Source organism: Bacillus sp. C1 (genome assembly GCF_054570475.1).
The window spans coordinates 691,520-749,190 of sequence record NZ_JBTMZT010000002.1 but is presented as its reverse complement, the minus strand read 5'-3'; the positions used below and the strand labels follow the sequence as shown (position 1 = coordinate 749,190).

Sequence of the window (57,671 nt, the reverse complement as noted above, 5' to 3'; positions counted from 1 at the left end):
AGCTCTTTCACAGAGCCTTTTTGTTTACCATTTGCAGCATCGTACTCTTTTCTCGTTCTGTAATAATGCCAAGTTTTTGTAATATATTTGTATACAATATAAGTTTATTATATAAACGTTCTGACACCTCTTCCCCTTCTTTCCTTCAGCCAACTTTTTTTCTATTGATAGATTATATGAAGAAAACCAAAAAATGTGTCCATTTTTTTTGCACTGACGCAAAACTTTCATATCGTACTTCCCTCATTAGCACGCTAGAACTATAGACCTTGTAAACGCCATAGTAAGAAGCTTACATCTAACTTATCCCGCTATTTGCGAGCAGTAAGACTCTCACCTCATTCAACAAACGCAAAGAAGTTAGGTGGGAGTATGGCTGCCCGTAAAAGCTCAATTCGTACGGGCTAATAATTAGTGGGGGATGAAAAATCCCCCACTAATTAAAGTTTCATTTTATTTTTGCTTACTGTTTTTTGAATTACGATTTGCATATTTCGCTGGATTTTCATTTTCATACTCTACTGCAAATTCTGCATCTGGCAGACTTTCTTTTGGGGTTTTATTATGATTCATTGCTGCATGTTGTTTTACTTTTCGTTTTACCATCCGGTAGTACCTTCTTTCATTAATAATAGCCTATCACTTGCTAGGTTAGTTTGAGAAAATCCCCAAAAATTATTGATGGGAAGTGTTAACAAGTACAAAGAAACGATATTTGGAAACACTATACATGAACGAGGAATTTACCTTTCCTACTATAGTAAAGAAGGAACGATTACTTTGAAGAAAAAAAAGCAAATTCATTCACCTATTTTAGATGAAACACTTCCTCATCAAATTAATTTCCCTTCCTTCAAAGGAACAGGAAAACAAATGCAGCAACCATTTATTAATCAATACGGTGTTGTAATCGGAGATAGTAAATATAATTCTAAAAATAGCCCACTTAACAATTGGAGCGATGAAATCGATCCAGCCATAATGGCTGGTAAGGAGTGGATTCATCCTACAAACGATATCGGATGGATTTCAGAAGAAAATCAAGAGTTGTTACAGAACAAACCAGACAGAACAGAAGATCCATTTATGCACCCTCAATTTGGTATTAACGATTAAAAAACCATTCTACCTTCATCGGTAGAATGGTTTCATGTTATCCAATAATAATTCTCTCTTTCGGATATTTATAGCGCGGCGGTTGTTCCCTTCCACCACTGGCTAAAATAAATGTTAAAATACCGACACGACCAATAAACATAAGCACAATTAATACAAGCTTTCCGATGGTTGTTAAATCAGCAGTAATACCTGTTGATAATCCAGTTGTTCCAAATGCAGAACATACCTCAACAATTAAGCTCATAAATGGTACAGTTTCAGTCATTGATAAAATAAATAACGCTGACATACATAATAAAAATCCCATCATCATCACAACCGATGCTTTTAAAATATCCTCTTCATGCAATTGGCGTTTAAAAACACGTACCGTTCTATTCCCCTTTGCAAACGCGTATAAAGAAAGAATATTAACAGCAAATGTCGTTGTACGAATTCCTCCTCCAACTGAACTTGGGGAAGCACCAATAAACATTAAAACGCTCATAAATAAAAGTGTTGACTGTGACAAGTCCCGTATATCCATCGTCGCCAATCCGCCACTTCTCGTTGTAACGGATTGAAACAGTGTATAAAATACCGTTTCATGCCAGGATTTCCCCATTAAAAATTGATTTCGCTCCAATAAAAAAATAACGATTGTTCCAACAATAACAAGGGAGAAAAATGTTGTTGTTGTCAATTTTGTAAATAATGAAAAACGAAACAATTGATGTTTTTCCTTACTCAAATACTGCTTTACTTCCATTAGCACAGGAAATCCAATGGCGCCTAAAATAATAAGAAGCATATGAATGATTTGTACAATATAGTCTTTTTGGTACGGGATAAGCGATTGTCCTGTTAAATCAAATCCGCCGTTCGTTGTTGCACTAACAGCGGCAAAAAAACCGTGGAAATACGCTTCTTGCCAAGTTGGGAAATACAGTAAAAACCTTGTTCCTAAGAGAAGGGCACCAACCACTTCTATCGAAATAATCAAAATTAAAATAGATCGCATAAGTTCAACAAGCCCTGATAAATTCCCTTGGTTATGGTCTGCCATAATTAATCGTCTTCGCTGCAAACCTATTTTCTTGCCTGTTATCATCCAAACAAATGTACCAAGTGCCATAATTCCTAAGCCACCTAATTGTAATATAAGGGCTAAGATAATAACACCTGCTGTACTAAATGTATCTGGAATAGAAACTACAGAAAGCCCCGTAACACTTACAGCGCTAACGGATGTAAATAACGCATCTATAAAAGTCCACTTTACACCTGGCTTAATGACAAATGGTAAACTTAATAAAATGACCGAAACAATTACTGCTATCAAATAAAATAAAACAATAAGCTGTACCGGTCGTAACTTTTGTAAAAATTTCTTTATATCTCTCATTCCATCACTTCGCTACCTTTTTTCTATCGATTAAATAAAGAAAAATCATCATTTTCTTTATTTGTAAATAACTGCTGAAATAGTTTTGCAAATACCATTCCATATACGGTTCCATTTCCTCCGTATGGTAATGCATAATACAAATTAGAAGTTTTACTATCTTCTTTCAATATAGGAAGGCCATCATGACTTCCACCAAATGCACCAGCCCAATAATATTCAGCTTTTACATTTGAAAGATTTGGAAACATTTCTTGTATAATGTTAATAAGCAAATCTCGTTTATGCAATAACTTCGTATCACCTAATTTTTGAATTGGTATTGCTTCATCCAAGCCACCTACAATAATACGATTCTTATATGTACGAAAATATAAATACGGCCGAGCAGTTTCCCAAATTAATGATTGATCGTGCCATCCATTAAAATGTTCTTGCTCACTTGTAACGATAGCATAAGAAGTTTCTACTGTTGTATTTGCTGCTTTTTTCCCACATACTTTTTCATATCCTGTCGCCATAATCACTGCTTTTGCAATAATTTTTTCACCTGTTTTTGTATAGGCAAGTAAATCTTTTTGAACAGGCTTAATATGCAGGACCTCTGTATTTTCAAAAATAGAAGCCCCTAGTTGATTTGCTTTATGTATAAGACTATGAGCTAACAAATACGGATTCACTTCTGCATCCCTATTTGTATATAGTGCTGCCGATTTTGTAAATGAATAACGCTTTTTAATGTCAGATTCCGTAAAATACGCAACCGGAAATCCGTAACGTTGTAATGTACGATACTCTTCTTGGAGAAATGAAATATCTTCATTTCGACTTGCGTAATACAGACTACTTCTCGGAATAAAACAAGGATCTATATCTAACATTGGCACAACCTGTTCTAATGTGCGCAGCGCCTCATAGCAAAGCTGATAAGCTCGTACCCCTTTTACTTCCCCAAATGTATGAATCAAAGAAGTTAATGATTTATCATGAGAAACTTGGAGTATTCCTGTACTTGCAAGCGTACTCCCATTTACAATTTTCCCTTTATCAATCAATATAACCTTCATGCCTAATAACGTTAAAAAATATACAATGTGAGCACCTGTTTCACCGCCACCTACGATCAATACATCACATATCATATCATTTTCTAGTTGTGGATAACAAGGCATGCAAGCTTCTTCATTCCAGAATAACTTCCCTAATGTTAATTTCATAACTCTACTCCTAAAATTTAATGTCCCCCCTTTTATTTCTTTGCTATTTTACATAAAAAAATCCAGTCAGCATAAGCTACCTGGATTTTTCATTTTATTCCTACTATCAATGCTTCACTTCAATTAGAACGTTCCTCAAGCCAGTTTCCAACTGTCGGATATGTTTGTTTTACAGCTGTTCCACCGTATACAATTGACATATGTCCTGTCGGCAAGCATACATACTGTTTATCTATACTAGAAATATGATCAAGCAGCGCCTCTACTTGACATGGCAATGCGATATGATCACGTTTAGCAGAAATATTTAAAACATTCGCCTTAATATTTTCAAGTTTTACTTTTTGTCCTCGAATGATGAGCTCACCTTTAACTAATTTATTATTTTGATAAAAATCGCGAATCCATTGTCGGTATGATTCACCTGGGAATGGGATACCATCTCCAACCCACTTTTGAACGAGCTTCCAGCTTTCTACGAAGCGCTCATTTTCTGAACGATCAAGTAAAGCCACATACGGACCAACAAAGTTTGTAATCGGTTTTAACATTTTATTTCCAAAATCAATCATTTCTGGCGGAATATTTCCGAATGTATCTACCGCTTTATCTAAGTTAAAGTACTTTTCATCTAATAATGGACCATATAATCCTGTTTCAGAAAAATCAAATGGGCTTGTCATAAAAATCAAGTTTCGAATCGGCATATGTGGATGAAGCGCCGCATAAATAGATGTTAGTGTACCACCCATACAATAACCAAGTAAGGAAATCTCGTCCGATTTTGCAGTTCTCATTACCTTTTTTACTGCTTTTGCAATGTAGTCAAACACAAAATCATCAAATTTCAAATGACTATCTTCTAACCCAAATGTACCCCAATCAAGCATATACACATCAAAACCACGATCTACTAAATATTCTACCAGGCTATTTCCTGGTGTTAAATCCATAATATATGGTTTATTAATTAACGCATAAATTAATAAAATAGGAACCCCATGTGTTTTTTCTTGCTTCGGAATGTAACGATACAGCTTCGTTTTATTTTTCGTCCAAATGACCTCTTTTGGAGTTAAACCAACTTGTGGCTCTGGTTCACGCAGTAAAACTTCACTTGCTCTTTTAAAACGACGATATGCTTTTCGATATTCTTCTGGATATAGTTCTAATTGCTTTTCCCATTCTGTTACGAATGTAGTCATTTTCCTATCTCCTTTTTGATAGATTTCCTTCTTCAAGAAAGAAGTGCACTCCTGCTATGGATATGCACTTTCTCCGTCCTTCATTACATATATAATCCGCCGTTAATATTTAACTGTTGACCAGTGATATACGCTCCATCACGGCACAAGTATATAACACCTTTTGCAATTTCATCAGCTTGTCCAAAACGTTTCTTCGGAATCTTAGAAACGATTTTTTGACGAACGTCTTCTGGTACTTCTGCCACCATTTCCGTATCAATAAATCCTGGGCAAATCGCATTCACTGTGACATTTGTTTTCGCAAGCTCTAGCGCTAATGATTTTGTAAATCCTAACATACCAGCTTTTGCTGCTGAATAGTTTGTTTGACCAAATCCACCAGCCTGTCCAATAATAGAAGAAATACTAATGATTCTTCCCTCTTCAGATTCTGTTATGTAAGGAAGTGCTGCACTTGTTGTATTAAATACACTACTTAAGTTCACATCAATTACGCGTTCCCAATCTTCACGGTTTAATTTTTTGAACGTACGATCTCTTGTAATCCCAGCATTATTTACGAGAATATCTACTTTACCAAAATGATTCACAGCTTCATCTACAAGACGTTTCGCATCTTCTAGCTTAGAAACATCTGCCTGAACTGCATATACATCATGACCTTTTGCCCCTAATTCATTCACTAGATTTTCCGCCGCTTCTTTACTGCTATTGTAGTTAATAACGACCTTTGCTCCCTCTATTGCTAATGCTACTGTAATCGCTTTTCCAATCCCTTTCGCTCCACCTGTTACGATTGCTACTTTACCATTTAATTGAGTCATTTCTTTTCCTCCTTTAACATATTTGTGAACGATAATGAATCAAATTGGCACTTATATAACACCTATATAAAGAAGCCCCATATATAATATTTTCCGCCATTATACTGCCTCAAAAAAGGATTCTCCCTTTCCTTTTTGAAACATGTAAATAAGACGCCTATTTATCACTTTTTATTTTCTGGTTTCACTGGTGCTTTTGCTACTTCCTTCGCAGGTTCTTGCAATTTTGCCAATGCTTCATTTTGTTTTTCAAGCAATTCTAAAATTTTATCTACTTTATTTTCCAATGTTTGAATATCCTGTTTCACTTTTGTTACATCACGTTTTAACGTAGGAGATTGTCCTAGAGATGCTGCTTTTTCTTCCAAAAATTCCTCGATGTTATCAACCTTATTTTCTAAATTAATAACAAGCGTAGCTACTCTTGCGATATCTTCTTGGGTTGGAATGTTCACTTTTTCTAAATATCCCTTTGTTGCATCGTTTAACATCTTCTGATAAAACAAATTTAAATCTAGAACGCTTCCCATCCAAGCAGAATACTCTTCTGTTTTGATTGATTCATTAAGCGCTTTTCCCCAAAATGTTTCAGTCTGGTCATAAACGTCTTTCCATGCTTGTAGTGGATCGAATTTTTGATCAATCACTTCTCCTACACTCCTTTATTCGTTTTTGAAACAATTCAACCTATTCACTATTTTCTAATATTCTGAATAAAACTTCAAGTATGTATTTTATTTTTTTCTATATTCAAACAAATGTATTGACATAAAAAACAGATAGGTGTAAATTGCACTTATAAGCAAAAAATTCCATCTAACTGATTCATGAGGTGATGTACAATCATGCTACATAATGAACCAGAACAACAAGAAAGTTTGGAAAAGAACCAAGCAAAACAGCCAAACTCCATGCCAAAAAACTTCTTAGTTCCCTTCTTACTTCTCTGTCTAAAAGACTGGAGTCTTCATGGTTACAAACTGATTCAAATGCTAATGGACATCGGCTTCTCTTCTGTTGACCAAGGTAATGTCTACAGAACATTGCGCAAGTTAGAAAAAGAAAATCTTATTTCTTCTACTTGGGATACAAGTGACGGAGGGCCAGCAAAGCGAATTTATTCTTTAACAGAATATGGGGAGCAATATTTAGCAACATGCGCGACTTCTTTTGAACATTATCAAAATATGCTACGAACATTCTTCACGTTATACACCAATGCATTCTTTCCATTTTCTACTTCTCCAGAAAAGGATGAAAAAAAATCTTCATCTTCACCTGGTGGTACAGCAGAATAATCTGCGTTCACAATATGCAAAAAAATATTTGGAGGTCAAACCATGGAAACTAAACCTTACGAACTGGTCGATGCATTTTGGAAAAATTGGTCACATTCTCTTTCCCTTTTCTCTTCAGCAGGGAAACAATTTGAGCAGCTTACTTTAGAAACGTTGAAACAACAGCAGGATGCTTTGCATAAATTAACATCAGGGGTAGATGAACTTGAAAAAGAACTACAACAATTCACTACTCAATTTAATAACCAATATACAGAATATGTGAAACAATTTACAGGAAACTCTTTAAACGAACAAATTAATGACTGGCAAGAAAAGTGGAACGAACTTTCTAATCATATGCATCAACTTACTGTTTCTCCATCAAAAACATCTTTGTCAATTCTTACTCAAACGAGCAGCCAATTTGAAGAAACAACGAAACAATTCATTGAACAACAACAGCTTCAACGTGATGAGGTTCAAAAACAACTAGAGGGTTTTTTGGAAGAATTCAAATCTACACAACTGGAACTAGTAAAAAAGTTCGAGGAAAACTCAAAAAATCTATTTACTTCCATCAAGTAAGGAAAATGTGGAAGCTTACCGCAGAACAAACTAAACTCTTTCTTCCGCCCATTACATCAAGATGGCTTACATTTTTCGATATGGAAAAGAAGGAGGAAAAAATGAATCCATTTCAAGAAGCGCAATCTGTTCCAGAGCTTCATTATGATGAGATTCAAGTTGGCGATCAAGCATCATTAACGACAACGATTACGAATGAAGACATTATCAATTTTGCAAAATTGACCGGGGATGTAAATCCTATTCATATTTTAGACTCTTTTGCAAAAACGACGATGTTTAAAGAACGAATTGCACACGGTATGCTTGTTTCAGGATTTATTTCTACCGTTCTCGGAACAAAATTGCCTGGGAAAAATACAATTTATTTATCACAAAACGTATCATTTCGTGCACCTGTAAAAATTGGTGATACACTGCGGGTAGTTGCTGAAGTTATAAAAAAACGTGATGATAAAAAAATTATTACATTACAAACAAATGTATATAATCAATTGAATGATATCGTTGTCGAAGGTACAGCGACAATAATGAAAAAAGAGTAGCAAAATCGCTACTCTTTTTTCGTATCCAATAACTTCTAATCTCACCGATTACTTCCGTGTATGCCCAAACACATAACACATACACTAATGATACCAGTTTATACAGTGGGCTTATATCAGCAACGCAGCCCTTTTCTGCTGATTAACAACAAATAAACTGGAATATAGATTTAGGATGTGTTATTGATGGTAAAAACGAATAAATTACTTGTTCCTGGTGCTGAGCAAGCGTTAGAACAATTTAAATATGAAATTGCTCAAGAGTTTGGTGTAAGTTTAGGTTCTAATACAGCTTCTCGTTCTAACGGATCTGTCGGTGGCGAAGTAACAAAACGTCTTGTTTCCTTAGCTCAACAACAGTTACGTGGATAATTTTATAAATAATGGATTGAAGTGGGCAGATATATTCTGCCCACTTCCCTTTTTGACATACTATAAAGAACATGCCGAAAGAAAAAATATGAATCAGTACTAAAATGGAGTCACCCCGTGTACTTACATAATCTTTTATTATCCTAGCCATTGCACATATTTGTTAAAACTTCCTATCACTACTACAACTTTAATTTCTTGAATAGATGCTTTTTTCACAACTATTTCTACCATTACAATTACAGGACTCGTTGTTGTTGACACTGGATAAGCATTTACCTTATTTGGCCAATTTTCCATTTTACTAGGTTGACAAACTTTCACATCACCCATATAATGAAAATACAATAACATATCTCCAAAGGGGAGTAGCGTCCAAGAATATATTCTTGGAAACAAAGTCGTCATTACGTAGAACTTAGTTCTTCCGGCTTTGTTGGCATTTTCATTACATATGTCTAGCAAGACCTTTGCCTATCAACGGCAGAGGTCTTTTTTGCATTCTTTTCCACCGTCGATAGGCAGGAGTATGGGGAAACTAAACAGTGGGGAATTTCTTCACTTGTTTAAGATTTATACAAATGAGAGGAGAATGTACATGGATGTATCATTATTATTGGAGTATGGTTGGGTGTTACTTATTTTAATTGCGCTAGAAGGAATTTTAGCAGCAGATAACGCACTAGTCCTTGCTATTATGGTAAAACATTTGCCAGAAGAAAAACGAAAAAAAGCATTATTTTACGGTTTAGCAGGAGCGTTCGTGTTCCGCTTTGGATCGTTGTTTATTATTTCTTTTTTAGTCGACGTATGGCAAGTGCAAGCAATAGGTGCGATTTACTTAATGTTTATCGCTGGTAACCATTTATTCAAAACATACGTTAAAAAGAATCAACATGAGGAAACGGAAGAGAACGAGACGAAGAAAAAACAAGAAAACTTTTGGTGGACAGTATTTAAAGTTGAAGTTGCTGACATTGCCTTTGCTGTTGATTCTATTTTAGCTGCAGTTGCATTAGCGATGACTTTGCCAAAAACAGGTCTTGGTACAATTGGTAGCCTTGATACAGGACAATTCCTTGTTATTTTTGCAGGCGGTCTAATCGGATTAGTTATTATGCGATTTGCTGCATCTGCTTTCGTACAATTATTGAAACGCAAACCTGGCTTAGAAACAGCTGCATTCTTAATCGTTGGTTGGGTTGGTGTTAAATTAGCTGTTTACACTTTAGCACATCCAGCTTTAGGCGTTATCCCACACTCTTTCCCAGAATCCGCTCCATGGAAAATTGGATTTTGGATTGTATTAATCGGAATTGCTGCTGGCGGTTGGTTTTTCTCAAAAGATACGAATATGCAAACAACACAAAAGAATTTGGACGAAAAAGCGCTGTAACAACAGCGCTTTTTTTCAGGCCATGGAAAAAAAGAAGTGCTGGAAAAAGATAAAAAGAAACATATTGAGATGACGAGGTTGGTTCATATAAATTGGTGAATGAAATTTCACCCCGCATTAACGGGCAGTAAGATCCCACCTCAAGATTCAGAGAAATGCGAAGAAGATAGGTGGGAGTCGGGCTACCCCTAAATGCCCGATTGGTGAGGGCTGATAATATATCGACCGTTTCTCACAATATATCAGCGATTCGACAAAGGATATCGACTAACCAACAAAAAACGACAAAAACACGCCCCCCTCTATTTTTACAAAAATATGGTATTATACTACTGTTTGTTAACGCTTTCATTTGGATTGTATGTCCTTTTTGTGAAACATTGCACAAACTTATTGAAAGGAAGAGTAAATACGTGTACTTTAATCATATAAAGGGTACTTACAGACGATGTACTAAAGGAGCGTATTACTTATGCTAGAACAAGGATTGGTTTACGTTGTACAACTTGCACAAAAAAAGAAACAAATGTTGGATACAAATCCGATGCAATACTTCATTCGTGCAGCACTAGCTGGCGTCTATATTGGATTTGTTATTGTACTATGTTTTAAATTAGGGAATTTCTTTAACGTTGCAAATTCACCTGCAACCTATTTAACAACTTCTATGTTTTTTGGCATTGCACTTATATTAATTTTATATGGCGGAGCTGAGTTATTTACAGGAAATACAATGTATTTTACAGTTGCAACTTTGCGAAAAGAAACAACAATTGGCGATACACTTCGAAATTGGCTTGCTTGTTATACCGGAAACTTAGCAGGTGCCGTATTTTTTGCATTATTGTTTTATGCCACTGGTATTTTCGAATCAATCAACCATGGTCATTTAATCAACACAGTCATTAGCGTAAAAATGGGAACACCGACAATGCAATTATTTTTTAAAGCGATCTTATGTAACTGGCTTGTCTGCCTTGCATGTTTCCTTCCTTCTCAAGTAAAAGGAGATACAGCAAAAATACTAGTAATAATGTTTCTTGTCTTTACTTTCTTCTTATCTGGTTATGAACATAGCATCGCCAACTTATCATTATTCGCCTTAGCTTTACTATCACCACATCCTGATACAATTTCTTTCGCTGGTGCTATCCATAACTTAATTCCCGTTACAATCGGTAACATTGTTGGTGGATCTGTATTCGTTGGTATGGTATATCATTATTTAACTCTAAAAAATCCAGCATCTAAAATGGCAGAAGACAACCTAGAAACTGTTCAACAAGAAGAAATTATTCCTTTACAAGCACATATAAAACATTAAGAAAAAAGTTCCAATGATTTCATTGGAACTTTTTTAACTTCCCGTGCACTTCACTTGTATATGTGTGGAAATATCTCCTGCTTCTTTCCCTTTATTTATTCGCTCTAGCATGTACTGCATACCAATTGAATCATTTGTATGCAAATGAATTTCCTGTACATGAAGGCCTTCCTTACAAAAAACTTCTAAAAAATCAAAACCATTTTTCTGACGCCACCCCATATTATAGTCAAGAGATAGAATACTCACATCATAGTCTCTAACCATTTTCAAAGCCCATTCTACCGTTGTTACTAAAACATAACCGACCGGACTCGTTCTTTGATCATCCATATATACGTTCAGTTTCCCCTTCTCCCTTCTCTTGTTATTTGCAGGGAAAGTACCCCCTTACCCTAAATATAGCATCGCCAAATAACATACTGTTCCAAATGCAATAAACGGTCCAAATGGTAAAGCTTGTTTTCGATTCATTCGCCTTAATAAAATCGCAATTCCAACAAAACAAAGTCCCATGCTAGAAGCAACAAACAACGCAATAACAATTGCCTTAACTCCTATTAGAAATCCAAGTAAAGAAAGTAATTTCACATCTCCGCCTCCAAGTCCGTTCGGAAAAATGCGTTGAACGAGATATAGTACAATCCATATCGTTCCTCCGCCAATCAAACTATCCCACCAAGGGGCAGGTAAAATAAATATACGTTCTATTACAAATAAACAAGCAAAACAGACTAAAATTCTATCTGGTATTACCATATAAAACAAATCTGTCATTGTAATAATAATGAGCAAAGAAAGTAACGTCCATATAAAAACAAGTTCTTTTTCCATTCCAATCACACATGCAAAAAAAAGAAATGCCCCCCCTGTTATTACTTCAAAAAGTGTATACGTAACAGGTATTTTCATTTTACAATGAACGCAGCGCCCTCTTTGCAAACAAAACGAAATAATTGGGATAAGTTCTTTTGGCCCTAAAGTAAGGCGGCAATGGTGACAATAAGAACGAGGCGTAATAATGGATTGTCCACTCGGTATACGCACTGCTACAACTGTATAAAAAGAACCTAGCACTGCTCCTATTAAAAAGGCATATAAATAAAATGTCATACCATCCTCTCCTTTCCCTAAGAAATATAACAAAAAGAGTGCGGTACTTCCATTTTGTATTATCTTTGTTCTAATAAAAAAGCAGGCCATTTCTTGGCCTGCTTTTCTCCGTTTTACACTACAAAATAATATGCTTTTAATGGTCCGTGTACACCTACAACAAGATTCATTTCAATATCAGCGGAGTTACTTGGACCTGTAATGAAATTGATACAAGATGCTACCGTATTTCCATTCTCTACACGCATATTCATATCCTGAACCGCTTGTGTAATACGCGGCACGATTGTTTCACGTGGAATGATTGCAAAATAAATTGTAGGCAAGAAATGTAAAGAACGCCCTTGGCCTTTATGACTTTGTACGACAATTGTACCGGATTCTGCTAATGTGTAATCACTAAAGGCAATGCCGATATTTGCTTTCTCAGCTAAACGAATATTTTCTTCTTTTTTCTCTGGATCCCACGTGTTCACTTCGACATTTTGGTCTGGAAGCTCTCTCGAAAACAACGAATGTAAGCCGTATGCATGAAAGCGAGCATCCTCTGATAATAAAATAGGTCCGCCGCCATTTTCAGCAATTACTTTTTGAACGACTGCACTTAGTTCATCCTTTGTCGTTTCAATTACAGTCGTATGAATATTCGAGCATTGTTTCCTGAATACTTCTAACAATTCTTCCTCTGAATAATCTTTCAACGTTTTTACGTTCACATTATTTTTCCAAGCTGGACGCTTTACGCCTTCTGTTTTACGAGCACGCCCAAGTTCTTTCGCAATGTTATCTAAAAAGGACTCACGGTTTTGAATTACCCCTGTCATCACTTGTCTCCGCCTTTCTTATGATCTTTATACCAATCACGGAATCTTTCCTTACTTGGCGCTGGGAACTCACGAATATCCGTCCAGTTTTTAAGGGGTCCTACTCCTTTTGATACACGATTACCAGACGTAAACGGACTCATCGCTGCCGGAGCCATTTTCGATCCCATTTTGTATAAAGCGGCTGAAGATGCACCCATACTAAACATTTTCATGGCTAGTTTCTCTGCAAGTGGTGCACGTCCTTCTTTTTCTACAATAACTTGACGATGCTTCAATAGTAGATCATGTAATGGAATTTTTACTGGGCAAGCTTCTGTACAGGCTCCGCATAAACTAGATGCATATGGAAGCTCCTTATAATCATCATACCCACCTAAAAGTGGTGTTAATACCGCACCAATTGGACCCGAATAAATGGATCCATAAGAGTGACCACCAACATGACGATATACAGGACATACGTTTACACAAGCTGCACAACGAATGCATTGTAAGACTTGACGGAATTCAGAACCTAAAATTTCAGAACGTCCATTATCTACAACAACTAAATGGAATTCCTCTGGTCCATCTACTTCTTCTTCTTGAATTGGTCCAGCTACCGTTACATAACTTGTTAATTTTTGCCCAACCGCACTGCGGCAAAGTAATCCAACAAGAACATCTAGTTCTTCCATAGTTGGCACCATACGTTCCATACCCATTACCGCAATTTGTGTTTTCGGAATCGACATAACAAGGTCGGCATTCCCTTCATTTGTTACTAAGCAAAGTGAACCTGTATTTGCTACTGCGAAGTTACATCCCGTTACCCCAATTTCAGCATCCATAAATTTCTCACGAAGTTGCTTACGAACAAATTTTGTCATTTCATATGGGTCGTCAGAATTTTCATATCCAAGTTTTTCTTTAAACACATCGCGAATTTGCGTTCTGTTTTTATGAAGTGCAGGTGCGATAATGTGAGATGGTGGATCATTATCCACTTGCAAGATGTACTCACCTAGGTCACTCTCTAACACTTCACATCCAATTTCCTCAAGTGCATGGTTCATACTAATTTCTTCCGTTACCATCGACTTTGATTTTACAACTTTTTTCGCGTTTTTCTTTTTCGCTACTTCTTGAATGTACTGTGCAGCTTCTTCTTTCGTTTTCGCAAAGAAAACATGTCCGCCTCTTTTTGATACATTTTCACTTAACTGCATTAAATAGTAATCTAAATTTTCAAGCGTATGCTGACGAATTTGTTCACCAAGTTCACGCCACTCTTCCCAGTTTCCTAATTCATCGGCTGCTTTTAATCGATTTGTATGTAAACGCGTTTGCGCAGAAGACACTGCGCCACGCATAAATGAATCTTGAATTCCATCACCAACACGATCATTAAATTTTTTCTCACTGATTTTCATAGACATAGCTTATGTTCCCCCTTCATGAGCGACTGTTCAATACCTCAGCAATGTGCATTACTTTTACTTCTTTACCTAAGCGCTCAATACGTCCGCCAATGTTTAACAAACACCCACAGTCAGCACCAATTAAATAATCAGCACCCGTTTCCATTACACTATCCACTTTTTCATCTACCATTTGCTCAGAGATTGGTGTCATTTTAACTGAAAACGTTCCCCCAAAACCACAGCAATTTTGTACGTTTGGTAATTTTTTTACAGTTAATCCTTTTACATTTGATAATAAAATCCCTGGTGCTTCCTTCACTCCAAGCATACGTGTCATATGGCACGATTTATGAATAGTTGCTGTTCCTTCTAAGCTTGCTCCCACATCCGTAACTTGTAACACATCTACAATAAACTGTGTTAGTTCATACGTTTTATTTGCTACTCTTTGTGCGCGGGGTCCCCATTTTGGATCATCTTTAAAAACGTGTGGATACTCATGAAACATTGTCGCACAAGAACCCGATGGCGTAACGATGTATTCTGCATCTTCGAAAGTTTCAATCATATGTTTCATCGCTTCTTTCGCTGCTTCTACATGACCGCTATTATAAGCAGGTTGACCACAACAAACTTGAGCTTCTGGAAATTCAATTTCACAACCTAAACGCTCCAACACTTCAACCGTTGCTTTACCGACATTTGTTTCAAACATATCGACTAAGCAAGTAACAAACAAAGTAACTTTCATAATTATAATTCCCCCTCATTACAACTTCGCTAACATTCATATGGTCATCAGATGACTAGAGAAGAAGAAGCAAGGCATGCCAACTCTGCCTATCTCTTCCCTTTTCTCGAGAAAACGCTTACTCAATCTTCCTCTATTTTATCAGAAAAATGAATTTTTTAAAGACTACATCACGAATTTATATCTTATTTACCTATGACAATATGTTCTACATTCGTTAAATGATCCAGCATTGCTTGCTGTGCAGATTCCACATCTTGCTTCAATACCGCATTATAAATAGCTTGGTGCTCTTCTAAAAGTCGTTCTGCTGTTGTTTGTTCACCATATAAAATAATGCGTCTTGACTCTCCAATCGCTTCAGCAATCATTTCTGAAACATGATTCATAAGTTCAAGTAAAATATTATTATGCGAAGACTCTGCAATTCCCATATGGAACTTAAAGTCCGCTTTTTCACCAGCGCTTTCATTACCTCTACTTTTTTCCATTTCATTTAACCAATGCTTCATATTTCTCAAATTATCTTCTGTGCGTTTTACTGCTGCAGCTCGAACCGCCCCCACTTCAAGCACCTTCCGCACTTCCAATAAATTCAAAATATCTTCCTTCTTCAGTAACAACACATTATTTAATGGCTTTGTTAATGAAGAAGAATCGAAGTTCTTTACATATGTTCCTTCACCTTGTTTCATTTCAATTAACCCCATCGCTCGTAAGGCACTAAGTGCTTCACGAACTGCAGATCTACCAACTTGAAACTGCTCGGCTAATTGATGAACAGGAAGAAGTTTGTCACCAGGTTTTAACGTACCATTTTTAATCATTGTTAAAATAGCTTCCGATACCTCTTCGTAAATTTTTTTTGGTTTAATCGATTTGTATTCCATTTAAATCACCTCAGTATCATCCAAACAACACTTCAAACGCTTTATAAGAACGTAGCACCCAATAACCATTTTAGAACGAATTAGTAAGAAGTACAAATATTTTATTCATAAAAACGCCAAAGTTTTGTTATATATAGAAGGAATTAATAATTATGTATCTGTAATTGTATACTAACCCTTGTTCCCTTTCCTTTTTCACTTTCCACTCGCCATTCCCCGCCGTGGATATGTACAATTTGTTTGACGATGGCAAGACCTAAACCAGTTCCACCATACCTGCGACTTCGCGCTTTATCTACCCGATAGAAACGTTCACCAAGCTGCTCTAAATGCTCAGCATCAATACCGATTCCCGTATCCCGTATGTTCAATTCACACAGTTTATCTTTTTTCTTCAATTGTACAGCAATATTCCCCCCTTGATTTGTATAACGAATCGCATTGTCCATTAAGTTATGAAGCACTTGTTGCATGCGGTCTTCATCAACCATAACAATAATATCCGGATCCAGGTCCTTTAAAATATGCAGCTGTTTTTCGGTACAATTCAATTCATACGTTTCTAATACGTCTTCAATAAGCTGCGCAAATACAATCGGTTGTTTTTTTAAAGGAAAATGCTCTCCTTCAAGTTGTGCCAAATCCAACAAATCATGAACAAGCCGTTGCATACGGCCGGCTTCTTTATGAATGAGCTGTGTAAATTTTGATTGTTGCTGCCCCTTTGCAACGCCATCTAAAATCGCTTCACTATAGCCCTTAATATAACTGAGCGGCGTCCTTAGTTCATGAGAAACGTTCGCTAAAAACTCTTTACGCTTTGCATCTTCCATTTCCAATGAATTTGCCATTTTATTAAATGCTTTTCCTAAACGTCCAATTTCATCTTCTGACGAAATGGTAATACGCTCAGAAAAATCACCTTTCGCCATATGATTCGCAACTCGTTCCATTTGGGAAAGAGGTTTTGTAATCGCAATAATAATTTTTCTACCAATCCATATTGTAAGTAAAATCATAACGAAAGCTAATGGAGCTAAAATAAGTCCCATATCGTAGATTAAATCTTTAATGCTCTTTAATGGAATATATGAGTACACAATCCCAACTAACTTTTTCTCTTCTAAAACCGGAATGACGACTCCCATAATATGACGTCCGAAATGCTCTTCATATCCAACCTTCGTAACGGTCTTCCCGTCTAACAAAGTTTGTCTATCACTCTCACTAATAATAGACTGATGATGTACATCAAAAGGTAAACAAGCACTTAAATCACGCGGATTACTTATAAAAAGTATGTTCGCAGTTGAGATGCGGTCAAACGCTTGCACTTTCTCCTCGAACGCTAAACTCTCACCCTTTTTATATTGGGATACGAGCTGCTTCCCTTCTACTACTAATGAATCTTCAATATTTTGCACATATAACTTTTCATACGAGTATAAGGAAACAAAATAAAGAAATGAAACTGTTACACATACTGCGCACACTACTGTAAGCCAAAGTTTTTGTACCATTGTAAACATGTTACACCTCAAATTTATAACCTACACCCCAAACCGTTTGAATGTAGTTTCCACTTTCTCCAAGTTTTAAACGCATCGTTTTCACATGTGTATCTACCGTTCTCGTACTTCCGGCGTAATCATAGCCCCATACTTTCTCAAGTAATTGCTCACGACTAAATACTTGTCCATTATGTCCACAAAGAAAATACAGTAAATCAAACTCTTTTACAGTGAGAGAAACAGGCTCCCCTTCTATTTCGATCCGCCGGCTTTTTTCATTAATTACGATTGGACCAAATTGAAGCTCTTCTTGTTGTTCACGTTTTGTATAACGTCTTAACACAGCTTCCATACGTGCAATAAGCTCCCCTGGACTAAACGGCTTTACAATATAATCGTCCGCTCCAATTCGTAAACCATTGACACGATTCCATTCTTCACCTTTTGCGGTTAAAAAAATAATCGGTACATCTGATGTTTTTCTGATTTCTTTACAGACTGATATACCATCCATCTCTGGCATCATAATATCTAAAATAACAAAATCGTAATGCTCTGTATTAAGCATATGAAGGGCGTCTCTTCCATTTTCCGCTTCTCCCCATTCATATCCAAAATTATCTAAATACATGCCAACAAGCTGTCTCATATCACTTTCATCATCTACAAGTAACACTTTATGTTTATTCATGTCTCTTTCCCTTCTCGCAGCGCTAGTTGAAATGGACCCTTGCCAACTGCGATTGTTTGTTTCACTTTCATTTTCTGCATATCAATTACATACACTTCATTACTATCATAGCTAGCTACATAGCCTTCTTTTCCATTTTTTAAAAAAGAAAATGGATTCGATCCTACCTCAAGCGATCCTACTTCTTGATATGTTTGCGCATCAAATTTTCTTAATGTATTTGATCCATGACTTAATGCATACACGAACTTTTCATCTCCCGTAAGACTGACTGGCATAAATGGTGCATGTAAAGAACGAACCATCGATCCATCTTGCAGAGAATAGACCAATACTTTCTCATTCACTTGGTTGCCATCTCCATGTCCGCCAATCCAGATTTCCTTTCCTTCAGCGCTAACCACGGCCCCAGTTGATGCTGGTGGTACCATAAAGGAGTGCATAACTTGCTTTTTCTCTAAATCAATTGTAGATAGCTGTGTATCATAAAAATTTAGTACATGTAATTGTGCACCATGCTGCATCAATGTGAGAGGCCCTTTTCCTACTGACACACTCCCCGTTTCTTTTCCCTTTATCGTAAAGAATCGGACTTTCTGTTCATTTTGATCGGCCATGAATAATTGTTTTCCATCGTTTGCTACAATGGCATTCGTAATTCCTTTTCCCGTATTCCACTTATTCACTTGCTTTCCTTTTGTTAATGAATATACATATGCATATTCTAACTGCTTACCATATACGAGCATGTCTTCTCCATTTGGCAGTAGTACGATTCCTGTAATAGGTTCTTTTAATTCCCATGTCGTAAAGGTCTTCTTCGACTTCTCATCAATAAAACTAATACTACCTTCTTTCATATTTGTCGTTATGACCATACTTTTATTTTTAGCAATCGGTGTATATGAATTCCCCTGACATCCTGCTAATAGAAACAAAAAACATAGCAGAAACAAGTATCTCTTCAAAAGATTCCCTCCATCTTACCTATTTTCGTTATACTAGTAAAATAGCAAATATTTGTGAGGAAATTGTGAAATCCCCTTATCTATAATGTACACCAAATAGAGGTGTGTAAATTATACTTTTTTCACTTTAGCAAACAAAAGCTTCCATAACGCCTAGAGACTCATCACTAAAAATATGATCATTCGTACAAACACACACACGATTCATTTATAGAAAAAGAACTCTCCTACTTTTTTAGAAACAATTGAATTAAACTCGTAATATATGTAACAATAGGAAAACGGCCACCTCTTTCTTCTATTGCAAAGAGATAGCCGCTTTTTTATCCACTACAAGATTAAAAATATGTTACCTTCTATAAGAAAAGAACAACAATAAGATTACAGTTGTGTTAAAAAACATCCATTATCTTCCTCATAAAAAAGTTACAATCCTTGATGCTAATGGCTTTTCTCGTTCTAAAACAGGTAATTATAACCAAAATATTGCCTTTTTAACCAGAGCAGAAAATGCTGAAAATTCCTTTTACAATCTAGTTTTCTCTCATTTCACCCCATATTTAAATCTAGGATAAAACAGGAAATTTTATAGTCTATGTATTTTTTTCCATCTTTTTTCCCGCAATTTGTATGCTACGATGAATTGGTCAGTCAGACAGGCTGTCAAAAATAAATCTGTGTGAGAACAGTTTAAAACTTTTATATAGGAGGATACATATCTCATGAAAAAACGTGTTTTATTATCTGTAGCAGCAGCAACTGCATTTACATTCGGAGCGTCTACTCTTAACGCGGAAGCGGCAACAGTCGTACCATCTACAATGAAGGTTTATAATGTGCAACAAGGGCAACCTTTTATGCAACATATGAATCAACAAGAATTACAATCTTTCTTACAATCTATGGGCGTTAACTCTCTAGCACAATGGGAGCAGCAAGTACAGTGGGAGCAACAAGTACAATGGGAGCAAGGTAACTGCTTTATTCCTGGTCAGCAACCAGTCGTACCTACTACCCCTGAGACTGTTACACCAGAAACTACTAAACCTGTAGAAGAGCAATCTACTGAAAAGAAAGAAACTGTACAGCCAGAAGCTCAAAAGCCGGCTGAAAACAACAACTCAAACAAGAATGAATCAAAAAAACCAGCTGAAAACAAGCCAGCTGAAGAAACAAAAGGTTCTCTAAGTGAATTTGAACAACGCGTTGTTGAATTAACGAACGCTGAACGTACAAAACAAGGTTTACCTGCATTAAAAGTTGATGCTGAATTAAGCAAAGTTGCACGTATTAAGTCTGAAGATATGCAAAAAAACAGCTACTTCGACCATACTAGCCCAACATACGGATCTCCATTCGATATGATGAAAAAATTTGGTATTTCTTATACGTCTGCAGGTGAAAATATCGCACAAGGTCAACGTACACCAGAAGAAGTTGTACAAGCTTGGATGAATAGTGAAGGTCACCGTGCAAATATTTTAAATAGCGGTTTTACTCACATTGGTGTTGGCTATGTTGAAAGTGGAAACTACTGGACACAACAATTTATTACGAAGTAAGTCTATAAACGACATACAACCTTTCCTTTAGGTGGGCGAGAGTGTCCGACTTTGGATAGAAGCAATCAACTGCTGATGCTTCATAGCCCAGACTTATATGCTGGAATATAGCTCAAAATAGATTTATATAAAAGGAGTCTCCTGTTACGGAAGACTCCTTTATGTTTCATAATTTTCTAGTATATAAGAATACAAAATAAAAAACATAAACGAAATAGATCCAAGACTAATCACACCGATTACTAGATAAAATCCCCATTCCAATTTCAAGAACAAACAAATGAATACGATCAGCGCCATGTACCGAAAAATACGCTGACTACATACACGCATTTTTTGTAATACAATGGGCTCCTTTTCTTGTTTTCCTTCTTTGAATCCTTTACTAACCATAAAAAGAAACGCACTACTCCCTATTATAAGACCCGTTTGAAATCGAATATCTACTCCAGTACCTATGACAAGAATAAGTATGTGAATAAATAATAAAAATAAAAAGACGTTCTCTTTAAATCTCATCATAATATCGTTGTTGTTCTTATTAAACTTATATACGTAATGTGAAATAATATACAACAAAACATGAAGAAAAATAATAAGACACGGAATGAATACTACAACAATTTGTTTCTTTGCGTATTCATTTGGTTCACCACTCTGATTCCAATGCACTGCTAGCTCATTTGGTAAATATGGATATAGAAATAACGTAAATAGAAGGCAAGAAAAAAATATACCGATCATATATTTATATTTTATCAAATACTCTTCACCTCTCTTTTCTATTTACGGCTTCGATTTTCACAAAAAAATCCCTGCAAAAAATATCTTTCTCAACTAAATCGAAACACTTTACTAATTCGATTTTTGAAAAGATGTTACGATACGATTTAAATCCTTTGGCGGCGGCGCTTCTACTGTTATCTTTTCTTTTGTCATAGGATGTAAAAAAGCAATCCGCATAGCATGTAAAGCTTGGCTTGACATATATGTTGCTTGTCCCCCATATAACATATCACCAACTAGTGGGTGACCACCATAACTCATGTGGACACGAATTTGATGCGTTCTGCCTGTCTCTAATTGTAATGTTACAAGGGTTACATCTTGCTTCTTAAAGTATTTTTCTACTCTATAATGTGTTACAGCTTGATCACCTTGTGGAGAAACGCGGCGTCTTGTTGCATGATGTCGATCTCTTCCAATCGGTGCATCAATTATTCCTTGCTTCGGTTTCACTTTCCCTTCAACTAACGCCATATATGTTCTTTTAATTTTACGCTCCATTAATAACTGATCCATAATAGCGCCTGCTATAGCATGTTTTGCAAATACAACACCACCTGTTGTATCTTTATCTAATCGATGAATATGACGTACTNAGAAACGCGGCGTCTTGTTGCATGATGTCGATCTCTTCCAATCGGTGCATCAATTATTCCTTGCTTCGGTTTCACTTTCCCTTCAACTAACGCCATATATGTTCTTTTAATTTTACGCTCCATTAATAACTGATCCATAATAGCGCCTGCTATAGCATGTTTTGCAAATACAACACCACCTGTTGTATCTTTATCTAATCGATGAATATGACGTACTTTCGTCTCCACACCTTGCATTTGCAAATGAAAAGCAACAAGATTCGCAAGCGTTCCTATTCCATCTTTGCTAGAAGGATGCGTATCCATATGGACAGGTTTATTTACAATTAATACATGGTCGTCTTCAAATAGTACTTCTAAATCACCGTACTCTGGCTGGATACCATACTCTTCCTTCATAAACATATGAACTTGCAGCCTATCCCCTTCTTGTAAAGGTTCACTCCACCTTTTTCGTTCGCCATTTATAATAACGCCTTTTTCCATACGAAGCCTGTGTAATAACTTTTTTGGGACGCCCCATTCTTCTTTTAACAAAGAATCAATGCTTATACCATTCCATTTGGCAGGAATCGTAATTTCACACCATTCTCCTTTTTTTTTCATTTCCATGCTGTATCCACCTTATTTCTATTGATTCTACTATTGTAACGGAAAATGATTCGTTATGCATCGTTTAAATCAAAAGACAGTCTATCTAATAGACTGCCCACTAAGCATGTAACCTCTTCATTTCTTGTAACATTTCTTTTGCTTTTTGTTCGTAAGATAAATCTTTAAAAAAGTCTGCTAGTCGCTTATAGTCGTTGTAAGCATCTAGTAAATCATCTATCGTTTCTTCCTTAGAAACGTTTAGCTTCGGTTTCATTTTCACAGGGTACCGATAACCGGACATCTCATGTATTTTATAATATTCTTCTTCTACTTGAATTACTTTCACCAGTTCCTCTTCTTCTGCATCCATTGTATACCCATCAAATTCCCTTAGTAATTCATAAATAATATGTGTCCATTCATCTTTTGGGTAAAATCCTTTTTCTAACCTATAGCCGACAATGCGATACATGTGCCCATCATTTTCTGCAAACTGTACAGTATCATTCAACTTAAATTTAAAATAACGAAACATTGTCTTCACCTGCTTTTATATATTCTTTACCACATACTATTTGCAAAAAACAGGTAATGCTATTCATGAAAAAAGCACGTATCTATAAGAGAAACTGCTAAATTTTTTTCTTTTTGAGTGAGAGAAGAGTCACTTTTATGTTCATAGCCACGATTGATATGCTAGTAAATCAAAAAGGTCACTGAAACACTTCTGTTTTTTCAGTGACCTTTCTACAAGATGAGGAGCCCTTTTTTCAATCTGATGATTTTACTTTTTTCTTCCGAAACGGCAACCACCAGTTCCAATCTCCGAACATTTTCATTAAACTTGGTACAAGCATAAGCCGAATAACCGTTGCATCAAGAAAAATAGCAAGTGCTACACCAAGCCCCATCTGCTTTACTGGTAAAATGTCAGTAAAGGCAAATGCTCCTGTTACAACAATCATAATGAGCGCCGCTGATGTAATGATTCGGCTTGTTGATACAAGTCCCTCTAGCGTTGCTACGTCATTGTCTCCCGTCTCTTCATATAACTCATGAATGCGCGAAATGAGAAATACTTCATAGTCCATACTTAAGCCAAATACAAGGCCAAATATAAAGATTGGTAGCACGAATAACACTGGACTTTCTTCTAATCCAAAATGTCCACCTTCAAATAGCCAAATGATAATACCAATGGTGGCACTTAAACTCAGTATATTCATCACAATGGCCTTAATTGGAATGAGTATAGATCGAAACGCAAACAATAAAATAAAGAACGTAGAACCAAATATAACAGACATCCCAATCAAAACTTTATCCTTTATTTCGTCCTCTAGTTCTTGTTGGAATGTTGTCATTCCACCTACATAATACGTAATACTGTCATTTTTATACGTATCTTTAAAATCACGAACCCACTGTTTTGCTGATTCCGCCTTAGGCTTTGTATGTAAGAAAATTTGAAGCGTCGTTTTGTTATCTTTTGTATAGGCATCTACTACTGGTTTCACTTGTTCACGCTGAGGCGATTGCAGCAATGGAGTAAGCTGTGTGGCTGTCATACCGTTCAACTCTTCATATAAACTTTTCACTTGATATACATGCTTATCTTTTTTCAGTTTCTGAACAATCTCTTCTACCTTCTGTAAATTCTCTTTCTCTATAACATTACTTTTCGTCTCCAATACGACTGTAACATCAGCATGAGTTTTCGTGACTTTATTAAATACTTCTTCATATCTTTCATAAGCAATCCTCGTATCACTTTTCTCAGGCAATGCTTCTACACCTGGAAATTGAAGATTCGCAGTACGAAGCGGAAGCAAACAAACGATAATAAATGTTGTAACAACGATGATCATCAAAATAGGATGCTTCATTACAAATTGAGCAAACTTACGCCACATATTTGAAGTTCGTGGTGCAGTTTGCTTCTTTTTCAGCACTCTCTTCCCGATTAACGATAATAAAGCTGGAAGGAGTGTGAGTGAAAATAAAATACTCATCACAACAACAATCATTCCACTGATCGCAACAGACTGAATATAATCAATTTCAAAGAAAAACAAACCGGATAAACCGACAAATACACATAATCCCGAAAACACAATTGCGCGTCCTGCTGTTTGATACGTAACAGCTATCGCCTCTTTTACTTCCCTATGTGCCACTTCCTCTCGAAAGCGATTTACAAATAACAATGCAAAGTCAATTGATAAAGCAAGTCCAATCATCGGTGCAACATTCAATACAAAAATTGATAACTCTTTATTTACACCGATAAAATATAAAATTCCCATTGTACTAATTACACTAAGTGCGCCGTTTATAATCGGCAAAATGGAAGCGAGCAAGCTACCAAATGAAAAGAGTAACACAAGAAAAGCAATGGGCAACCCAATCATTTCAGCTACTTTCAAATCATTCTGTGTTCGTTCATTAATCTCCTGATTAATCTTTGGAAACCCTGTTGGTGTTACTTTTAAAACATCGTTACTTTCCTTTTTTATTTCATCGGCAAACTGTAACGTTTTTTCATTTCGTTCTTTATTTGTTTTCCCGGAAAATAAAATCGTTGCATATGCAATATTATCTTTCAGCATTTCCTTATTTTCTAACGAATGGTGAAAGGAATCGTAAGTTTCTTTCTTTTGAATTTTTGTTATCAATTCTTCTATTCGTCTTTGAAAATCTTCTTTTGAAACCCCTTGTTTCTTCTCGAAAACAAGAAGCAGCGTATCTTGCGACTGCTTAAAGTCTTTGTCTAAAATTTCTTTCGTCGTTTCATAGTCTCCTCTTGTTTGAAAACCATCGCCCCCTAGTACCCCTGGAAGTTTTGGTGCGAAAATACCGAGCGTGATCACTAATATGAATAGTAAGGCAATCACTGTATAGCGAAATTGATAAAGAAAAGTACCTAGCTTCCCCCACTTATCTACGTTATGTACATTTGTCTTCATGCTTCTTCACCTACTTTATATAATTCGTAAATCCTTCTCTTCAACCTGTATATTGCTTCTCTAAAAAACAAAAGATGTGCACTCGTTTTTCTTTCTCTTTTCACTTAGCATAGCGCGAAAAAAGCTCTGATTGCTTTTCCATCTCTTATTTAATCGTTTTTTAATATGGCTATATATATTTTAGCACACACGACCACCATTCATTATGATATTAAAAAACGTCCAAAAAAGCCTCATAATTTAGGCTTTTTCGGACGTTTCTCATCTCTCTTAATTTGTTCCAAATCGCTCTGAAAATAAGCGATGAAAATAAATAGCGATAATTAATAATATACCACTTACACAGTATCCCGCTAAAATATCGGTCGGATAATGGACTGATAAAATAACTCTACTTAATCCAATCCATATGATTAATAACGCCATAACAATTGTAATAAAAACTTTTCCAGTCACATTTTTTACATTTACAGCAATGATATAAGCAAGAAATCCATACGTAATCAGAGATAACATCGCATGTCCACTTGGAAAGCTATATCCAAGTGCATCAAGCGCTTCATTTAAACTCGGACGATCCCTTTTCATCATTTCTTTCATTCCTTTATTCACAAGGTGTGTTATTAATATAGCTGTAGGATACATAACCATCGCTACATAATAACGCTTTTTCCAAAAAACGAAAAGGCTAAGAGTAAGCGTACCGGTAATTCCAATTGCAGAACCCAATTTTGTAAAATATGAAAAAAATGAAAGTGAACTTTCTGTTTGTGATCCTCTTAAAATTTCTTTTACATAGGCATCAAGTGTTGTTACACCATCTGCATGTACTCTCCAAGCAATGAGCGTAAATGCAGCCAACAATAAAAAAATACAAGCAAGCTCGTATGTATGTAATTTTCGTTGCAAATCTTTTCCCCCTACTTATAAAAAAACGATTTCTACTAAGAAAACGCATTTTATTATATATCCAATCTGCTTTTTCAACATATAAAAAAGGATCTGACCCGCTTCTACGCTTGGCCAGATCCTCTCTCTCACCTAAAAGATTAAGTTGTACGTTTCTATTTTCCTTTTGTTTTTAACTCTGTCCAGTAACGGTCATATTCTTTTAATTTATCGTCTACATCAACAAGCCACTCTGTACGATTTAACTCATCTTGTGATAAGAAAATCATATGGTTGTCGCGGTATTCTTTACTATGAAGTGACCGTGCTTTTTCATTTGGGTTACTGTATCCAATGGATTCATAATTTTTCACACTTACTTTTTCATCCATTAAGTAGTTCATAAATTTCTCTGCAAGTTCTTTATGTTTCGCACCTTTTGGAATTGCTAACGTATCCGCCCAAATTGTACCGCCTTCTTTTGGAACAACATACTCTATATCTTTATTATCTTTCGCAATAAATGCCGCATCTCCAGACCACACTGTTCCAATCCAAGCATCTTCGGTAATGAATTTTTGCTTAATATTATCCGTATCAAATGCAAGTAAGTTTGGAAGTAATTTCTGCAGATCTGTAGCTGCCGTCTTTAACTGTGCATCATCTTTCGTACTATTTGAGAATCCGTTCTTCTTAAGTCCCATTCCTAGCACTTCGCGAGAGTCATTCAATAAAGTAACATGTCCTTTATATTTCTCATTCCATAAGTCGCTCCAACTTGTTGGTACTTCTTTTACATACTTTTTATTGTATGCAATTCCAGTTACTCCCCAAGTGTATACAAGAGAATATTTATTCTCTGGATCAAATGGAGGTGTTTTAAAGTTTGAAACAAGGTTTTCCACATTCGGAATATTCTTTTTATCAAGTGGCTCTAGTAAATCCATTTTTGTCATTGTTTTAACCATATAATCAGACGGTTGAATTAAATCATATTTTGCGCCGCCAGCTTGTAATTTCGCAAGCATTTCTTCGTTACTTGCATATTTATCATAATTAACTTTCACGTTATATTTCTTTTCAAAATCTTTAATGACTTGCTCATCAAAATTATCAGCCCAGCTGTAAATGTTTAACTCTTCCTTCTTTTCACCACATCCAGCTAATAAGCCGGCAACAAGGCTGAAGCTAATCGCTGCACCAGTTACTGTTTTCATCCATTTCATCGATGAATTCCCTCCTCTTTCTTTGTAAGTTGCTCTTTATTTATAGCGGAAGATGTCCTCCAGAGTTTTCCTCACCATCTGCACCTTTATTACGGAATATTTCTGATGCCACCATTAAGCCAACAATTACAACAATTAATATTGTAGAAAGAGCATTAATTTCCGGCGTTACACCGCGTTTTACCATACTATAAATGTATAATGGCAATGTTGTTGATCCTGGACCGGATACGAAGAAACTAATTACGAAATCATCGATTGATAATGTAAATGTTAATAAAGCTGCTGAAATGACACCAGGTGCAATTCCAGGAAGCGTTACGTAGCGAAACGTTTGCCACGGTGTTGCCCCTAAATCATTCGCTGCTTCTTCTAAATCACGTCCCATACCTGAAAGCCGTGCTGCTAAAATGACAACCACAAATGAAATACTAAATGTAATATGAGCAATAATAATTGTTACTTGTCCAAGTTCCATACCAATTTGACTAAATAAAATAAGTAAAGATAATCCCATTAAAATGTCCGGAATTAAAATTGGTAAATATACGAGACCATTAATTGCTCCTTCAAAACGATATTTATAACGATGTAAGGCAACAGCAAAAATCACACCAAGAATCGTTGTGACAATTGTTGTCACAATCGCAATTGTAATACTATTGATAAACGCATCAATAACATCTTGCTTTTGAAATAAATCTGTATACCAATGGAACGTAAATCCTTCCCACTCTGCGTTAATACGAGAATCGTTAAAAGAATATACCATTAGAACCATCATTGGAAAATACAAGAACAATAAAATTAACCAAGAATAAGAGACTAAAAACTTCTTCATCTTTGTCTATTCCCCTCCGTTTCCATATTTATATATTTTCGTCGCACGATAATATAAGTAAATTAACAGAACTGAGAACAGAACGACAATCATGGATAACGCTGAACCAAATGGCCAATCACGTGCACCTAAAAATTGGTTTTGAATTACGTTTCCAATTAACGCCACTTTCGATCCACCCATAACGTCTGATACAACAAACATTCCGATAGATGAAACAAATACTAAAATCGAACCAGTCGCAACCCCTGACATTGTCATTGGCAATGTCACATGCCAAAATGCTTTCAGCGGTGTTGCTCCTAAATCGTATGCTGCTTCTAATTTACGTTTATCAAGCTGCTCGATCGCTGCATACACAGGTAAAATCATAAACGGTAGTAAAGAATATACCATCCCTAATACAACAGATGGTGTATTATACAATAAATTTAACGGTTCCGTAATGATACCTAATTTTAGTAATGCTGTATTTACAAGTCCTTGTGAACGCAAAATAACAATCCATGCATATGAACGCACAAGAAAGTTAATCCAAAATGGGATCGTTGCTAATAATAAAAGAATCGAACGATATTTACGATCAACAATTGTAATTGTATAAGCAAATGGATAGCCGATGAGTAAACAAAGGACTGTCGTAATAACAGCAATTTTCACTGTTTCCCACAATGTATTCATATACAAGGGATCAAACACGCGCGAGATATTCTCTAACGTAAAATGCATTTCCACTGTCCCATATGCTCCGCGCTCAAGAAACGCAAATGCTAATACACATACAAGTGGTAATAAAAAGAAGATTAATAACCATGTAACTGTAGGTAATGCGAGTAGTTTCCCTTTTTTCAATTTAAGGTCACCTCATCCTCTTGCTCCCAGCCTACGTATACATTATCTCCAATACTCCACTGCGCTGCTTCTTCGGCAGTTTGATATGCCATTAGTAATTCTGATGTTTTGTCATCACGTACATAAAGCTTCTCCATATTTCCAACAAATTCGATATCTTCAATATGTCCAAGATGGTATTCTTTTAAAATTGGTTGTTCAACTGAACGTATTTTCACATTTTCAGGGCGAACTGCTACGTAGTTTTCCCCATTTTTAATAATATTATTTTCACCAATGAATGTCGCAACAAACATTGTTCTCGGTTCGTTATAAATTTCCTTTGGCGTTCCAATTTGCTCGATATGCCCTTTATTCATAACAACGATGCGATCACTCATGCTCATTGCTTCTTCTTGATCATGCGTTACATAGATAAATGTAATTCCTAAATCCCGCTGTAAGTTTTTCAATTCGCGTTGTAAGTCTTTTCTTAACTTAAAGTCCAGTGCTCCAAGCGGTTCATCTAGTAATAGCACACGCGGGTTATTAACAATTGCTCTTGCAATTGCAACGCGCTGCTGTTGTCCACCAGACAGCTTAGAAGGCTTACGATTACGGAATTCAAGGAGCTGCGTTAAACGCATCGCCTCTTCTGCACGTTCTTTTTGTTCTGCTGCAGATACTTTTTGCATTTTCATACCAAAGCAAATGTTTTTCTCTACCGTCATATGTGGAAACAATGCATAATGCTGGAACACTAAGTTCATATGACGCTTATAAGGTGGTAAATCATTGATTCTTTCTTCATCCAGTAACAAATTACCTTTTGTAGGAGTTTCAAAACCTGCAATCATACGAAGTAATGTGGTTTTACCACATCCACTCGGTCCAAGAATTGTTAAAAATTCTCCTTCTTTAATATCTAAAGAAAGAGGTGGAATGATCACTTGATCACCAAAATGTTTTTCTACCGCTTCAACTTTAATAATCTTTTTCATTTTCCCGTCCTATCTACCTCAAATTTTTAATCTTTATATTCATGAATAAATATTAGTTTTATATATTTTTTTGTTTCGATCCAAACAAAAATGTTTGTTTAACAGCGTTCTTTCCTATTCTTATGTAGTATGTTTGATTCATTTTCGCCTGATACATATGTCGAACAGAAAAACCCCTTCATGCGAGAAGGGGTTTTTATCATACGGCTACGCCTACTGATAAACACCATCATCATTTTAACAACTTTCGTATAAATTTTAAAGCACTTTTTGTAGAAGAATAACGAATTTTCATATCAAACACTGTGGATTGAGATAAAATGCTTTTATAGTGTGAAAATGTGCGAAAACTTTGTTTTCCGTGATAACTCCCTAATCCACTGCTTCCAACGCCACCAAATGGTAAATAGGGCGTTGCAAGGTGATACACAACATCGTTGATACAACCACCACCATATGAGATATTACCTGTAATTTGTTTTTGAATTTCTTCACTCTCTGAAAATACGTATAAAGCTAATGATTTCGGTTGTCTCTGAATTTTTTCTATAATGTCTTCTATTTTTTCATACTCGATAACCGGCAAAATCGGGCCAAAAATTTCATCTTCCATAATCGAATCTTGCCATGTAATATTTGTGACAACACTCGGTTCAATATGAAGCGTTTCTTCATTATATTTTCCGCCAATTTCAACCTTACCATCTTGTAAAAAAGAACATAATCTTTCAAAATGACGTTTGCTAACAATCCGAACATAATTTTCATTTTGCAAAGGTTGTTCTCCATATTGATTTTTAATTTCAGTTCGTAACGCTGCAAGTAATTGTTCTTTTACAGAAGAATGAACATATATATAATCCGGCGCAACGCACGTTTGGCCCGCATTTAAAAATTTCCCCCAAACAATGCGCCTTGCTGTTACATCTATCTTCGCATCTTTATGCACAATGCACGGGCTCTTTCCGCCAAGTTCTAACGTAAGAGGCGTTAACTTTTTCGCTGCTGCTTCCATAACAATCTTTCCAACCCCTACACTACCGGTAAAGAAAATATAATCAAATGGCTCATGTAGCAGCGCTGTACTCTCTTTTGCATCCCCTTCGACAACCGCAACAAGCTCAGCTGGAAACAACTCTCTTAACATGTTAGCAAGTAACTTCGAGACATTCGGTGTTAATTCCGATGGCTTTAAAACAACTGTGTTTCCAGCGGCGATTGCCCCTACAAGGGGGGCAATCGCCAGTTGAAATGGATAATTCCACGGAGCGATAATAAGGGTCACACCGTAAGGTTCTGGAACTACTTTCCCTTTCGAACCAACGTGCGTCAGCGCTGTACGAACACGTTTTGGCTTACTCCACGAGGAAAGATGTTTGATTAAGAACGAAATCTCCTTTAATACATATCCAACCTCTGTCGTAAATGATTCATGATCTGATTTATTTAAATCTAATTTTAGCGCTTGAAAAATATCAGATTCAAAACGCTGAATCCCTTCATATAATCTTTTTAAATGATGCTTTCTTTCGTCTATATTTCTTGTATGACCTTTATAAAAATATGACTTTTGTGTATTTACGATAGAAGTAATGTCCACTTGCTATTCCCACCTTCTATGTTCCTATTTGTTTTTCCGTATATATAAATTCAATTTGACTTTCTAACAGATACATTATGGTTATGAAGAACAGACAGAGACCTTCACTCATTTTCTCCTTCTGTTTTCACATGGAATGGGGCTAAAAAAGGCACTGACCGCTTCTATCCATGGCCGAATCCTCTCATCCATCTGAAAAGAATGGTTTGATGTTCGTTTTTTTATTTGGATTTATATAAGTCATTGCTACGAACAACAAGATGTGATCTACACCTTTGTTTTCACATTGTCTAGATCTACCTAGGATGTATCCTCTTTTCCATCTGAAAAACTCTTATACTCTTAAAATTTAATTATATATGAGTTTATTATTCATTTGAACTACATTTGCTCATAAAAAAAAGCTATTGAAAGGAAACCCTTCAACAGCTTTTTCATCATTAACGATATAAGCGAACTGCACCTGCAGACTTATCATCCGATTGGCCAACCACTTCAAATTTCAAACCAAGCTTCGGTAAGATACGTCCTGCATCTGGAATTTGTTTGTTAATATAAGCTTTCGAATCGTCGAATTTCGCAACACCTGGTAGTCCATTGTATTCAAATGTTCCACGAGTTGGTGATACGACTTTCCATGCTGGTGTTTGATCGAAAGAGAACGCCGCATCAGCAATTTGATAACGTGTACTATCTTTAAATGTTGGCTTGCCGTTTAACGTTCCTGCAATTGCTTCAGGATGAGAATCAACTACACCAAGGAACCCATACCCTGGATGTACGCCAACCCAGTTATCTGTATAGCTTGAATCTGCATACCATACAACCATACCTGTGTTATATACTGGACCGCGAGCATATTTTAATGCTTCATCAGCACCAGCGTAGTTTCTCCACTCCACATAATAGTTATGGTCCTTCTTCTCAAGTCCATTTGAAACAACGAAGCCGTCTAACTTAAACTGCGTATCGCCTTCTGCATCATCAGAGAATACAACATTACCATCTACTGTTAATGCTGCATTATCAAGCGTAAAGCCATTTAATGCTAAACCACCATCCGTTACATATTCAAATACAAGTTTCACTTTTTTACCTTTAAATTGGCTTAAATCATAAGATTTATCTACCCAGTTTCCAAGCGTTGTATCTGCACCATCTTTGACATTTTTATTACCAATTGTATCGATTAATGTTTTCGATCCATCTTCAGCTACCGCATGTACTTCTAAGAAATCATAATTTGTTTCAATTTCATACAACGATTTGTAATCAAATTTTGCATTTGTTGCATTTGTTAAATCAAATAAAGGCGTTTCTAATGTCGTATGTAAATCATCGCCTTTTGTACTATAGTAGTACTTCTTACCAAATGCAGGCTCAATTCCTTTTACCTCTTTCTCTGGTAAGTTGACACGAATCATACCTGGTCGATCTGTTTTTGTTACACTTTGATCTAAGTATGTTGCATAACCAATTCCTCGGTTTAACTTATCGTAATCTACTTCCACAATATTTGCCCAGTTTCCACCAATTGTTTTTTGGAAGTATTCTTTGTTTTGCGGAGAGAAACTTGTTGGTGTCGTTCCAGCAATATTACCAGCCCAGCTACCACCACTCATAATAGACCATGACTGAACTGGCTCACCGCCACCAGAATATTTTGTATCATATTCATCTGGAAGACCTAAATCATGACCGTATTCATGTGCGAATACACCAACTGCACCGTCTTCTGGTTCAATTGTGTAGTCAAATGCTGCCATTTTACCGCCCCAATACGGAACTTTTGCTTCTGTTCCTTCAATTGGGAATGGTTTTTGACCAACTGTCCAGCGATGTGACCAAATTGCATCGTCTCCTAATTTACCGCCGCCAGCTTCTTGCCCCACACCAGCGTGAATGACCATTAAGTGGTCGATCAAACCATCTGCTTGATTTTGATTGCCATCACCATTTACATCATATTGATCAAATTGATCAAATTCTGATAAATCAAGACCGCTATCTACCGCTGCTTTTAACGCATCCTTAATTAAGTCACGAGGTCCTAATGGGCCTTTATTATCATGGCCGCCATCTCCAGCATCTGCACCGTAATCAGATGCTTTACCTGGAACTGTTAACCACTTTGTAACGGTTCCATCTACTGTATAGCTACCGCCAGATTGTTCTTCATAATATTTTTTAAATGTTTCAATGTTTGTCCCATCTTCTAATTGAAATGGTTCGTCACCAAATAACATTTTTTGATAATGTTCTTGGTTAAAATCACTAGAATACATATAACCAGGTTCTTTATCAATATTGTTATGCTTGTAATCAGCATACTCTACAAGCAATACAAGTACTTTATCTTTACGGACTTCCCCGTTATACTCTTTTGCTTGTGCAGGAGTCGTTGGCACTTTACCATTTAATGCGCCTTTAGCAGGAACTCCCCCGTTCCCATTTCCATTTGCTGGTTTTTCTAATTTTTCTTTCGCATCTGCTTTTGCATCCTTCACTTTCTTCAAGAAATCAGATGCGTCTTTTGTAACAGAATCCCCAGTTGCTTCTTCTTTTCCGGGCTTGTCACCCTTCTTTTTCTCTACATACTTTTCAACTGCTTTCTTTGTCTCTTCTTTTGAAGCAGATGGATCAATTACTCCACGTTTTTTCAGTGCTTCAGCTAGACGCTCTTCTGGAATTAAATGATCATCAATTGGGCTTGTTGCTACTTTTTTTACAGGTGTTTCTGCATAAACAGATTGACCAGCAGCGCCAAATGAGCTACCAAGAACAGCTGTTACAGCAAGTGCCGATAACACTTTAAATGGTTTCTTTTTCATCCCTATTTCCTCCCCTAATAAATACTAATACTAATGCTAATATTTAGATAATAATAAAAATTCAGTAATTTTTCAATATTTTGTTTTAATTTGTGTTATTTTGTAACTTTTGTAATCTTTTTGTAATTTTTGATAATTTCAACAAAAAATATTTCTCAATATATCAGTTATTTCTGAACATATTGATAAGTTTTGATAAAACTATTACAATTTCCTTATGAAATGACAAAATAAAAAAATTTCATTGGTTTCACTTACAAAATATACAATAAATTAACATTATTTTTACCAAATTAACTTTTTTAAATATTATAATACATTTAAAAGGTTGTTATTTTGTACGATTCTTTACAATTAACATGAGGGAGGAATACACTTTGTACAAAGAAAAGGCAGATACGCTAGATCAGGATTGGATTGATTTAATGCTCGAAGCTTTAGATGCTGGAATTGCTATTCAAGATATTGAACAATTTTTCCAACGTATGAATCAATCTACTAGAAACTAGCGGCGTAGCAGGGGCGTTCTTTTTAACGAAATTTGTGTTATAATAATGACATCATAAGCCGACTACATACTTATAGAAAGGTGCGCAAAGATGATAGGAGAACGTATAAAACGCCTTCGATTGCAAAGAGGAATTTCTTTAACAGAACTTGCTGAAAAAGCAGGGGTTGCAAAGTCTTACATCAGTTCCATTGAACGTAATTTGCAAAAGAACCCCTCCATTCAATTTCTTGAAAAAGTTGCAAAAGTTTTGCAAGTACCAGTAGACACGCTCCTTCATGATGAAACAACACCCGAAAACCAACTGGATTCGGAATGGACACATCTCGTTAAAGAAGCCATGAACTCTGGTGTCTCAAAAGAGCAATTCCGCGAATTTTTAGAGTTTACAAAATGGAAGAAAAACCAGCAATAATATATATATATACGAAATAGAGTGCATACTGGGGAGCACTCTATTTTTATTGACGAAAAAAGCGGGGATCCCCCGCTTTTTCAAGTGTTATTGTCTTACTTATTACTTCTCTTCGCCCTCGGTTTGGTTTGCATTAAATGTCCATTCTAAGTTTAATGCATCGCCTTGGAATTTATTTTGATCTTCTTTATTGTCTTCAAACTCAAATTGTACCCATAGGTAGTCTTCTGTTCCAGCTTCTAAACCACCTTTTTCACCCCATTCTGGAGCAAAGATGTCTTTTGCTAAAACATCTGGATCCGCATTCTGTAAATCTGCTAAAGTTGTTTCATACACAGGCTCACTTTGCTTATCCCAGTTCCAAAGGAATTTCACTTTAATATGCTTACCGAAATCTTCCCCAGCGTTATCGCCTTTCGCATCTGTAACAGCATACTTCGTTGCTAATTTCACATCTTTAATTGCTAACGTACCACTGTTCTTTAATAAGAACTCTTTCTTAACAGTATCCCCTGGTTTTAGGTCCTTAATATCTACAATTGTTTTAGGGTCCAAAGTAAGATCTAATGTACCCGCTGCAAACGTATTGTTCGATACTTCTTTGTCACTAAAGTAAGCGAATGTTCCCCCACCAATTAAAGATAAACCTAATGCTGCTGAAGCGACACCCATACCTAATTTTTTCTTTAAACTCACTTTAAATTCCCCCTAGCGGTTTTTTATTGTTATCTCTTAATTGTAGGATAAGAGGTATAACGAATAGAACGACTGTTAGCCTTCTATAGCCAACGTTATGTACAATACCCCTGAATTCTCCTGTTCTTTAAAAAGATACCATAAGTTCATTATAAAGAACGAAGCGGTATAATTGCAACCATTAAATAATATTAATTTTACGAATTCAAAAACGATTCTCTTTTTATAGATTTAATCCTTCTTATACTTCATTTGCATATTCCTTTTATAAAAATAAAGTCCACAGCCTACTAAACCAATCCCTATCAAGGGCATGCTATTTTGCTGCGCACCTGTACGTGGCAGCTGCCAGTTACTATTAGAATGTGTGGGTGTAGAAGGTTGAGGGCCACCTGTTCCCGTCTCTGTTCCCGCCCCATTTCCAATTGGCTCTTCCGCATAAAAAATAAATTTCACTATTGTTTGTAAACCTTGATACTCATTTCCTAACTCTTTCGGAACATGTACCGTGTAGATAAGTTCATCGGTTCTACCAACTGCCAGTAGACGCTTCTCCATACTTTGAAGTTCTGTTAAACTCCCTTCATATAACAGACCTTGCTTATCTTTTACAGTGACCGTAAGAGCCTCATATAATTTTGTAGACCCTTCTGAAATCTCACTCTTTATACGATAGGATAGTTGCTTTGTCCCTTCATTACTAATACGTATACTTCGTTTCGCCCAATCTCCTGGCTTCATATTGGAAGCATCAAATAGTACTTCTTTTGGATCAAGGCTTATATCTATTTCTCGCCGCTCCTCCGCATACACTTGGTCAATATTTCTTGTAACCCCAATGAATAATACAAAAATCAGACATGTACTCATAATAAATAACCACTTCTTATTCATATGCATCCCTCATATAACACGAATTGCTATGAAAAAAGGCAGGACCTTCCACCTTTTTTCTATCCATTCGATTATTTTTCTGATTCTTCGTTCTGCTTTACATATTCATTTTAGCTCAAGCTTAGTGCCTTGAAATTGCGTTTTTGGTCATTGTTGAAATCTTACTGTTACTGATGACTGAACTACATTTTTCATGTAAACCCCTGCACTTCTAGGCGATATGACTACAAAATTAGCGGTTTTCCTGTACAACGCTTGCGTCTTGTTGCTGCACTTCTTCCTTATTCTCTTTTTGTTGTTGTAATACCGGATTGTTTTTTTCCGTTTTTTCAGCTTGATTAAGCTGTTCTTGTGTAGATTGTAAAGGTTGCTTTATTTCTTCTTGTTTGCTTGACTCTTGTTGCTTAGAAGAAGGTATCACTTGTTCCTGCTCTGCTTGTTCAGATTTGTTAGTCGTATTATTCGTCTGTTTCGTTTTTTCATCTTCTATTTTCTTTTGTATGTTGAAAATAAACTCTTCTATTTTTGGTACCGATATGTTTTGATCCATATTATCCGTAATGTTCTTCACTGTCGTAAAACCAGCTTGTACATACTGAAGTACTTCCTTACTGGAATCGCTATTATTTACGCTTACATTTTCTACTGATTGCTTATAATAGCTTTCTGTTTCTACATATATGCGCTGCAAAGCTTCACGTTCTACTTTCACTTGTTCAACCTGTTTTCGCAATTCGTTCACTTTTTGCTCCAGCATTTCCACAGAATCAGTATTTACTTCCTTATTCATTCCTTCATTTAGCTTTAAAATAACACTCTCACGCTGCTTCGCTTCCTTCACCATCGTATCAATCGTTTTTGGGAAGACAATCGCTGTTGAAACAGTGGAATGTATTTTTGTCTCATTTACAAAAGTAGCCTCCGTATACGTAACGACTTGTGATCCCATATAGAAAGCTACCGAACACATACAAGATAACATAAGCATCTTTTTGATTTTTTTTGATGATTTCAGCATTCCAACCTCTCCCATTACTCGCACCATACTCTTTATAAAGAATAGAGTGCGAAAATCATAGAAACTTTTTATGTTTTGTGACTTATAACTTTTCGTATACTCTATAAATCCATTTTGTTTTTTTAACATACTAGCAAACAAAAACGGTTCTTCACTTATTTCCTCTTTTTGCTTTTAGGCTCCCATCGCTTCTATGCATGGCCAGATACTCTCGCCCAACTAAAATTGTTTTTTTGAGGAAAGTCATACATATAGTAGAATAGGCTATCAAATTGATAGCCTATTTATATAATCATTTCTCTACACCAGACGTTTGCTGCGCATCAAATGTCCATTTCAATTCAAGTGTATCTCCCTGGAATTGATTTTGATTTTTTCCATTATCTACAAACTCAAATTTCACTTTAAACTTATCTTTGTTTCCTGCTTTTATACCTTTTTCATCTAATTGTTCAGCAAGCGCATCATTATTCACTGGTACAGATGGTTTGCCTCCTAATTCAGATAGTTTCTTTTCCTTTATAATGTTATGACCTTTATCCGTATTCTTTAAGATTGTTACTTTAATATGACTGCCGAAATCTTCAGTATTATCACCTTTCGCATCTTTCACAGTATATTCCGAGTATAATAATACTTTTTCAATATCTAACGTTCCGCTGTTTACCAATTCAAAATCACGTGTGATTGTATCACCAGGCTTAAGATTATTAACATTAATAATTGCTGTTGGATTGGTCGTTAAATCAAGTATACCAGCTGCAAAAGTATTACTTGAGACTTCTTTATCGCTAAAATATGCAAATGTTCCTCCTCCGATTAAGGCTGCCCCCATAACCGCTGATGCAATTCCCATTCCTATTTTTCTCTTTAAAGTCATGTCCATATCCCCCAGTACTATCTATATATTTATAATTTCCAAAATGGAAAAAATAACGAAATTACACAGATTGTCCTACATCTGTAGCTTTCTTTTTCTTTTCGTTATCAATACTACGGATTGCACTAAAAATAGAAATTGCAGAATACCCAAGTAGAAATATACCTGGAATAATTAAAAGCAAAGCTGCCCCTGCTTTTGAATTCGCATAGTTTAACAAATATCCCACATATGGAACTGTAATATCTCCATATTTCCCAATAACGTTTTCTGCTAAGACTGGTTTTAAATCCGGGCCATTATTATTGTCCCCTTTTGTTTCATACATCACTTTCCCATTGGCATTTTTCACATCAATAATACGGTGCGTTACAATTTTGTTCTCACTTTCTTTAAAAGTAATCACATCACCTTTTTGATATTTAGATCCGTCTTTCGTTGGCTCGATCGCAATAATTGATCCTGTTAAAAAAGTTGGCTCCATTGATCCAGATAGCACGGTTTTAAAATTATATCCCATTACAGTCGGATCCCCGCCGCTTGCTTTTGATGAAATTACAATAAACGCTAAGCAAACCATTACCGCAAATAACACAAATGAGATGACGTTACTTATAATCTTCCAAACTAGTTTCATCTGTATCTCCTCCTCTTTAGTATATATATGCACGTAAAAACTAGGATATCCTAAGGTGTTCTTAAAAGAGAACTTAAATCAATACTATAATGAACGAACAGAAAACGCAATAAAAAATAGGCAATTGATCATTGCCTATTTCGCTTCTGAAGCTGCGTTCTTTTTAGCTTGTCTTACCATATATAAACCGATTATCACAAAGGTAATAATTCCAGCTCCAATGCTTATCATCCACCCAAAAGGATAAGTAGGTTTAGCTGGCTTTATATTTTTTTTCGGCATGGCAAATGTAACATCTTCTTTAGAAAGAACATTAATGTGTTCAATCGTTTGATTATTTTTCATCACATCAACTGTTCCAATGACATCCCCGCGATGAATCCCTTTTTGATATAACTGTTCTGCATCAAGCGAATTTGCTCGAAAGCTTGTTTTTACATTTTTCCCTTCATCTTTCTTCAGCACCAATTCCGCATTTTTTTCAAGTTCACAATCTATATCTTTCTCTAAATATGTTGCTTTCTGATGCCAATTATTTTTATCTACGACAATTTGTTTCTCAAATTGCGAAAAAGAATGATCCGCAATTTGCCGCATATCTTCGTAAATTTCTGGTTTTTGTGATGCCATCACAACATTGACAATGCGGTTACCATCTTTCTCATTTAATAAAACAAGTGTATTATGCGCTTCATTCGTAAAACCTGTTTTCCCGCCAATACTATATGGATTTTCAAAATAAGTCGCCTTATTAAAAATCGAAACCGTTTGTCTAGATGTTGTAACCGTCGTCCGTTTCGTATTCATCGCTTGTAAAATCTCAGGGTATTTCTGAATCCCTCTTGTAATCATTGCCATATCATATGCCGTCGTATAATGATTCGGATCATGCAAACCATTTGGCGTTATAAAATGACTCTCCTTTACCCCTAGCTGCTTCGCTTTCTCATTCATCATCTTCGCAAAGTTCTCTATATTGCCGCCAATTTTTTCACCAATCGCATACGCAACATCATTCGCACTTAATACCATTAACACCATTAACGCTGTATCACGATTGACTGTTTCCCCTACTTGAAACTCAAGCTGATAATTACTCTTTTCCTGATCTAATGCCGGTTGTGAGAACGTGAATTGATCGTCTTTCTTCGCATGCTCCATTAATAAAATTGCAGTCAATACTTTCGTCATACTTGCTGGAAATGCGCGCTGATATGCATTTTTGTCGTACAAAACATCCCCTGTTTTTGCATCAATAGAAACAGCAAACTGACCAAATACATGCGGCCCCGGTCCTGAGGGCGGCACTGACCCAGCATTCGTTTCAGCATACAACGTCATAGGCGTTAAAAAGAATACACACATCGCCATCACAAAAACCAAAATCTTCTTACAATTCAACATATGACTCTCCCTTTTCTATTTTCTTTCACTCTATATACTAATTCTACCAATCTAACATAGAATTGGAATTGAAATGGAAAATCAATTACCACATTTCACTATATCATAATTTTACAAGGAAAGACATAATTATGCGGATAAAAATAAGAAGGACTCACTCTTGCTTATCCTTCTCATCCACTAGTAAATCTATTAAATTATTTCCTGCTTCTTCTTCCGTAATCTCATCCGTCATTCCCATAAAAGACCAACCCTTTGCATCTACCCATTCAATGAACTCATCTAAAAACTCATCATGAGACACATCAACATCAAGAATCGCCCCATTAATTGAAATCGTTCTATTCTTAGGCACACGCAGTTTGAAAGTTTTTCTGACCATTGTATATACCTCTTTAATAAAAATAGTTTATAAATCTATTTCCTATTTCTGTTATACCTTATTTCCATGAATTTGTAAAAAGAATATCCTACCAAACATAAATATAAAGCTTACCATATTACTGTATATAGTCGTCATAAACACTAGCTCTCAATCAAAACAATCAATACATTTTCTGAATAAAAAATAATATGAAATCAATCCATTTAATATGATATTATGGATTAATTTCTTTCAGAAATTATGATTCATACTAATATATAGGAGCATTTATGAACAATCAAAATAATAATGAAACACCCAATAAAATAGCTGTCTTGGTTATAATTTCAGGCTTATTTTTACCCATTTTCCTTCCTGCATTTTTAATGTTAGCATTAGGAAAATGGATGCCAGATGAAATTATGTATCCAGGAATCATGTCATTATTCATTTTATCCATTGAATTATTTATCATCGCAGCCATTTTCACAAAGATTTTAAACATGTGTGAATTGACCGAGGAAAAGCTCGACGAATTAGGATTTTTAGGCTTTACCATTTCAGTAGCTACATCGTTCCTTGCTACGTATGTAGGATACTTTGGACTCGCAAAGATCAAATTAACTTCCGTTCAATTATCGCCTCATGGCATTTTAATTGTAGCGATTGTTTCTACTATTATTTTAACTATTTTATTACAGGTACTGGAACGGTTTGATGATTTAGGTGAACAAAGCGAAAATAAATAGATTTTCATTCAAGAAGGTACACTTTAAAAACAAAGTATACCTTTTTATTGTATAAAAATATCTACATTAATAATTAATAAATACACTGTCTTGCTAAGAGACGGAAAATCAATCCATTTTCATGATTGATTCATCTTCTTGTAAACTATATAAATACGCAATTCTACCAAATCCTATTTTAAAGATTGTAATGAAAAACTATTGTAAGATGCTACTTATTTTTGTATAATTGACCTTACAGAATTATCAGATATATCAAAATCAACATTTTATCATGATCCTGTAGCTCAGCAGGGAGAGCGCCACCTTGACAGGGTGGAGGTCGTGAGTTCGAGCCTCTCCGGGGTCATACTGAAAACCCTTGATAAACAAGGGTTTTCCTTATGTATAACAGCTATCTAAAAATGCTGAAACAGTCCTTTTGGGGCAGAAATGGGGCAGAAAATATTTTTTAAATGCTTTTTATTCAGCGCTTCAATAAAATTTCACCTACGTCCTCTCATTTTTCGCTGATTTTTTTGAAGTATATTTTTTATAATGCCATGTAACTCATCTATAATTTCACCTTGTAATATCTCTGTCACATCATTACTATTCAACTTTCTCGGTCCTCTAACACCTTGGATTCTATGGCCTTTTTCGTTCAATTTAACAGCTACGTTTGCAATATTGTTATCTAAAGCATACTCATATATTGCCTCTGTCTCTAAAGACGTCACCTCATAGTTTGAAACCAATTCAATAAAATGACTCCACTTTTCAACTAAATCTTTTGCTTGCTGTAAATTCACCTTTCCCCTCTCCTATCACTTTTAATTTATAGAGTGCATGTTTATCACTCAATCACTAAAAACATTAACAAATCTATACAATAATATTAAGAATTATGCATCTCACAAACCTAAAACTTAGGATTTCTTAGTAATTTTGCAATAAAAAGAGGGACTCTTATTTATGAGAACCCCTTAAATGCACTCTGTATTTAATTATTAGAGTACAATACAAACAAAATATACAAGTTAATTAAAGTGTATCTTAAAAAGACAAACTATTGTTATCTCACTTTTCAATCTTAGTATGCGGTATCTCATAAATGCTATAAAGCATGTGCTCAATAATTTTTAAAGCCTGTGCGATAGTCTCTGGACTATAGGTAATCATTTCGTGTGCTGCATAGTTTCCCATACCTCTAACTTGGTGTAAAACACCTTTATGCGATTCTATAATATATTGTTGTTTATGTAACTCTTCAATTTTTTCATGAAGAGAAAGATTTCTCATTTCAGGATTACCACTTTTATCGAACTGCAGTTCTTTATTTTTAATTTTTTGTATTTGTACAATTCCCTTCTCTTTACATATCCCTTCCAACAGCATTCTAATTCCCATACTACAAAGTAAAAACATTTCTTTACGATATGCCTCTATTACTTCTTCACGTAAATCAAAAATAAAATCAGGGATATTATTGAATTCATAGATACTTTTATACTCTAAATATAAACCTTTTGTTTCTTCTTTAGGTTCCTCAGGATATACCGTATACTCCTCATAACTCTCCCAATTACCATCGTATCCTATTTTCAACATATCTTCATCACAATATGCCCTCAAAAAGGATACTTCATCACACCCCAAACACTGCACTATAGAATAACTATCCCTATATTGAAAATCCTGAGATTCTTCTGGCGTGGCTAACTTAATATACTCTAATTTCTTCCCTTCGTTGTTCTGTACATGCATGTGGTTTGTTTTCTTTTTACAACTATAACAATATAACTGTTGATCAATTCTTTCCATTTCTTCTCTCCTACTAAATATTATTTTTGCACTCTAAAATACTCAAGATAAAACTCTTTCATTTAGAGTTTGCTATAACAAACTGATTCTTTTAAGCCTTCAGTATCCATCTTAACATTGAATATGTTTAAACTATCATTAATTCCTTTATAAACAAAATGTCAAGTTTTGTTAGGTTTCTTGAAAGCACTATAATAAGCCGAATATAATTATCTACAAAAAATGTATTTTCCATTAACGCTTTTGTTTAACATTCTACCCTTCAAACCTAAATATCATTTTTCGTTTATTCTTTCCCACTCATCAACAAATAATTTTCTTTTTACTGGATCATTAGTAGTAACTACATTAAATCCTAATTTTTGCATTCCTCTTAATCTCTCTTTAGAAATATTTAAATGAGCATGCAAATCCTCCAAACGTTCATCACTCATTGGAACTTTTCTCAAGTGATAAAAGAAAGATTTTATAGTATCCTCATCTTCCTTTTGATATTTTCGAGTATTTTTAAAATATCCATCTTTTTCATAATTACACATAACATAAGGGGTCTCACGAATAGCTTTTCCCACTTCTTCATAAAATACACTCAATTGATCGTCTACTAAAATATCTTCTAAGATTCCTTTAGGGACATTTTCTAAATACCTTTCGTTAAATACACCACCATCCAGATTAGGGTTAAAACTTTTCAAATAATAATCAGGTTTAAAAATAAGAATTAAAGATAGCGCCGGAATATCTTTATCATAACAATCAAAGTATGCATTGATTGTCGTATTTGAAACTTTAAAAGAATATTTTATACAGGCGGATCGATTTCTTAAACCAGCTTTTTGGTATTCTTGTATTAAAAAATCCAACAATGACATTTCAACATCTCCTTAAAACGATTTTCAATATTATACCATGGAAATATATAACACAAAAATCAATTCTCGTATTCTACTTTTTATGCTATAAGTCCCATTGATTTTTTAATTTATTCACAAGTACCATAGCCTTTCCACTATCCTTATTTATATCTGGATGAAATTCTCTTGCTAATACTCGATAGAATTTTTTAAGCAGCTTCTGTTCTTCCTCTGTGTAGTTACTCAATGAAGCTGATTGGTTACTACCACTTTGGGATAATGCTTTTAAACCATTATCCCAAAGATGATTTATATATTAACAATCGCATCTCTCCACTATAACTACTGGTTAGAGTGGAATCGAAGTTCAGTTCGTTTATTTTGTAAAACTCAATGTAGTACTACATAAAAAGGGTGCAGTACTACATTGAAATGTTGCACGCAATCCATGCCTTATATGTCTGAAAAGCAACATACTTATATTTTGAGTTTGTTTTGCAAAAGGAGCGAATGGTAACATTTCTTTTGTGAACGGTAATATTACTATTAAAATGTTTCACATTTTAATGAATTGATTTTGCTTTACATTCCAATAATCTCACTTCAATTCCCTTTAATATCAAGAAATTAAAGACATTAAATTAAGTGATTTTTATTTTGTACAACATTACCATAAAATCCTTATCATTTCTTATCAATAGTAACAGTCAACATACATATATTGAGTTCGTTTGTTTTGTAAAATTCTATGTAATACTACGCAAAAAGGGTGCAGCACTACAATGAGTACTACATATAAAAAGGTGCATTATATAGGTTAAAGTAACATTTTAGGCATTCAAATTTGTTTTGCGAAGAGAACGCTCCTTTTAGTAATGGTAACGTTACTTTTAAAACGTTCCATAAAACAAGCTTATTCTAATGGAGTAACGCAGGAGTACTCTATAAAAGTACTCCATTAATCTTTTATCTTACAATGGTAATTGAATCTGATTATTAATATTCTGCCACCACTGCTCTTCCTTGATGTATTTTTTTGCACACTGAATATTTTTACAATAAACCCCAAATTTAGCAGCTGATAATTTTTTAACTTCGGCTACATGTCCACATTCTTTGCAACGAGTCTTTGTCTTTTTATTTAACATATATCAATCACCTCTAATTTTCTTTTATAGAAAAGTAACCATTACAAGTGATAATGTCAATACAAAGTAAACAGCTATCCATACATAAGATTTGTCACAGATTTTAAAGAGAAAAAGAGTAACTTTACACTACCCCTCTATAAGATGACTATTATAATTTATTTTCACCTTTAGTAAAGATCTTCTGCTGCTGGCTCATCGTAACTACGATAAGAATCTTCAATTCTCTTATTACAGTCGCTACAATAATCCCAATAACCCCATTCCCCTGGTTCAGAGAAAATACTACTATTTTTTTCACAATTACAAAATTCTTGTTCTTTTTCAGTAATCATAACGCACCATCCTTAATTCATTATTTTGCACTGGAAATTTCACGAAGACATAACACATCTTTGGAATCTATCTTCATAATACTTAGCTTTTAGTTCATCGATCTTTAAAGTAAGCCCAATTCTTTCTGCAATTTCTATCGTTTCTCCCCAAAGCCCATTTTTGTGATTAGGCCAATTCTTCATGTATTCCCCTAAATTCATTTTTGTTAATTGTTTGAAATTATTATCAATAGATTCTCGATTGGATGGAACCCCAAAAGAAATATTAGTTACCGCTCCATCTTCTAAGTCAATTCCTTTAAAAATAGGAGTCGATATTTCAATATACGGATTAACATCATGTTGAAATGGCGAATGAGAACGATATAGTCCTACATCATAAGGAAATCCATCTAAAGTAATCCACGAATGACAAAATGGAAAAGGTATTTTTGAAGAATTAGTAAATCCAATTTCTAAATTCGGCTTAAATCCTTGCTCTTTAAGTAAAATATATAAAATACTTGAAAGTGCATGACAAGCTCCAATCCATTGCTTTCTCATAGCATGATTAAAAACAGCGAAATATGTTTCCACCAATCTCTCGTTATTAGGAATTTCTGATGATAATTGAAGTGCTCTTTGTTTCCAAATATCTACAGGCTTTTGAATTTTATCGATACAGCATTTCTTATATTTCCGTCCACTTCCACAAGGACATGGTTCATTACGTTCATACATATTGTTTTATTCCTTCCTTAGCTATATTTTACATAATAGAGTGTATTAAACTTAGACACTCGTGAAGGTGTATTTTCTTGTGGTACCTTTTTCTAATCTATGAGTTGTATTAAATTTGAACAATTTCTTCTTAGGTGTCCAATTTGTCCAATAAACAACAGGTCCATTGAGTGAAAATACAGGTGAAAAGTATAGTAAATATTTGTTTGAAATAAAGATTGATCAAAATGGATTCTTTTCTATTTCTGAATGAACTTTCTGTTTTATAAAAAAGTTTAATTATTTTAATAATCATATTTCACAACCAACAAATTAATTTTATATATCCGTATATTAATCTTCAAAGTTCTCCTCACTTTCCTCTATTCTCAATGCTAAGTAATCTTCAATTTCATCAAGAACATCAGGAATGTCTCTGATTATAGGAAGCTCTGATAATATATTTTCCTTGTAAAAATTCATATAAGAATTTTTTTGTTTCTCCTTTTTTGCCCTTTTAGGAATTAAATATTTAACAATACTGCTTTCTAAATCAACTTGTAAATCATCAGAATACAATATTAGATGATAATTTTGAAACCAGTATTGTTCATCAACCTTTTCTTTTAACTTATCAATTTCCTCTTTTTCGAAGTACCCATCTTTTAGGTAATATGAAATTAATATTTGATTGTTTGTTTCGATTACTCTACTTCTATTTTCTATCAATACATCTGTAAAACCAAATATTTTTATTGCGTAATAAAAATATAATTGCTCTTCATTAAATGATGTTTTAAGTGCTTCTCTATATCTAACTTGGAAAAATTTAAGAAATTTATTCTTATCAAAATTGCTCATAGCATTAAATTTATCCACCGTATACAACATAGTCTCGGGAGATAAATTAAGAAGAAAACATAGTTGGTGGTAATCATAATCCTTAACTTGATATTGCTCAAGGTCTAGCTCTCTAAAATATTTCGTCTTAAAAAAATTATTTATAAAGACTTTCTTAAGTTTATCATCCTCCAATTTTGACACTCTAAAAACAAGTTGGTTAATAAAATATAGCTTGTTATCCTCTCTTTCTTTGTCGAATCTTACATTACAATGGGCAATTAATTTTTTCCAGTACCTTGCAACTAAGTTGTAATTATTGAAAGATTCATATGTCCAAACTTCTTTTTTGTTATCATTTCTTTCTAATTCATATTTTTCCAACACTTTATCAAAAATCTTTATTACTTCATCAGTATCATTCTTATTACAGAAAAAGTAAAAATCATCAGAGAAATAGGAGAACTCGCAGTCAATCCTCGAATTTCTAATTTCTTCTTCAATGTCATTACTGATATTCTTCAAGTTACTTTCTGCGAAATATAATGACAAGTAATTCCCCATTATTAATCCATTTGTTTTTCCTTGATTCATATTGGATAGGAATCGTTCTTCATGTTCCTCAAAGTCTATTAAATGGGTATATATCCTTCCGTAGTATTCCTTTATATCCATTTTAAGCAGCTGGTCATATACGCATAATCTGTTAAAATCATCTTCTAATTGTCTATCGTATTCTCCTGATACAAAATCTCCAGTATCAATATTTGCAGATAAGCGTTTATGTAAAGGATCTAAATTTTGAATGGTATCAAAATTTGATAAATCCTTAAAATGTTCATAAGCAACTACAAAGTTTAAAATATTCGGCATTTTAAGGGTGCGATACGTATCTTCTTGTTTTTTAACTCTAAAATTAAAAGGTTCCACCCAGATCAGTTTACTAATATCAAATGAGGATATATCTGTTGGTAATTTAAGTATATCAATATCAAGAAAATGCTTAACTGCATTTTTAAAATTATATAAATTATTAAGTTTCATTTTTTTCCTCCTAACAATGTGAATCATCATTTCAGCTAAACCTTTATATATATTATTGTACTAATGTGCAGCTCTTTTATATAGTATTTTTTAGTTGAAAATACATTTAGACTTCAAGATTAATAAATATATGTTCTTTTTTTCACTTAACTGCTTCTTTTCTTTAAATAAGAAAAAACAAAAAAATTATAATTCCGATTGATCTATAAATTTTTAAAGATATAACGTTTACCAAACCTCCCTATTGGAAAAGACTTTATCAAGAAAGGAGGATAAAACTTGATTACATCTCGTAAAATTAGGCTTTCTATAGTTTCGGATAATGCAACAGAAGCCTATAACTTTATTCGTAAAGAAATGAGAGAGCAAAATAAAGCCCTAAACGTTGCTCTGAACCATTTGTACTTTAATTCTATTGCCAGACAAAAGATTTTATTAGCTGATGAAGCGTATCAACAAAAATTAAAAGACACTATAAATTCACAAGAAAAATCATTTAATACACTAAAAGAACTTGAGCGAAAACAGTGCATAGAAGAAGATTTTGAAAAGAAACAAACTTTAAAAGAACGTTTAATCAAAGCAAAAAATGCTTACGAGAAAGCAAAAGAAAAGGTAAGTCATTTACGTAAAAGTCGAAGTAAAGATTCATTCCAAGAATATAAGAATATAATTGGACAGGTTGAACAAACACATCTACGTGATATCATTTCCTCTCAATTCAACTTACATTCAGATACGAAGGACCGACTCACAATGATTGCAAATCAGGATTTCAAAAACGATATAGCTGAAGTTTTATCTGGTAATTGCTCATTAAGAACCTATAAAAAAAATAATCCTCTCTATATAAGAGGTAGAAACACCGTCTTATATAAAGAAGGTAATGAGTTCTTTATAAAGTGGATAAAAGGGATTGTCTTTAAATGTATTCTGGGAGTTAAAAATCAAAATAAAACTGAACTTTACAAAACATTAGAATGCGTACTTGCTGGAAACTATAAAATATGTGATAGTTCAATGAATTTTAATCAACAAAATAAACTAATTATGAACCTAACATTAAACATGCCAGATAAGGATGAAAACAGGAAAGTTCCAGGACGTATTGCAGGAATTGATTTAGGACTTAAAATACCTGCTTACTTTGCAGTAAATGATGCTCCTTATATCCGAAAAGCCCTCGGTAAAATTGAAGACTTTCTAAAAGTCCGTACCAGCATACAATCTCAAAAGCGGAGTTTAGAACGCGCCCTCCAATCCTCTAAAGGTGGAAAAGGGAGGAAAAAGAAATTAAAAGCGTTAGATCAATTTAAAGGAAAAGAAAAAAGATATGTCACAACCTATAATCACTTTATTAGTAAAAAAATTATTAGTTTAGCTATTCAATACGGTGTTGAACAGATTAATTTAGAATTGTTAACTTTAAAAGAAACGCAAAAAAAATCACTATTACGTAATTGGTCGTATTATCAATTACAACAATTCATTGAATACAAAGCAAAAAGAGAAGGAATCTTAATTAAATATGTTGATCCATTTAACACTTCACAAACATGTAGTAAATGTGATCACTATGAAGGTGGACAAAGAGAAAAACAAGCTAATTTTCTTTGTAAATCCTGTGGTTTTGAAGAAAATGCCGATTTTAATGCCGCTCGTAATATTGCAAAGAGTAAAAATTACATTACAAGGAAAGAAGAAAGTGAATATTATAAAAGGAATAATGAAATAGCGTGACTCTGAGTCAGTAATACCATTGATTTTCAATGGCGCTGGGGCGATTCTCCGTCCTTAGGGTGAGGATATATCAAGTAATCACTCATCAAGGTGTTAAGCTTGTGTGTTGCGTTACCGCACAAGGACAATACATATTGTTTTAAAATAAAAACTGCATCAAACCTAAGATTTCCGATACATGTTGTAAAAGTAGCTATACCATAGGTTTAATGTTTTTTACAATTGAATCTAAAGCAGTACTAAAGGTTTATTGCAAACGGGTAAAAATTAATGATGTAAAAGTACTGATATATCAAGGATTATTTATGAAAAAGAATAGGGGTTTTAAATACAATATGTGTTGTTAGAATACGGGTTTGACGCAAAACGTTAAAAATTTGTTATCAGTTTTAAATACAATATGTATTGTTAGAATTGGGTCTTTTTTTGCGTCCGTTTTTTAGTTACTTACATTTTAAATACAGTTTATATTGTTAGAATAGATATAATGACACGTTTTCTTATAAATGAAAAAGGCCACAAATACACTGTTATCGTAAGTAGCGTTACCAGTATCATTCTTACACTACTGTTTTAAATACACTACATAGTAGTTAAAATTAATTTAATCATCAAAAAAGACGCGAACTATCCGCGTCTTTTTTATTACTTTTAATTATTATGTTCAATATATCTCTTTAAATACAAATATCCTTGTATAAATCCATGAATAAAGTAATCATGTGAAGATAAAGCACAATAATAATTTATCGCATCATCAAGTTCATTAACATTTGATTTAGTACTGTTCATGATCTCTTTTAATGTACTTTCGTATTCTAATGTAGACTTAGACTCGTCGAATTTTTCTCTGTTAAAAATCTGCTCTGCAACCTGAGTTAATATATCTTGCATACCTGCTTCATACATTGTTGTAGCATATGTAAGTTCATCTTTAATAGATAGTTCTTTCTCATTAATTACATCAACCACTTTACTTAAAGATACTACGTTTGTCATTCCTATTCCCTCCGTTATTCTACAGCTGTAAAAGATTATGCTCCTGCTCAAGCTGTATACTAATTTAATTAATTCTCAAATACTGTTTTAGAAATAGCTGCATGCCTAATTATTAGAGTGATAAGTAAAAAACTCCGTGAACATATCTATTCCTGTTTCTCTTCTTCTGATCGTAGAAATAGCTATTATAAAAGCTAATCCTACATTGAAAACAAATTTATTCTCATAGCATCTATTCATTAGAAATTCTTTAAATACATCTTTTCCAAAGAACTCTCCATGATTATTTACAACATGCTCTAAGGTATTTTTATATGTCCAAGTCCCATCCTCCACATAGTTCTTTATGGGCGGAAATAATGTAAAAAACTCCTCTATGCGTTTAAATAACATCAACTCGTCAACTTTGTTTATGACCATTAACCCCAACTCTGGATTGATTTTTACAAATTCTGTAGGAAATCCATCTAATATACGACCTAACTTAATTAATAAGTTATATGGATTCTCTACTCTCTTGTCAGTTAAATCAGTAGCTAAAGATTTCAACATTTTTATTTTTGTATCAATAATCATCAAATTCCCTCCTTTAATATCAAAAAACTTTTAACGTTTTATTTCTTCCTTTTTATAAAATCTAAGTAGCCTTTTGTTTTCATTAATACATAGTCAAATGTAGCTGCCTTAGCGATTATCTTTACACTGGAAGGTTGTTTATCAGTATTCCAGTGCGATTCCCTCCAAGCTGTCCAGAAACCGTTTATATAATCGATATACACGCAGCTTGTCTTACTTAGAGTTAATGTGTAGAGTGTTCCGCTCAGTGCTACCATGTAACCTGCTGCCTTTGCTTTTTCATCTCTTTTCTTTGTTTCATCTTGATTCGATGCAGGAGCAGTTGGCATGTTTATCGTCTCCTTTATTTCTATTTACACAAAAAGTTCCCCCAATTACCCCAATAAGCTGTATCCCTTGTGGCTGTAAGGGTTGGAGTGTTCCCATCCCAAATCCCACTTGTTCCCGTTTCCCCAGTTTAATCCCCTTTTTCTTGCTAAGTGGGGAACTGGGGAAAAGCGGGATTTTACTATTCCCCACCGTAATCCCTTGCTGCTCTAAGGTTCATGACCTTTCGGGGGAACTGGGGGAATATTTCTAAGACAGTATACTTTTTTCTCTTCCTAAATATGGGCTAACAACTATTGTTTCTTTTTTAGCCTCTTTAATTTTTTGAATGTAGTTTCGTTCTTCTAACTCATTTAAAATAACTTTCAACCTATCCGATTTAACTCTCTTCTTTGTGGCTTGTTGAATATCTCTATAAGGGATTTGCTCACAATCATTCTTCAAAATATGTTTGAGCACAAACTTAGCATCATCATCCGTATTGCCTTCACTTAACAAACCGAATGTGGCCATCATATGATCTATAAAGTATTTAGAAGCGTGTAATGTACTGCGAACAGTCTCTTTACTGATTTCAGTCGGAATCCTTTCACAATGTGCATGATGTGCTATATGAATAAGTGCAATGATTCTCGCTACTTGTCCAACTAACTTACCTGCCCAGGATTGAAAGTGGCCATAAGACAACTCATTCCCCTCTCTCATGAGAGTTTCCATATGAATGCGATACTTATTAAAAAGCGTTTGCGCCTCATCACTTAATACCAAAACAACATTTTCATGCTGTAAATTTAATAATCTCTTAATCTGCTTGCTATAGAGTAGTTGTACCTCTTCTCTTATCTCTGCTGTTTCTATTTTTCGATACCCTATAAAACTTTTAGGGACTGCATATAAAAAGCGTGCCATTAAACCACGATTATAGAAATACTCCGGTAAACGCTTAATAACATCTAATTGTGCAAACAGCCCCACTGTTAAATGTGGATCGTCTACCTTTTCCGTTCTTCCTCTGCGATCTACCGTTATCTGATCTTGACTAAATCCTTTCAGATATACATCTATGTTGGTATTACTTGAATATCTGCCCTTGATTAAATCAAAGAATCCGCCTTCTGCTGATAACACTGCCATACGGCCAGCGTTATTTAGCATAAGTGTTATAAGCTGTTCTGGTGTAACATCGTCCGTAAAGTAACGTATAGGATGAACAAACTCTGCCTTTTCCATTTCTTCAATCTTGGCATTTAATTCACCCTGTATGGCAGCTGCATCTTCTTCCGATTGTTTTTGTTTAGCTTTAACCAAGTCTTTCTTTAAATCCTCTATAAGCCGCTCTAATACATCCTTTTCATGTCTACTTTGTTCTATTGCAATTCGTCTTTTGGTATTCTCTTCATTTTCATGTTCCAGCATCGGAAACGTGAATGCCTTAAACACACTCGACTTTCGATTACTTGGTGGCATGAATGTAATCAAATATGTATTTAACGATTCATACCAACCTTTACTTGGTTCGATACTAAACTTTTTAGCCAAAGCAACTGATAAAACGGATAGCACCATCATACAAGCCATATCAATAGGTGTTTGTGTCTGCTCTGCCACACCTTCTATATAGTCCCTTAGCCATGTTGGAAACACTTCAATTGGAAATAGAGGTACTTCATATTCATCAAAGGGAATAATCTCTCCCCACACTCTTGTTGGGTCATTATTTTGTTGTGAGTTTGCTGACGTAATCTCATCCGATGTTATCTCTGCAAGATTGGTTCCTAAAATACTATTTATCTTTTCAGCACCAAGGCTCTTTCTCACTACTTCAATTGCTTTTAAATTCATTTATGATTCACTTCCCTCTAATCCCTTAAATAAGCGGTTTACTTCTTCTAAAGTTGTTATTCTCACATACTCGCTTTCATCTACTAAACAATCTAACCAATACTCTATTTGCGGTAAAAGGTGATACATTTCCCCTAATTGTTCTAACTCTTCCATCGTTTTTATAGCCTTCATTTGTGTCCGAATAGCCTTAGCAAGATCATTTAAATTATTGATTTGTTCAATCACCTTAATATTTAATGCTGCAGCAGCTAATGTATTTTCCTTCTTCCACTTTCTTTTTTGGTACAACTTCTGATTCTCTTCTGCCGTTGGATTCTGTAACCCAAAATCTTTTGCAAGAGTAATAATCGCTTCTTTGACATCAACACTATGTGCTAAACGAACAACGTCTATCACATCACCTACACGTCCCTCATTACATCCCGTAAAGCATTTAAATGTATTTGTATTTGGATAGATTGCCATTGATGGGCTGCCATCAGAATGAAACGGACACCTTACACTGATACTTCTACGATTAGGATTGGTTACTTTTACATGAGTGTATTGCTCTAAAGCTTCAACAATCGAGATATTTTCTTTGAGTTGCTCGATACTTATCATTAAGAATCCCTCTTTTTTTAACTTATTACAGCTAAATTTAATTCCCCGTAAGGAACACCTATGCTAATATCTTCAAAAAAGAGTGGTTAAACTCCATTATTAAGTTAACCACTTTAATTGATGTAATATTCCGTATTTTCAATTCGCATTTTCTATTTTCTTCTCGTACTTTCTTATGATAAAATTAGGTTAGTTTATATATTTTTTATGTTCCGTATGAAAGTTGGCCCTTTCATATGGATTTTTTATCCCTACCATTTCCTAACTTCTTAAAACGTTGTATCTTTATTAACTAAAGGTAATTTACGCATAGTATTAGCACGCTTTAATATTTCAGCTGCCCTTTTTTCTAACTTACTTACAGCCTCCTCTTTCTCTTCATTTGTCGCTGGATGATAATATCCACTTCTTCCAATATGATTACTTGAACCTATTAGATAGCCATGTTTTTCTATTAGCCTTCTTACACTGGCCCTGATTTCCTCATCAGTCCCTCCAATCACTGCAATAATATCCTTAACGGTTCGAGCATTTTCCTTTCCATAACCAATAAGTGATAAGACTTTATGTTCCCGTTCTGTTAACATACTTTTTTTCTCCATATTTAAACCGCCTTTCGTTGTTGTAGCATTAATCGGAACGTCTCTCTTCCTCTTGGAGAAATAAGAGTTTGTGTTCCAGATTGCTTACCTTTTTTCCACTCTTTAATTTCAAATAACCCTGGCACATATTGCGCATAAGGCTTTAACTTTCCTTTTGTATCTCGATATACATATCCATGCTCCAAGAGCCAATTAATAAATCCATTCTGTCCCATCTTAAATTCCTTAGCTGTATCTCGAAAATTTGTTAATAAATTTCGTTCTACGAGTTCATCAAAGTATTCACCTTTAGGCTTTAACACTCGATTTTCAATTGCTAACTTCTCATTTTTCTCTGACAAGTCTGCAGCTAATCGTAGAGCTTCTGCAAATGTGCCAGGTACTTTAAATCCGTTATTCGTTAGTTTCTCTTCCATAATATGAAATCTATCTATATAAGACGCTGAGAACAATACCCCTTTCTTCCCTGTCAGTTTGTGAGCAATTAGTTCACAGCCTTTTTTAGTGATTCGATAACATGGACGTTCTTCTTTCTTCTTGTCTAAATAGGTACTTTTGCTAAAATATTCAACCACCTGAATTTTCAGGGGGTTATCTTCACTTAGATAGCCAATGTATGTTTTAATATCTGCCATTAAATTATCATGCCGTTTACCTATCATTTCTGCAACTTCCAAACTCGATAGAGTCGGCTGTTCATTTGCTACTATTAATTGATCTGTCATTTTTCATTCTCCCTTTCATAGGTTTATAGTTTGTCCACCTACTAAGCACTGCAACTCCTTCTTTGTCATCCAACGATCGAGTGTTTCTTTCCTAAATAACTTCCTCCTGCCAATACGAACACATGGCAATGATCCATAAATACTTTCCTTATAAACTAAATCCAAAGATACTCCTAAATATTTAGCTGCTTCTTTAGCAGTTAAAGTTACCGTTTCCATCAGTATAGCCTCCTATGAGCACTTAAAGTGATTAACAGCATTTTTTATGACTCAAAAACCAAAAAAAATACTATCAATGTTTGCCTCTGGATAAGTTTTTTTTAATTTACCCATGAAGTTACGTGAAGGTTTCATGTATCCTCGTTCCACCTTTTCATACATTGATTGAGATACACCTATTTTTTGTGCAAATTTCACTTGGGAAAGACCCTTATTCTGCCTGAAAATTTTTAATTTATCCATAATAACCCTCCTTCTGGAATTTATAATAACAGTCATTTTAAATGCTGTCAATCATAAAAAATGCTAAGCATAAAAAATGACATTTAGCGCATTAATCATTGAAAAACAGCACATAATGTGCTTATATTTTATTTAAGGAGGATTACAAAATGACAAAACATTATGGTGAACGAATTAGAGAATTAAGGCAACAAAAAGGTTGGACTCAAGCTCAGCTTGCAGAAAAATTAGGAAAAGGAGTTAGTACTGTTCGAATGTGGGAACTTGGTAAAAATGAACCAGATAGACAAACCTTAATCAATATGAGTAGACTTTTCGATTGCTCGATTGACTATATATTTATTAATGACATTGATGAGTCTAAGAACAGTCCT

At 34.7% G+C, this 57,671-nt stretch carries 63 protein-coding genes, 1 tRNA gene, 1 pseudogene and 1 riboswitch (1 of these 66 cut by a window edge); of the genes and pseudogenes, 14 read left to right on the top strand and 51 right to left on the bottom strand.

All coding sequences use genetic code 11. The annotated features are described in order from the left end of the window. Positions 1-453 precede the first annotated feature (453 nt). The gene (gene ykzP / locus ACX5JI_RS10315; RefSeq protein ID WP_459500940.1) at positions 454-606 is read right to left on the bottom strand and encodes a protein YkzP; all 153 of its coding nucleotides are present in this window, start codon (positions 604-606) and stop codon (positions 454-456) included. A 174-nt stretch (positions 607-780) separates the two neighbouring features. Between ykzP and ACX5JI_RS10310 the strand changes: the two genes are divergently transcribed. Next, positions 781-1,116, top strand: coding sequence for a DUF3905 domain-containing protein (locus ACX5JI_RS10310; RefSeq protein ID WP_459500939.1), 336 nt, complete (start codon positions 781-783; stop codon positions 1,114-1,116). Positions 1,117-1,153: 37 nt separating this feature from the next. Here the strand turns inward: ACX5JI_RS10310 and ACX5JI_RS10305 are convergent, their stop codons facing one another. The 5 genes from ACX5JI_RS10305 to phaR all read right to left on the bottom strand — a co-directional run bounded on the left by ACX5JI_RS10305 (position 1,154) and on the right by phaR (position 6,399). Then, positions 1,154-2,503 (bottom strand): TrkH family potassium uptake protein, encoded by a 1,350-nt coding sequence (locus ACX5JI_RS10305; RefSeq protein ID WP_459500938.1) that lies wholly within the window; start codon positions 2,501-2,503, stop codon positions 1,154-1,156. A gap of 23 nt (positions 2,504-2,526) precedes the next feature. Further along, positions 2,527-3,720, bottom strand: a complete 1,194-nt coding sequence (locus ACX5JI_RS10300; RefSeq protein WP_459500937.1) for an NAD(P)/FAD-dependent oxidoreductase — start codon at positions 3,718-3,720, stop codon at positions 2,527-2,529. A 119-nt stretch (positions 3,721-3,839) separates the two neighbouring features. Beyond that, the gene (gene phaC / locus ACX5JI_RS10295) at positions 3,840-4,925 is read right to left on the bottom strand and encodes a class III poly(R)-hydroxyalkanoic acid synthase subunit PhaC (protein WP_459500936.1); all 1,086 of its coding nucleotides are present in this window, start codon (positions 4,923-4,925) and stop codon (positions 3,840-3,842) included. 83 nt (positions 4,926-5,008) lie between these two features. Continuing rightward, positions 5,009-5,752 carry an acetoacetyl-CoA reductase gene (locus tag ACX5JI_RS10290; RefSeq protein ID WP_459500935.1) on the bottom strand — a complete coding sequence of 248 codons (744 nt, stop codon included), beginning with the start codon at positions 5,750-5,752 and terminating at the stop codon, positions 5,009-5,011. A 164-nt stretch (positions 5,753-5,916) separates the two neighbouring features. Continuing rightward, complete coding sequence (phaR, locus tag ACX5JI_RS10285; protein ID WP_459500934.1) at positions 5,917-6,399, bottom strand: polyhydroxyalkanoic acid synthase subunit PhaR; 483 nt, start codon at positions 6,397-6,399, stop codon at positions 5,917-5,919. A 198-nt stretch (positions 6,400-6,597) separates the two neighbouring features. On the opposite strand from phaR, the gene phaQ reads away from it, so the two are divergent. The 4 genes from phaQ (at position 6,598) to ACX5JI_RS10265 (ending at position 8,534) form a co-directional block, all read left to right on the top strand. Further along, entirely contained in the window at positions 6,598-7,050 is a 453-nt protein-coding gene (gene phaQ / locus ACX5JI_RS10280; RefSeq protein WP_459500933.1) for a poly-beta-hydroxybutyrate-responsive repressor, read from the top strand. A gap of 42 nt (positions 7,051-7,092) precedes the next feature. Beyond that, on the top strand, positions 7,093-7,617 hold the full coding sequence (gene phaP / locus ACX5JI_RS10275; protein WP_459500932.1) for a polyhydroxyalkanoic acid inclusion protein PhaP: 525 nt from the start codon (positions 7,093-7,095) through the stop codon (positions 7,615-7,617). Between the two features lie 101 nt (positions 7,618-7,718). Continuing rightward, entirely contained in the window at positions 7,719-8,162 is a 444-nt protein-coding gene (locus ACX5JI_RS10270) for a MaoC family dehydratase (RefSeq protein WP_459500931.1), read from the top strand. Between the two features lie 186 nt (positions 8,163-8,348). Further along, the gene (locus ACX5JI_RS10265; protein WP_000241213.1) at positions 8,349-8,534 is read left to right on the top strand and encodes an alpha/beta-type small acid-soluble spore protein; all 186 of its coding nucleotides are present in this window, start codon (positions 8,349-8,351) and stop codon (positions 8,532-8,534) included. A 138-nt stretch (positions 8,535-8,672) separates the two neighbouring features. Here ACX5JI_RS10265 and ACX5JI_RS10260 read toward each other — a convergent pair whose 3' ends face one another. Next, complete coding sequence (locus ACX5JI_RS10260; protein ID WP_459500930.1) at positions 8,673-8,882, bottom strand: hypothetical protein; 210 nt, start codon at positions 8,880-8,882, stop codon at positions 8,673-8,675. 3 nt (positions 8,883-8,885) lie between these two features. After that, positions 8,886-9,057: riboswitch (yybP-ykoY riboswitch) on the top strand. 75 nt (positions 9,058-9,132) lie between these two features. On the opposite strand from ACX5JI_RS10260, the gene ACX5JI_RS10255 reads away from it, so the two are divergent. Then, positions 9,133-9,930 (top strand): TerC family protein, encoded by a 798-nt coding sequence (locus ACX5JI_RS10255; RefSeq protein ID WP_459500929.1) that lies wholly within the window; start codon positions 9,133-9,135, stop codon positions 9,928-9,930. A 472-nt stretch (positions 9,931-10,402) separates the two neighbouring features. After that, positions 10,403-11,254 (top strand): formate/nitrite transporter family protein, encoded by an 852-nt coding sequence (locus ACX5JI_RS10250; protein WP_459500928.1) that lies wholly within the window; start codon positions 10,403-10,405, stop codon positions 11,252-11,254. Positions 11,255-11,287: 33 nt separating this feature from the next. On the opposite strand, the gene ACX5JI_RS10245 is transcribed toward ACX5JI_RS10250, so the two are convergent. The 9 genes from ACX5JI_RS10245 to ACX5JI_RS10205 form a co-directional block, all read right to left on the bottom strand. Beyond that, entirely contained in the window at positions 11,288-11,599 is a 312-nt protein-coding gene (locus ACX5JI_RS10245) for a cyclic-phosphate processing receiver domain-containing protein (RefSeq protein WP_459501069.1), read from the bottom strand. A 45-nt stretch (positions 11,600-11,644) separates the two neighbouring features. Continuing rightward, the gene (locus ACX5JI_RS10240) at positions 11,645-12,367 is read right to left on the bottom strand and encodes a prepilin peptidase (protein ID WP_459500927.1); all 723 of its coding nucleotides are present in this window, start codon (positions 12,365-12,367) and stop codon (positions 11,645-11,647) included. A gap of 113 nt (positions 12,368-12,480) precedes the next feature. After that, positions 12,481-13,191 (bottom strand): LutC/YkgG family protein, encoded by a 711-nt coding sequence (locus tag ACX5JI_RS10235; RefSeq protein WP_459500926.1) that lies wholly within the window; start codon positions 13,189-13,191, stop codon positions 12,481-12,483. Next, positions 13,191-14,612: a LutB/LldF family L-lactate oxidation iron-sulfur protein gene (locus ACX5JI_RS10230; RefSeq protein WP_459500925.1), complete on the bottom strand. Its 1,422-nt coding sequence runs from the start codon at positions 14,610-14,612 to the stop codon at positions 13,191-13,193. The genes ACX5JI_RS10235 and ACX5JI_RS10230 overlap by 1 nt, the downstream gene beginning before the upstream one ends. Positions 14,613-14,628: 16 nt before the next feature. Further along, positions 14,629-15,348: a lactate utilization iron-sulfur protein LutA gene (lutA, locus tag ACX5JI_RS10225; protein ID WP_459500924.1), complete on the bottom strand. Its 720-nt coding sequence runs from the start codon at positions 15,346-15,348 to the stop codon at positions 14,629-14,631. A 185-nt stretch (positions 15,349-15,533) separates the two neighbouring features. Further along, positions 15,534-16,238: a FadR/GntR family transcriptional regulator gene (locus ACX5JI_RS10220; RefSeq protein WP_459500923.1), complete on the bottom strand. Its 705-nt coding sequence runs from the start codon at positions 16,236-16,238 to the stop codon at positions 15,534-15,536. A gap of 143 nt (positions 16,239-16,381) precedes the next feature. Beyond that, complete coding sequence (locus ACX5JI_RS10215) at positions 16,382-17,767, bottom strand: sensor histidine kinase (protein WP_459500922.1); 1,386 nt, start codon at positions 17,765-17,767, stop codon at positions 16,382-16,384. 1 nt (position 17,768) lies between these two features. Continuing rightward, the gene (locus tag ACX5JI_RS10210; RefSeq protein WP_459500921.1) at positions 17,769-18,440 is read right to left on the bottom strand and encodes a response regulator transcription factor; all 672 of its coding nucleotides are present in this window, start codon (positions 18,438-18,440) and stop codon (positions 17,769-17,771) included. Further along, positions 18,437-19,408, bottom strand: a complete 972-nt coding sequence (locus tag ACX5JI_RS10205) for a YncE family protein (protein ID WP_459500920.1) — start codon at positions 19,406-19,408, stop codon at positions 18,437-18,439. The genes ACX5JI_RS10210 and ACX5JI_RS10205 overlap by 4 nt, the downstream gene beginning before the upstream one ends. A gap of 722 nt (positions 19,409-20,130) precedes the next feature. On the opposite strand from ACX5JI_RS10205, the gene ACX5JI_RS10200 reads away from it, so the two are divergent. Next, on the top strand, positions 20,131-20,970 hold the full coding sequence (locus ACX5JI_RS10200) for a CAP domain-containing protein (RefSeq protein ID WP_459500919.1): 840 nt from the start codon (positions 20,131-20,133) through the stop codon (positions 20,968-20,970). 159 nt (positions 20,971-21,129) lie between these two features. Here the strand turns inward: ACX5JI_RS10200 and ACX5JI_RS10195 are convergent, their stop codons facing one another. The 12 genes and pseudogenes from ACX5JI_RS10195 to ACX5JI_RS10140 form a co-directional block, all read right to left on the bottom strand. After that, complete coding sequence (locus tag ACX5JI_RS10195) at positions 21,130-21,732, bottom strand: DUF1648 domain-containing protein (protein ID WP_459500918.1); 603 nt, start codon at positions 21,730-21,732, stop codon at positions 21,130-21,132. A gap of 93 nt (positions 21,733-21,825) precedes the next feature. Continuing rightward, a pseudogene (locus tag ACX5JI_RS10190) lies at positions 21,826-22,351 on the bottom strand (RluA family pseudouridine synthase); the annotation flags it as partial. 1 nt (position 22,352) lies between these two features. After that, a partial coding sequence (locus ACX5JI_RS10185; RefSeq protein ID WP_459500917.1) for an RluA family pseudouridine synthase occupies positions 22,353-22,964 on the bottom strand: 612 nt, incomplete at its 3' end. A 100-nt stretch (positions 22,965-23,064) separates the two neighbouring features. Further along, the gene (locus ACX5JI_RS10180; RefSeq protein ID WP_459500916.1) at positions 23,065-23,481 is read right to left on the bottom strand and encodes a YodN-related protein; all 417 of its coding nucleotides are present in this window, start codon (positions 23,479-23,481) and stop codon (positions 23,065-23,067) included. Positions 23,482-23,716: 235 nt separating this feature from the next. Further along, the gene (locus ACX5JI_RS10175) at positions 23,717-25,912 is read right to left on the bottom strand and encodes an MMPL family transporter (RefSeq protein ID WP_459500915.1); all 2,196 of its coding nucleotides are present in this window, start codon (positions 25,910-25,912) and stop codon (positions 23,717-23,719) included. 270 nt (positions 25,913-26,182) lie between these two features. Further along, positions 26,183-26,821, bottom strand: a complete 639-nt coding sequence (locus tag ACX5JI_RS10170) for a phosphatase PAP2 family protein (protein ID WP_459500914.1) — start codon at positions 26,819-26,821, stop codon at positions 26,183-26,185. Positions 26,822-26,976: 155 nt separating this feature from the next. After that, positions 26,977-28,026, bottom strand: a complete 1,050-nt coding sequence (locus tag ACX5JI_RS10165; protein WP_459500913.1) for a polyamine ABC transporter substrate-binding protein — start codon at positions 28,024-28,026, stop codon at positions 26,977-26,979. 40 nt (positions 28,027-28,066) lie between these two features. Further along, the gene (potC, locus tag ACX5JI_RS10160; protein WP_459500912.1) at positions 28,067-28,867 is read right to left on the bottom strand and encodes a spermidine/putrescine ABC transporter permease PotC; all 801 of its coding nucleotides are present in this window, start codon (positions 28,865-28,867) and stop codon (positions 28,067-28,069) included. Between the two features lie 6 nt (positions 28,868-28,873). Then, positions 28,874-29,719, bottom strand: coding sequence for an ABC transporter permease (locus tag ACX5JI_RS10155; RefSeq protein WP_459500911.1), 846 nt, complete (start codon positions 29,717-29,719; stop codon positions 28,874-28,876). Next, a complete protein-coding gene (potA, locus tag ACX5JI_RS10150) occupies positions 29,716-30,699 on the bottom strand; it encodes a spermidine/putrescine ABC transporter ATP-binding protein PotA (RefSeq protein ID WP_459500910.1) in 984 nt (327 codons plus the stop codon). Before potA ends, ACX5JI_RS10155 begins: the two co-directional genes overlap by 4 nt. 232 nt (positions 30,700-30,931) lie before the next feature. Then, the gene (locus tag ACX5JI_RS10145; RefSeq protein WP_459500909.1) at positions 30,932-32,299 is read right to left on the bottom strand and encodes an aldehyde dehydrogenase; all 1,368 of its coding nucleotides are present in this window, start codon (positions 32,297-32,299) and stop codon (positions 30,932-30,934) included. A gap of 440 nt (positions 32,300-32,739) precedes the next feature. Further along, complete coding sequence (locus ACX5JI_RS10140; protein ID WP_459500908.1) at positions 32,740-35,130, bottom strand: immune inhibitor A domain-containing protein; 2,391 nt, start codon at positions 35,128-35,130, stop codon at positions 32,740-32,742. A 377-nt stretch (positions 35,131-35,507) separates the two neighbouring features. Here ACX5JI_RS10140 and ACX5JI_RS10135 point away from each other — a divergent pair, with 377 nt between their 5' ends. Both ACX5JI_RS10135 and ACX5JI_RS10130 read left to right on the top strand, forming a co-directional pair. Continuing rightward, positions 35,508-35,639 (top strand): anti-repressor SinI family protein, encoded by a 132-nt coding sequence (locus tag ACX5JI_RS10135; protein ID WP_459500907.1) that lies wholly within the window; start codon positions 35,508-35,510, stop codon positions 35,637-35,639. 90 nt (positions 35,640-35,729) lie between these two features. After that, positions 35,730-36,053, top strand: coding sequence for a helix-turn-helix domain-containing protein (locus ACX5JI_RS10130; RefSeq protein WP_459500906.1), 324 nt, complete (start codon positions 35,730-35,732; stop codon positions 36,051-36,053). Between the two features lie 102 nt (positions 36,054-36,155). Here the strand turns inward: ACX5JI_RS10130 and calY are convergent, their stop codons facing one another. From calY to ACX5JI_RS10095, 7 genes are all read right to left on the bottom strand, one after another. Then, positions 36,156-36,749, bottom strand: coding sequence for a biofilm matrix protein CalY (gene calY / locus ACX5JI_RS10125; protein WP_459500905.1), 594 nt, complete (start codon positions 36,747-36,749; stop codon positions 36,156-36,158). Between the two features lie 231 nt (positions 36,750-36,980). Beyond that, a complete protein-coding gene (locus tag ACX5JI_RS10120; RefSeq protein ID WP_459500904.1) occupies positions 36,981-37,643 on the bottom strand; it encodes a TasA family protein in 663 nt (220 codons plus the stop codon). Between the two features lie 232 nt (positions 37,644-37,875). Continuing rightward, the gene (locus tag ACX5JI_RS10115) at positions 37,876-38,661 is read right to left on the bottom strand and encodes a DUF4047 domain-containing protein (RefSeq protein WP_459500903.1); all 786 of its coding nucleotides are present in this window, start codon (positions 38,659-38,661) and stop codon (positions 37,876-37,878) included. A gap of 292 nt (positions 38,662-38,953) precedes the next feature. Beyond that, positions 38,954-39,541: a TasA family protein gene (locus tag ACX5JI_RS10110; protein WP_459500902.1), complete on the bottom strand. Its 588-nt coding sequence runs from the start codon at positions 39,539-39,541 to the stop codon at positions 38,954-38,956. 61 nt (positions 39,542-39,602) lie between these two features. Then, on the bottom strand, positions 39,603-40,178 hold the full coding sequence (gene sipW, locus ACX5JI_RS10105; RefSeq protein ID WP_459500901.1) for a signal peptidase I SipW: 576 nt from the start codon (positions 40,176-40,178) through the stop codon (positions 39,603-39,605). Positions 40,179-40,313: 135 nt separating this feature from the next. After that, a complete protein-coding gene (locus ACX5JI_RS10100) occupies positions 40,314-41,582 on the bottom strand; it encodes a D-alanyl-D-alanine carboxypeptidase family protein (RefSeq protein WP_459500900.1) in 1,269 nt (422 codons plus the stop codon). A gap of 154 nt (positions 41,583-41,736) precedes the next feature. Next, the gene (locus ACX5JI_RS10095; protein WP_459500899.1) at positions 41,737-41,964 is read right to left on the bottom strand and encodes a hypothetical protein; all 228 of its coding nucleotides are present in this window, start codon (positions 41,962-41,964) and stop codon (positions 41,737-41,739) included. A 272-nt stretch (positions 41,965-42,236) separates the two neighbouring features. Between ACX5JI_RS10095 and ACX5JI_RS10090 the strand changes: the two genes are divergently transcribed. Then, a complete protein-coding gene (locus ACX5JI_RS10090) occupies positions 42,237-42,695 on the top strand; it encodes an epimerase (protein WP_459500898.1) in 459 nt (152 codons plus the stop codon). A gap of 276 nt (positions 42,696-42,971) precedes the next feature. Next, positions 42,972-43,044: transfer RNA gene (locus ACX5JI_RS10085), tRNA-Val, on the top strand. 136 nt (positions 43,045-43,180) lie between these two features. On the opposite strand, the gene ACX5JI_RS10080 is transcribed toward ACX5JI_RS10085, so the two are convergent. From ACX5JI_RS10080 to ACX5JI_RS10050, 7 genes are all read right to left on the bottom strand, one after another. Next, on the bottom strand, positions 43,181-43,486 hold the full coding sequence (locus tag ACX5JI_RS10080) for a hypothetical protein (RefSeq protein ID WP_098290823.1): 306 nt from the start codon (positions 43,484-43,486) through the stop codon (positions 43,181-43,183). Between the two features lie 268 nt (positions 43,487-43,754). Then, positions 43,755-44,498 carry a DUF4145 domain-containing protein gene (locus ACX5JI_RS10075; protein WP_459500897.1) on the bottom strand — a complete coding sequence of 248 codons (744 nt, stop codon included), beginning with the start codon at positions 44,496-44,498 and terminating at the stop codon, positions 43,755-43,757. Positions 44,499-44,773: 275 nt separating this feature from the next. Continuing rightward, on the bottom strand, positions 44,774-45,370 hold the full coding sequence (locus tag ACX5JI_RS10070) for a hypothetical protein (RefSeq protein ID WP_098290819.1): 597 nt from the start codon (positions 45,368-45,370) through the stop codon (positions 44,774-44,776). Between the two features lie 953 nt (positions 45,371-46,323). Continuing rightward, on the bottom strand, positions 46,324-46,500 hold the full coding sequence (locus tag ACX5JI_RS10065; protein ID WP_179879508.1) for a hypothetical protein: 177 nt from the start codon (positions 46,498-46,500) through the stop codon (positions 46,324-46,326). A 170-nt stretch (positions 46,501-46,670) separates the two neighbouring features. Further along, positions 46,671-46,835, bottom strand: coding sequence for a hypothetical protein (locus ACX5JI_RS10060; protein WP_179879507.1), 165 nt, complete (start codon positions 46,833-46,835; stop codon positions 46,671-46,673). A gap of 39 nt (positions 46,836-46,874) precedes the next feature. Beyond that, positions 46,875-47,555 (bottom strand): YecA family protein, encoded by a 681-nt coding sequence (locus ACX5JI_RS10055; protein ID WP_098290817.1) that lies wholly within the window; start codon positions 47,553-47,555, stop codon positions 46,875-46,877. A gap of 333 nt (positions 47,556-47,888) precedes the next feature. Then, positions 47,889-49,418: an RNA-dependent RNA polymerase family protein gene (locus ACX5JI_RS10050; protein WP_098290815.1), complete on the bottom strand. Its 1,530-nt coding sequence runs from the start codon at positions 49,416-49,418 to the stop codon at positions 47,889-47,891. 279 nt (positions 49,419-49,697) lie between these two features. On the opposite strand from ACX5JI_RS10050, the gene ACX5JI_RS10045 reads away from it, so the two are divergent. Beyond that, entirely contained in the window at positions 49,698-51,158 is a 1,461-nt protein-coding gene (locus ACX5JI_RS10045) for an RNA-guided endonuclease TnpB family protein (RefSeq protein WP_459500896.1), read from the top strand. A 651-nt stretch (positions 51,159-51,809) separates the two neighbouring features. On the opposite strand, the gene ACX5JI_RS10040 is transcribed toward ACX5JI_RS10045, so the two are convergent. The 9 genes from ACX5JI_RS10040 to ACX5JI_RS10000 all read right to left on the bottom strand — a co-directional run bounded on the left by ACX5JI_RS10040 (position 51,810) and on the right by ACX5JI_RS10000 (position 57,297). Beyond that, a complete protein-coding gene (locus tag ACX5JI_RS10040; protein ID WP_098290811.1) occupies positions 51,810-52,157 on the bottom strand; it encodes a hypothetical protein in 348 nt (115 codons plus the stop codon). A 105-nt stretch (positions 52,158-52,262) separates the two neighbouring features. Beyond that, positions 52,263-52,733 (bottom strand): hypothetical protein, encoded by a 471-nt coding sequence (locus tag ACX5JI_RS10035; RefSeq protein ID WP_459500895.1) that lies wholly within the window; start codon positions 52,731-52,733, stop codon positions 52,263-52,265. Between the two features lie 38 nt (positions 52,734-52,771). Then, complete coding sequence (locus ACX5JI_RS10030) at positions 52,772-53,062, bottom strand: hypothetical protein (RefSeq protein ID WP_098290808.1); 291 nt, start codon at positions 53,060-53,062, stop codon at positions 52,772-52,774. 247 nt (positions 53,063-53,309) lie between these two features. Beyond that, positions 53,310-54,902 (bottom strand): YfjI family protein, encoded by a 1,593-nt coding sequence (locus ACX5JI_RS10025; RefSeq protein WP_459500894.1) that lies wholly within the window; start codon positions 54,900-54,902, stop codon positions 53,310-53,312. Further along, positions 54,903-55,508: a CHC2 zinc finger domain-containing protein gene (locus ACX5JI_RS10020; RefSeq protein ID WP_098290805.1), complete on the bottom strand. Its 606-nt coding sequence runs from the start codon at positions 55,506-55,508 to the stop codon at positions 54,903-54,905. 269 nt (positions 55,509-55,777) lie between these two features. After that, positions 55,778-56,110, bottom strand: coding sequence for a hypothetical protein (locus ACX5JI_RS10015; protein WP_375369877.1), 333 nt, complete (start codon positions 56,108-56,110; stop codon positions 55,778-55,780). Between the two features lie 2 nt (positions 56,111-56,112). Next, a complete protein-coding gene (locus ACX5JI_RS10010; RefSeq protein ID WP_255301779.1) occupies positions 56,113-56,835 on the bottom strand; it encodes a Rha family transcriptional regulator in 723 nt (240 codons plus the stop codon). 15 nt (positions 56,836-56,850) lie between these two features. Then, on the bottom strand, positions 56,851-57,054 hold the full coding sequence (locus ACX5JI_RS10005; RefSeq protein ID WP_098290804.1) for an excisionase family DNA-binding protein: 204 nt from the start codon (positions 57,052-57,054) through the stop codon (positions 56,851-56,853). Between the two features lie 51 nt (positions 57,055-57,105). Then, positions 57,106-57,297, bottom strand: coding sequence for a helix-turn-helix domain-containing protein (locus tag ACX5JI_RS10000; protein WP_255301780.1), 192 nt, complete (start codon positions 57,295-57,297; stop codon positions 57,106-57,108). Between the two features lie 149 nt (positions 57,298-57,446). On the opposite strand from ACX5JI_RS10000, the gene ACX5JI_RS09995 reads away from it, so the two are divergent. Then, positions 57,447-57,671 carry the 5' portion of a helix-turn-helix transcriptional regulator gene (locus ACX5JI_RS09995; protein ID WP_098290802.1) on the top strand. It continues 117 nt past the right edge of the window, so the window shows 225 of its 342 coding nt (coding positions 1-225); its start codon is at positions 57,447-57,449; the stop codon falls past the right edge of the window.

Excerpts from the sequence above, each read along its gene's own strand:
- ACX5JI_RS10035 (WP_459500895.1), bottom strand. The coding sequence starts at position 52,733 with ATGATTATTGATACAAAAATAAAAATGTTGAAATCTTTAGCTACTGAT.
- ACX5JI_RS10265 (WP_000241213.1), top strand. The coding sequence starts at position 8,349 with ATGGTAAAAACGAATAAATTACTTGTTCCTGGTGCTGAGCAAGCGTTA.
- ACX5JI_RS10220 (WP_459500923.1), bottom strand. The coding sequence starts at position 16,238 with ATGGAATACAAATCGATTAAACCAAAAAAAATTTACGAAGAGGTATCG.
- potC (WP_459500912.1), bottom strand. The coding sequence starts at position 28,867 with ATGAAGAAGTTTTTAGTCTCTTATTCTTGGTTAATTTTATTGTTCTTG.
- ACX5JI_RS10200 (WP_459500919.1), top strand. The coding sequence starts at position 20,131 with ATGAAAAAACGTGTTTTATTATCTGTAGCAGCAGCAACTGCATTTACA.
- sipW (WP_459500901.1), bottom strand. The coding sequence starts at position 40,178 with ATGAAACTAGTTTGGAAGATTATAAGTAACGTCATCTCATTTGTGTTA.
- ACX5JI_RS10075 (WP_459500897.1), bottom strand. The coding sequence starts at position 44,498 with ATGGAAAGAATTGATCAACAGTTATATTGTTATAGTTGTAAAAAGAAA.
- ACX5JI_RS10130 (WP_459500906.1), top strand. The coding sequence starts at position 35,730 with ATGATAGGAGAACGTATAAAACGCCTTCGATTGCAAAGAGGAATTTCT.
- ACX5JI_RS10090 (WP_459500898.1), top strand. The coding sequence starts at position 42,237 with ATGAACAATCAAAATAATAATGAAACACCCAATAAAATAGCTGTCTTG.
- ACX5JI_RS10140 (WP_459500908.1), bottom strand. The coding sequence starts at position 35,130 with ATGAAAAAGAAACCATTTAAAGTGTTATCGGCACTTGCTGTAACAGCT.
- ACX5JI_RS10215 (WP_459500922.1), bottom strand. The coding sequence starts at position 17,767 with ATGTTTACAATGGTACAAAAACTTTGGCTTACAGTAGTGTGCGCAGTA.
- ACX5JI_RS10300 (WP_459500937.1), bottom strand. The coding sequence starts at position 3,720 with ATGAAATTAACATTAGGGAAGTTATTCTGGAATGAAGAAGCTTGCATG.
- ACX5JI_RS10165 (WP_459500913.1), bottom strand. The coding sequence starts at position 28,026 with ATGAAATGGATGAAAACAGTAACTGGTGCAGCGATTAGCTTCAGCCTT.
- ACX5JI_RS10305 (WP_459500938.1), bottom strand. The coding sequence starts at position 2,503 with ATGAGAGATATAAAGAAATTTTTACAAAAGTTACGACCGGTACAGCTT.
- ACX5JI_RS10100 (WP_459500900.1), bottom strand. The coding sequence starts at position 41,582 with ATGTTGAATTGTAAGAAGATTTTGGTTTTTGTGATGGCGATGTGTGTA.
- potA (WP_459500910.1), bottom strand. The coding sequence starts at position 30,699 with ATGAAAAAGATTATTAAAGTTGAAGCGGTAGAAAAACATTTTGGTGAT.
- phaQ (WP_459500933.1), top strand. The coding sequence starts at position 6,598 with ATGCTACATAATGAACCAGAACAACAAGAAAGTTTGGAAAAGAACCAA.
- lutA (WP_459500924.1), bottom strand. The coding sequence starts at position 15,348 with ATGAAAGTTACTTTGTTTGTTACTTGCTTAGTCGATATGTTTGAAACA.
- ACX5JI_RS10095 (WP_459500899.1), bottom strand. The coding sequence starts at position 41,964 with ATGGTCAGAAAAACTTTCAAACTGCGTGTGCCTAAGAATAGAACGATT.
- ACX5JI_RS10240 (WP_459500927.1), bottom strand. The coding sequence starts at position 12,367 with ATGACATTTTATTTATATGCCTTTTTAATAGGAGCAGTGCTAGGTTCT.
- ACX5JI_RS10030 (WP_098290808.1), bottom strand. The coding sequence starts at position 53,062 with ATGCCAACTGCTCCTGCATCGAATCAAGATGAAACAAAGAAAAGAGAT.
- ACX5JI_RS10015 (WP_375369877.1), bottom strand. The coding sequence starts at position 56,110 with ATGGAGAAAAAAAGTATGTTAACAGAACGGGAACATAAAGTCTTATCA.
- ACX5JI_RS10290 (WP_459500935.1), bottom strand. The coding sequence starts at position 5,752 with ATGACTCAATTAAATGGTAAAGTAGCAATCGTAACAGGTGGAGCGAAA.
- ACX5JI_RS10040 (WP_098290811.1), bottom strand. The coding sequence starts at position 52,157 with ATGACAAACGTAGTATCTTTAAGTAAAGTGGTTGATGTAATTAATGAG.
- ACX5JI_RS10000 (WP_255301780.1), bottom strand. The coding sequence starts at position 57,297 with ATGGATAAATTAAAAATTTTCAGGCAGAATAAGGGTCTTTCCCAAGTG.
- ACX5JI_RS10020 (WP_098290805.1), bottom strand. The coding sequence starts at position 55,508 with ATGATAAGTATCGAGCAACTCAAAGAAAATATCTCGATTGTTGAAGCT.
- ACX5JI_RS10255 (WP_459500929.1), top strand. The coding sequence starts at position 9,133 with ATGGATGTATCATTATTATTGGAGTATGGTTGGGTGTTACTTATTTTA.
- phaC (WP_459500936.1), bottom strand. The coding sequence starts at position 4,925 with ATGACTACATTCGTAACAGAATGGGAAAAGCAATTAGAACTATATCCA.
- ACX5JI_RS10210 (WP_459500921.1), bottom strand. The coding sequence starts at position 18,440 with ATGAATAAACATAAAGTGTTACTTGTAGATGATGAAAGTGATATGAGA.
- ACX5JI_RS10005 (WP_098290804.1), bottom strand. The coding sequence starts at position 57,054 with ATGGAAACGGTAACTTTAACTGCTAAAGAAGCAGCTAAATATTTAGGA.
- ACX5JI_RS10010 (WP_255301779.1), bottom strand. The coding sequence starts at position 56,835 with ATGACAGATCAATTAATAGTAGCAAATGAACAGCCGACTCTATCGAGT.
- ACX5JI_RS10250 (WP_459500928.1), top strand. The coding sequence starts at position 10,403 with ATGCTAGAACAAGGATTGGTTTACGTTGTACAACTTGCACAAAAAAAG.
- ACX5JI_RS10060 (WP_179879507.1), bottom strand. The coding sequence starts at position 46,835 with ATGATTACTGAAAAAGAACAAGAATTTTGTAATTGTGAAAAAAATAGT.
- ACX5JI_RS10110 (WP_459500902.1), bottom strand. The coding sequence starts at position 39,541 with ATGACTTTAAAGAGAAAAATAGGAATGGGAATTGCATCAGCGGTTATG.
- ACX5JI_RS10070 (WP_098290819.1), bottom strand. The coding sequence starts at position 45,370 with ATGTCATTGTTGGATTTTTTAATACAAGAATACCAAAAAGCTGGTTTA.
- ACX5JI_RS10175 (WP_459500915.1), bottom strand. The coding sequence starts at position 25,912 with ATGAAGACAAATGTACATAACGTAGATAAGTGGGGGAAGCTAGGTACT.
- ACX5JI_RS10055 (WP_098290817.1), bottom strand. The coding sequence starts at position 47,555 with ATGTATGAACGTAATGAACCATGTCCTTGTGGAAGTGGACGGAAATAT.
- ACX5JI_RS10120 (WP_459500904.1), bottom strand. The coding sequence starts at position 37,643 with ATGAATAAGAAGTGGTTATTTATTATGAGTACATGTCTGATTTTTGTA.
- ykzP (WP_459500940.1), bottom strand. The coding sequence starts at position 606 with ATGGTAAAACGAAAAGTAAAACAACATGCAGCAATGAATCATAATAAA.
- ACX5JI_RS10115 (WP_459500903.1), bottom strand. The coding sequence starts at position 38,661 with ATGCTGAAATCATCAAAAAAAATCAAAAAGATGCTTATGTTATCTTGT.
- ACX5JI_RS10230 (WP_459500925.1), bottom strand. The coding sequence starts at position 14,612 with ATGTCTATGAAAATCAGTGAGAAAAAATTTAATGATCGTGTTGGTGAT.
- ACX5JI_RS10025 (WP_459500894.1), bottom strand. The coding sequence starts at position 54,902 with ATGAATTTAAAAGCAATTGAAGTAGTGAGAAAGAGCCTTGGTGCTGAA.
- ACX5JI_RS10270 (WP_459500931.1), top strand. The coding sequence starts at position 7,719 with ATGAATCCATTTCAAGAAGCGCAATCTGTTCCAGAGCTTCATTATGAT.
- ACX5JI_RS10235 (WP_459500926.1), bottom strand. The coding sequence starts at position 13,191 with ATGACAGGGGTAATTCAAAACCGTGAGTCCTTTTTAGATAACATTGCG.
- ACX5JI_RS10180 (WP_459500916.1), bottom strand. The coding sequence starts at position 23,481 with ATGTTTCGTTATTTTAAATTTAAGTTGAATGATACTGTACAGTTTGCA.
- ACX5JI_RS10065 (WP_179879508.1), bottom strand. The coding sequence starts at position 46,500 with ATGTTAAATAAAAAGACAAAGACTCGTTGCAAAGAATGTGGACATGTA.
- phaP (WP_459500932.1), top strand. The coding sequence starts at position 7,093 with ATGGAAACTAAACCTTACGAACTGGTCGATGCATTTTGGAAAAATTGG.
- ACX5JI_RS10050 (WP_098290815.1), bottom strand. The coding sequence starts at position 49,418 with ATGAAACTTAATAATTTATATAATTTTAAAAATGCAGTTAAGCATTTT.